This is a genomic window from Paenibacillus sp. SRL342, assembly GCF_984798905.1.
In genome coordinates this window covers 3,631,622-3,689,292 of the sequence record NZ_OZ481790.1, presented here as the reverse complement: position 1 = coordinate 3,689,292, position 57,671 = coordinate 3,631,622, and the positions used below count along the sequence as shown (strand labels likewise).

Sequence of the window (57,671 nt, the reverse complement as noted above, 5' to 3'; positions counted from 1 at the left end):
TGTGTCCAGCAGTTAAAGCAGCCTTAGCAATAGTTGTGCCCATACCTCGACCAGAGCCAGTGATAAACCATACTTTTGTCTTATCCATATCATTCATTCCTTTCAATCTCTTCTCCAGTTGCCTTGCTTTTTAGTTTAGCGTTTATACACCACATAGCAAATACTCATATCTTATAACAAGTTATGCTTGAAAGGCATTTCTGTAAGGTTTATTGTAGAATATAAAGGATAAGGAGGAGTTACGATGGAGATTAGAGTATTGCGTTATTTTCTTACGGTCGCCAGAGAAGGAAGCATTACACGTGCTGCTGATTTCCTGCATGTTACGCAGCCAACCTTGTCCAGACAATTGAAAGACCTTGAACAAGAGTTGGGAAAGAAATTATTTATTCGCAGTAGTTACCGAATTATTCTCACAGATGAAGGTATGCTTTTAAGAAATAGAGCTGAAGAAATTGTGGGTATGGTCGATAAATTAGAGGCGGAATTTCAATCCATGGAAGAAACCATAAGTGGAGATATTTATATAGGCGGTGGAGAAACAGAAGCCATGAAACAGATTGCAAGAGTGGCAAAAGACGTACAGAATAAATATCCCAATATACGCTATCACCTATACAGCGGTAACGAAGATGATGTAACTGAGCGGCTTGACAAGGGACTCCTTGACTTCGGAATTCTAATCCAACCAGCGGATGTTTCCAAATATAACTATATTAATTTCTCCGACAAGGATGTTTGGGGAGTGGTTATGAGAAAAGAAAGTCCACTTGCCTCCAAAGATACGATTCAATCCACAGACTTATTACATGTTCCACTGATCTGTTCACGACAGTCGCTGAAGGAGACATTTTCAAAAAATGAGTTTGCGGATTGGTTTGGAGAAGATTTTGACAAATTAAACGTCGTTACTACATACAATCTTGCATATAATGCTGCCATTATGGTTGAAGAAGGCATTGGTTATGCATTAACACTAGATAAAATAGTGAATACGTCCAGTGAAAGCGATCTTTGCTTCAGACCTCTAGAGCCAAGACTTGAATCTGGCTTAAATATGGTTTGGAAAAAACATCAGGTCTTTTCCACTGCTGCGGAATTGTTTTTAAAAGAAATTCAGGCAAAATTTTAAGATTCACTAAAAACGTAAAAGAATATTCGTTTAGCATTTATACAGGGTATGGAGAGCACCGAAACTCTTTCGGTGTTCTTTCTTCGTGCTTTTTGAAAGACTGGATAAAGTGATTCACGTGATTAAAGCCTACTTTCTGAGCGATCTCGGTTATTGTATCATTTGTTGATATTAAGAGATCCTTACTCTTCTTAATCCGATATTTGATTAGATACTCGTATGGCGTCATATGAGCCGTTTTCTTAAAACATCTCGTGCACTCTGAAATGCTCAAATGCGCCACATCAGCAATCTCACGAAGTGTAACCGGATGAGTGTAATTTTGATGGATGAAGCTGAGCATTAACTGTAGTCTTTCCTGCTGACGCTTCTCGCTTCTTGGGGTTTCCTCGGAAGGAATCGAAATGTTGGATATCAACACAAACCATAGTTGTACTGTTTTAATTGAAATTTCATATTCCCATCCCCATGTTTTCTCTGAATTGAACGTCTCCCTCATTCCCCAAAGCATGTCTAATATCTGCGTTTCCCACTCCGAATCTTTTGTAATCACAAGTGAAACCAAAGAAGAATTGGTATAAGGCAGTACATAATTTTTTTCCATTGCACTATCTATATGAAAAGCTAATAGCTTTTCCGGAAAATTAAAACTAACATATTGACCGTCATGGCTTAGCTCAGTTGTGATGTGAAGAATTCTCTTGTTGATCAGGATCGCTTGACCTGTTTCCAATGTATAATCAATTCCGTTAATCTGAATAACCAGCTTGCCTTTTGTGACTAAAGTGATCTGTAGCTCTTCGTGCCAATGCAGATCGTTGAACCCTCTGCCTTCGGGGATACTTGTATGACGTGTATGTGTGTACATGATATAGGGAAACGAATGATCGGAATACAGAATATCCTCATAAAGTTGCTTCGCCATTTTATGATGTTCCTTTCTTTGACGATATATCTATATTATCCAGCGATTTAATTGCACGAAATCCACAAAAATAATGATATTATTATATCAAATCTTTGACTTATCACAAGAGCCTGTGCACAGACGACCGGATAAGAACTTTTGGAGGCTTATATGTGAAAGAAACTAAACCATCGCTACTTTTTCATCCTTATGTACTACTTTTTATCGCCATTTTGTCGGTATCCGTCTCTTCAATCATGATCAAGTCTTCGGATACTCCGACCGCTATAGCCGGTATGTACAGGCTATATATATCGGCCATTATTATGCTTCCTTTTATCCCCTGGAAAACGATTCGTTTCTTAAAACTGAATTCAAAGGATTGGAGCACCGTTTTTCTGGCTGGCCTGCTTCTTGGCCTATATTTCTTGTTCTGGATGGAATCGCTGGTGTATACCTCAGTCGCTAGTTCCATGGTCATTCTGGCGCTGCAACCTTTGTTTGTGATGGTCGGGTCATACTTTATGTTTAAGGAAAGAGCAAGTATACCTACCATTCTATGTTTGATTACCGCCCTATTCGGTTCGGTGATTATCGCATGGGGAGATATAGGCATCTCAAGAGAGGCTCTGATCGGTGACGCGCTGTCACTGGTAGGAACCATTCTGGTGTCGGCGTATATGCTGGTGGGACAGAAAGTAAGTCGAAAAATCGACGCGAATATATACAGTGTTGTTGTCTTTATGATTGGTGGAAGTGTCCTGCTGGTCTACAGTTTATTGAATAACTTTACCTTGACCAATTACGAATCATCCGATTGGCTGTATTTCCTCCTACTTGCGATCATACCCACTATTTTTGGTCAGTATATTTTCAATCTGCTGCTCAAATCCATTGGTGCAACAACGGTTTCAGTAGGCATTATCGGTGAACCCGTTTTGGCCATTATGCTGGCTTATCTTCTTTTGGGAGAAACCATCTCTGCTTTTCAATTTGTAGGCGGTTTAATTACGTTGTCAGGAATGCTGATGTACTTTGCCCTGAAATCCTACAATATCCAACTGCCCAAATTCCTTCGTTCCAATCGATTCAGGAAATTAGGATAATAAAGAAAGATCGGAAAGCAGATTATAGTTGTGGTTAATTTCCCTCCGCGTCGTATATTAGGATTCAATTCAGATGTGTTGGTGCTTGGCGGGCTGCCCGAACAACAGGAAGATGTTGTTTTATTGAAACCTGATCTCGAGCTACCCAACGGTTCTGTGATCGGATGATAAGAAGAAACCCTCCGGAGCTTAACTCGGTGGGGTTTCTTTCTTATCAAAACATCAATCAGTTCTATGAAGAACTAATGTCTGCTATGTGATTAAATTTACTTTATGCGAATCGTGGCGTTCTACTTCTCATGTTCCTTAACCACTTGTTCGATCCCGAGCAAAATAATCTTCAACCCGAACTCAAACGCACTGTCCGTTCCCATCACCTCAAACATACCGTTTTTATACATCCTGCTGAACAGACCAACTTCCTTCTCGCTCATAGAATCCAGAAGGCTAACCATCTCTTCACCTTGAAGTACTTCCTGCTCTTTAATGGCAGCAGATATATTACGCTGATGCTGATAATCGTCCAGTACGAAATAGAATACATAATTGACAAGTGTAAGAACGGCCTGTAATTTCTGCTCTTGCTCTAGTGGCGTTGATTCCATGCAGAGCAACATGCGATTGGTGAAGCGAATCATGTCCGGCTCGTGAGGCAGCGTCATCATCATGAGTTGTGTAGAGCACGGGTACCGGCTGAGTACACTTCGCACCGTCACCGCAAGCCCCTCCATCTGTTCCTTCCAGTCCCCTTCAGTGTGAAACTCGTCCAGAATAATTTTCGATATCTGGTTAGCCAGACGCTGGTAGAGCGTCTGCTTGCTCTTAAAGTACCAGTATAGAGATGGAGCCTGAATCCCCAACTTGTCTGCCAAGCGTCTCATGCTGAATTTCTCGATGCCCTCTTCTCCGAGAAGCTCCCACGAGAATTCCAAAATCTTATCTTCCGAAATCTGAGGCTGTTGTTTTTTCATCGCTATCCGCCCTTTTATCTAACAGTGTAAGTTTATGCTTTACAGGTTCATACGTTCATGATAACATCTAACACTGTAAGGTTCAATCTAACGGTGTTAGATTAGATCAATATTAACGAAGAAAGTAGTGACCCACATGGATGCAGAAAACCTCCATTACTTTGAAAAAGCACCGATCGCCACAGCCGTAGCTCATTTTGCTGTCCCAATGATGCTAGGCACGTCAATGAGTGTTATTTACTCCATCTTGAATGCCTATTTCCTTGGCACACTGGGTAATACGGCAATGTTAACCGCACTCGCACTAACTTTACCTTTATTCGCGGTCATCATGGCCCTTGGTAATTTAATTGGTATAGGTAGCGGTACATTCATCTCTCGTTTGCTGGGAGAGAAAAAAGTAGATGATCTGAAGCATGTATCTTCATTTGCCTTTTACAGTAGTTTAGTTCTCGGAATTATCGTGATGGCCGTTGGGCTCCCGCTGATTGAACCAATCGTTCATGGGCTGGGGGCAACGAAAGAGTCCTTCGGATTTACGAAAGAGTATGTCACGATTATGCTTATTGGTTCACCCTTCGTCATCTTATTCTTCACGCTGGAGAATATCGTGCGCTCAGAAGGTTCAGCAATCACTTCTATGACAGGTATGATTCTCAGTGTTGTTATAAATATTATCCTTGATGCACTATTCATTTTTGTCTTCCATTGGGGCGTGATTGGCGTTGCATCTGCTACCGTCATCTCCAACTTGGTTGCGAGTGCATTTTACGCTTACCATATGAGTTATAAGAGTCCATTCTTAACCGTCTCCCTCAAATGGTTCAAGGTGACGAAGGACATCCTGAGCAATGTGTTCAAAATCGGTGTTCCCGTCTTTGTTATGAGTGTCTTCTTGGGAGCAATGTCGCTTATTCTTAACCTTTTTCTTGTCGAATATGGGGATCAGGCCGTTGCGGGGTATGGAATCTCATCACGTTTATTGCAATTTCCTGAGTTTATTCTGATGGGCTTGTGCGAGGGAGTTGTGCCGTTGATTGCCTTCTCATTCACAGCGAACAAATTACGCATGAAACAAACGATTGGATTCACGATCAAAGCTATTTTGGGCTTAGCCGTCCTGTTCGGTGTTATCGTTTATCTGATCTCTGACCACTTGATTGGTTTATTTACGACTGACCCGCAATTAATTGTAATGGGTAGCTATATTCTTCATGTAACCTTCTTATCCTTGTTCATTACAGGAATGACTTCTTTGTTTATGGGTATCTTCCAAGCAACAGCCCAAGGAACCGCCGCGTTTGTAATGTCCATAATTCAAGGGATTACACTAATTCCTGTGTTGTATGTCGCTAATCAGATGAATGGCTTTCATGGAGTGATCTGGTCACTTGTTATTGCTGATGCCGTCGCTTTCCTAGTTGGGGCCATCATGTTATATGCTTTGCGGACCAAATTGCAGCCGGATCTGGAACATTTGGTACAGTAGTTATCCAAAAAACGAAAGAAGGCAGGATAAGGGTATCCCCTCAATCCTGCCTTCAACTATTGCAACACCGCTGTTCAATGATCGATCATCTTATTGGATTTGTTTCATGTAAGATTTGAATTCCTCGGCGATTTCTTTGTATTTCGTATGATGCAGGTAATGTGAACCTTCCATTGGAATCATTTTTCCTTGCGCGGATTGTTTCACTTGCTCCTCATGCAGCGGAATCCACTGCGGGTTTTTCTCGTTATTGGAAAGAACAAAGAGAAGCACTGGCAGATCACGAGGATACGTGAGTTTTTCTCCATTTTTGAAATTGGAACCCAGGTGTTTCAGCTCATCTACTAATGTCGGATTTGTCGAGACTTGATTCGAAATCAACTTCATCTGTTCTTTGGTATGTTCATCATAGTCAAGTGATGCATATGAATCACCACTCACTTTATTGAGTACTCTCATTAAGCCTGATTTTTGAAGGAATTTCATTAAGTTCAAAGGTAATTTAACATCCATGCCAGGTTGATTCGGAACACTGCTATCGATCCCGACAAAAGCAGAGACTTCATCCGGATACGTGTTCACATAAGTCGCCGCGTACAGTCCCGTGATGGAATGCCCCATCAGAATATAACGATCTATACCGAGCTGCTGTACAGCTTCATGAATTTCACTAACAATATTCTCGGTGGTTCTCTCCTTTTCGGTCTGGTCGCTTAATCCATAACCGAAAGGCTCAATCGCCACAACTTTGTAATCAGGCTTCAATTCATCGATTAACAATTTGAAATCAAGCACTGGTGACGGTGTTCCTTGTCCGGGAAGTAGCACGATGGTTTGTTCGCCGCTGCCTTGAATGGATACATTCATATTCTTCCCATCAACATTGACATATTGGCCGTACGATTCGATTTTCTTTTTCTCGGCCCCATTACTTATCGTATGAACGACAAACGTGATGCCCATGAACAGCACCAGCGCGCCGACAATACCACCTATTATTTTCAACCATAAGTTCCGTTTTTTACGGCCCTTAGTCCCCGTTGTTGTTGCTTCCACTGTTTCTGCCATATCCATCTTCTCCTGTCCATTATATCTGTAGAGCCGCTCTTGCGACATAGGTCTAGTGTAACCATCGAAGATGTCCCCTTCGTGACGGGAATATGAACGGAGTATGAACAAGCAAAAATTATGTTGAGGCGCATAGACTACTGTACATAACACATTTCATGATTTCATAACGATTTTCCAGTAAGTGATACTCGGAGTTCCTTCTCCTGTGACCTGGTTGTATAGTTCCAAACGTATAGCTCTAAATCTGATTTCTTAAAATCTTTATACACGTCCATATGTTTGTTCCCTAACTCTGAGAAAAAGTGGGGTACTAAGTAATGTTTTTCTTCTCCTTCAAGGAAGTAGGTTTGGTTAAGCCCTCCAAATGTATTATCCGGGCTTTCTGACTCTACGTACAGATTATCGTCCTTGATATAATAGGTCCAGATGATAGGAAAACCTTCGTAATCGCTCGCAATAGTTTTCGGTTCAGTGGATATATCAGTTAAATGAATGGATGCACGACTACCTGCATGTTCATCTACCCTTTTCTTTGCGATTAAAGTCATTGGTTTGTCTACTAATGACTTAACATCCATAAGAAAATTGGATTGTTCAAAGCGCAATTCTGTTTGATTTGCATTCATTGTTCCATCAAGCGATATCAAGCCATCCATGACCTTGCCGTCCACTTCAAGTTGATAAGTCCGGTACGGCAATCTGAAATATTCTTCATCATGATCGATCGTTAAGCGAATTTGTGTTGGTGTTACTACCATGCCACTTATACTTGCCGCATCAGCTAAAGAATGTATTGGAATATTCAGTTCTTTCTTAAAGGTGCCCGTTTCCATTTCTTGACGAGATAAGAGTAAATTCAGGTTCCATGTGCCTTCTGTCCGTTGTTTTTCATGAGTATATGTGAAGGTGAAGCGATCCCCCTCTTTGAACTGCTGCTCGTTATACATTTGTCTGCTGAAATAGTCACCGGATACTCCCTCCATGCCATACTCAGGATTCTCCGTTTCTTTAATAACCTCTTGTTGAGTATCATAAGCTCTGATGCCAGCCCAAGATTGTTCCTTCGCCTCTGAATCAGAGAAGGTAACCTTAGAATTAATCATGATTTCGCCTTTAGCATATTTGAGTGACTGTACTTCTATTTTGTCGATCCCATTCTTTTGTATATTAAACTGCTGCGTACTTGAATCTTTAGGATCAAGACGAATCTCTTGCTCAAGGTCTTCTAAGTAAAGAACATCAGAAATGGAGAACTGAAGATCTGATTGTTTCTCTTGCATAACCCAGTCTGTCTCAAAATATCCCTGATAAACGCCTTGTGCAGCATTCCATTTCTGATAATAGTGCCCTTCAATAGGTTGCCCATTACTGTCTTTTAAGAGCATTTGATTATATCTGATTTCTTGTTTCTCAGTTTCCAATTCTGGCTTGACTGTGTATAGTAAAACGGTCCGGTTGTCATCCACAAATGCATTATGCACCGTTAAGGTAACTCCGTGGGCTGTTACGCTTTGTTCAATGAGCTGGCCATAACCAGCTTTAAGGGCCGACTCAATCCCTGATTTATTGGACAAGACATCGCTCCAATCATATTGTAAGGCTGCGTATACAGGAGTGGCCATGACGGCTAAGGAAATACCCAGGACAACAGCTGCCTTCGTTTTCTGCCTTTGGGGTCTGTTATGAACTTCATTAACTACTTGCAATTCTCCCGTTTGAATGCTATTGAACATCTTTTCAAAGTCTGGATACTCCACCTGTTCTGAATGAGTCAAATGATTTTTAACCTTGTATTCTACTGACTTCATAAGTGTTATCTCCTCTCATGTTAACTTTTTCGTAGAATTCAATTTTTTTTCGCATTAGCTTTAGAGCTTTGTATAATCTCGTTCGCACTGTCCCTTGTCTAATGTTTAAAGTCTCTGCAATCTCAGCTACGGAAAGATCACCAATATATCGGAGAGTCACAACACTAAGAAGCTTGTCCGGCAATTTCTGGAGCTGCTGCTCGAGTTCAGCAAAGGAAAGCTTAGCCATAACAGTAGTGTCAACCGGATCATTAGATAACACTTCTTGTTTATGCAGCAACTGCATTTTGTTTTGCTTCTCGCCCTTAACTTTGTTTCTTCTAATAATGTTCAGACATTGGTTCATGACTATACGCATGATCCAGGTCCTTAGATGCGACACATTTCTCCAGTCTTGGCGGAACACGACAACAAAAACATCATGGCATACATCTTCTGCATCCTGCACGTTTTTGAGCATATACAGACATGTGCGATATACGTCTTTGTTGTACGTATGGAATAGTTCATGCTCGGTCACTTCCGGCACTCCTTTCTTGTTGGGATATAATATAGACAAAGTAGTGTCGGAATTTATTCACTTTTTCTTTGAGTAAGCGTTTTTTTGATACAAAAAAAGGAGAACTGCCATTACACAAGCAGTTCTCCTTAGGATTAGACAGTTTTAGTGGTCCAGAAACACAAGCTGAATGAAGAACAATACCGCAAAAATGTAGAAGATTGGATGAACATCTTTACCTTTTCCACGAAGCAGCTTGAGTACCGGATAAAAGATAAAACCTACGCCGATGCCTGTCGCAATACTATGCGTCAATGGAGTAAGGATGATAATCAGGAAGGCAGGAAATGCTTCTTCGAGATCATCCCATTTGATTTTGCTGATAACGTTAATCATAAAGTATCCAACAATGATCAGTGCCGGAGAAGTGATCGCCGGAATGCTTGATATTACACTTACGATCGGTGTGAAGAACAAGGTCAGCGCAAGCAGCACACTTACCGTTACCGCTGTCAGTCCCGTTCTTCCTCCTGCGGCTACCCCTGTGCTGGACTCGATATAAGCTGATGTTGGGCTTGTTCCGAGCAAAGCGCCACTGGTTGTTCCTACGGCATCTGCCAATAATGCGCCACGCGAGCGTGGAAATTTACCATCCTTAAGCAATCCTGCTTGTTCAGCAACGCCGAGCATCGTGCCTGTCGTATCAAACAGTGTGATCAGCAGGAACGTAAATATGATCGTATACAAACCATTCGAGAATACACCTGCCAGATCCAGTTGCAAAGCCGTTGAAGTAAGACCTTGCGGCATGGATACAATCGATTCCGGCATTTGGAATAGTCCCATGATCCAGGCAAGTATCGCTGTTACCACCATTCCGATGAACAGATAACCTTTCACATTATAAGCCATCAGCACAACGGTAATAATCAATCCGATAATAGTCAGATAAGCCATTGGCTCAGCCAAGTTTCCGATCGTAATCAAATTCGATTCTGAATCGGCAATAATCCCGGCATTTTGCAAACCTACCGTTGTAATAAACAATCCGATCCCTGCGGTTATGGCATGTTTTAAGCTAGCAGGAATTGCATCAAGCAACATGTAACGGAATGAAGTCAGTGATAAAATAATAAACAAAATCCCTGCTATAAACACGGCTCCCAGTGCAACCTGCCAAGACACGCCATATCCGGCAACTACGCTATAGGCAAAGAATGCATTCAGGCCCATACCCGGCGCGATGACGATTGGATAATTGGACCATATTCCCATAATCAGAGTTCCTACAATACTTGCCAGTACCGTTGCTATGAATACTCCATTAAAGTCCATGCCTGTGCTGCTGAGGATTCCTGGGTTTACGATAACTATGTATACCATTGTGAAAAATGTTGTAACCCCTGCGATAATTTCTGTGGGGATGCTCGTGCCTCGTTCTTTAAGTTTGAACCATTTGTCCATGGTAAAGCCAGCCTCCAACTTTCAAATTATACTCCAAAGCTAAAAACAAAAAATCCTAATCTTCATATAGGATTGTAATATTGTCGCTCCTATATTCGTTGTTAGGATTTAAAGATTCAACAGCTAAGCTCTAAACTAAACATAAAGATACTCATATCTGTTTTCAACCTGAAGTCCATTTCGTATTCTAATTAAAATGACATGCAATGTCAATGAATTAACGATTTGTTCACAGTTATTTACGAACTATACAGACGTTATATCTTGTGTTCATTCGTTTTTACAATAGAGTATATCGACGTATGGCTCAATGTCTGCAATGTATGAAGAAAGACTGCCAGCAATATTCACTGACAGTCTTTTGCTTAATTCGTAGTAGGTTTCTCTTCATATTCGCTGGATAATTCTTTAAGCGATTTGATTTTGCCATGGGGATGCTGTTCTTGCTTACGTGACTTCCAGGCAGCTTCTTTGCGTTTCTTCTGGTCAGCCATACAAGATATCCTCCTCTGGAAACTGAGATGTATACTACTTCTTTATGATGTCATTTCTGGACAACTTTATTCTGCATGCATAGGTAATAAGAGAATTAGGCAAGCATATAAGACAAATTAGATATCGGTTTTTAGAGCAGGAATGCAATAATATAGACATGCCACAACTGGAGGTTAATATATGCAAAAAGTAATTTTAAATAATGGTGTTGAGATGCCTGTTCTAGGCTTTGGTGTGTTTCAGATTGCAGATGCAAACGAATGTGAACAAAGTGTTATGGATGCCATATCAGCTGGGTATCGTCTCATTGACACTGCTGCCTCTTATCTAAACGAGGAAGCCGTGGGCAGAGCGATCAAACGTAGTGGCGTGGCCAGAGAAGAATTATTTGTCACGACGAAACTTTGGGTTCAGGATACGGGTTATGAACGTACCAAACAAGCATTTGAAAAATCTTTGGAACGATTGCAATTGGACTATTTGGATTTATATTTAATTCATCAACCTTTTGGAGACGTACATGGCTCTTGGCATGCAATGGAGGAGTTGTATCGTGAAGGAAAAGTACGTGCAATCGGAGTGAGTAACTTCCAGCCGGATCGTCTGATCGATTTGATTCTGCAAAACGAAGTAACCCCTGCTGTAAACCAGGTCGAAACACATCCCTTCAACCAGCAGATCTTAACTGGACAATTCATGAAAGAAAATAATGTTCAGATCGAGTCTTGGGCACCTTTTGCTGAAGGGAAAAATGACTTGTTCCAAAATGAGGTGTTACTATCTATAGGTGAAAAGTACAACAAATCGGTTGCTCAAGTGGTTTTGCGTTGGTTGACCCAACGTGAAGTCGTGGTTATTCCAAAATCGGTTCGTAAAGAAAGAATTATTGAGAACTTCAATATTTTTGATTTTGAATTAAGCCAAGCAGATATTGAGTCGATTACTGCGCTAGATACCCAACAGAGCTTATTTTTCTCCCATAACGATCCTGAAATGGTGAAATGGATTAGTACTCGCAAACTAGATATTTAATCCTATCTATCCAATAACAATCTAGTCCTTTCTCTTCACGGAGAGATCAAAAAATCCGATTCCGGCATCACGGAATCGGATTTTTCATTTATTGTGCCTCAATATATAGAGAATTCAGAAGTTAATTGGCAGGACCCAGATTAATCAAGCTGACCTCGGATAATGAGACGGTTGTGTTGCCATCTTGCTCACCATCAATGTTACCCAGATCAAATGAAATTCGAGTATTCGCATAGCTGTCTTCTGTTGCATCAAATGTAAACGTGAACTCCTGTTCTTCTGGAGTCAAATCAACTCGTGTCCCAAAGAACCCATGCCATTCATAGTTGGCAGCGGCATCGACCCATCCAACTCCCAAACCCAATTTTCTGGACTTCTCCGCTTTGGCTTTAAACGTTAATTTATATTTAAAACCTTGCTGTATGCCAAATCCTTCATTGATGACTTGACGATCCCATGGATGCTGTCCTGCATCACCAATTTTGGCTTGAAGCTGTTGATTGTTAACTTGCATCTCAAGGTCCGCTGCATTACCATCCGCGTGGGTAAACCAACCTTCCTCACCTTTGGAGAAGTCGCCATTGGGGATAAGATTAACATGAGCTGGCTGCCCTCCTTGATCTGCATTTGGATTAACTTCATATAATTGAACGTTTTTGATGTGAATCGAGTGTTCACCTGTAGATAGCGGATATCCTAATCCAAATGCAAGCATGGCTGCCGAATCGGAGGTATCTCCCATGGTGAAGGTATAAGTATACGACTTTTGATCCGCGGTTAATTCCACTTCTTCTTCAAAATACTTCACAAAATCCCCTGCATTCTGAGAAAGAACAGCTTGCATGGATTTAGGACTTGAAGCAGATGCCTCGAAGGTAAGTCGGTACGTTTTGTTTGCATCAAGTTTGACCTGACCTTGTTGTAACAAAGCATCCCACCAATGTTCACTTGTACCAGGCAATTTAATCGTTAATCCTGCGCCCTCGTCATGTGAGGCTGTCAGATCATTAGGAATTAGCTCCCACTGATTCAGATCAGCTGTTAGCTCACTGTTCTGAATTTTGTTTTGTGAAATATCCACCCAACGTGTATTATAATCTGCTCCTTCAAAATTCACATAATAGGGTTTGCCTGCTGTCAAGTTGACCCCTGGAAAATACACCGTTTTATAGGCTTGCCATCCACCCGTGTCTCCGAGACTCAGGTCTGATTGTGCAACGGTTGTCCCTTGTTCATCCTGAATGCTGAACTGAACCTTGGAATCACTTTTTCCACTGGCCATTCGGGCAGACAGAACATAAACTCCGTCGTGAGCTACATCGATTTTATATTGCAGCAGATCTCCTTGATCCATGTAGCTGACATGTTTTCCTCCTTCTACGGAGTCCTCGAGTTGCAAGCCCTGCATCATCCAGGCTTCGGTAGCAGGAACATGTGCGTAGCCATTCACTGACAGAGGTTTTCCGCGTTTCGTCAAACGAACGTTGTCCACGTATACCTTACCTTTAGAACTGCCAAATAACAGTCTTAGCTCGGATTGTGCGATTGATGCTCCATCTCCAATAATGATTTCTCCAGTAAATGTTTTCATCTCTTGGTTCAAGGAGAGGTTTTGTCCTTGATGAACCTGTACTGTATGCCCAGTACTGCTGACAACATCAATATCGATGCTTCGCGTTGTATCTGCCTTGGCATCTAAGGAGAACCCATACGTTGTATTCGCTTCCAACTTCAAATCCGGTTGGTTTACCGAAACTTGTTGTGGGTCATTATTCGTTTGAGTAACATCAACAACCAGCTGACGCTCCATAATCGGGAATTTCGAAAAGTTATTTACACTTATATTGGCTGCCGCACTGTCCTGAATGTTGCTTGACCAGAATCCCAGACGCTCCTTGCCTTGATCGAATGTGCCATTGTAAATAAAGTTGCCATCAGGTAGCGCGTTTCGTTCGACAGTTAACGGATCAGCCTCACCCACCTCGATCAGTCTGACATTGGCAAACCAAACGGTTGTATCATCCAGCCCCAGATTAAATTCGAATCTGGCATTGTTATCCGTGCCATCCCGCATATTGAAGGTATAGTCATATGATTGCCAATCTGTCGTGAGTGCAAAGGTGTTATCGCCCGAATAATTGGTCCAGCTTTTTTCGAATTGGTTCACTTTGGACATGATTGTACGGTCAGCAGATGCCTTCGCATCAAACTGTATTTTGTACTTTTTGTTTTTCTTAATGTACATCGGCATCTGAGTGAGTTGAACCGAGTAGTTTTCAGTACCCGATGCATCAATGGTAACTTCTGCTGCTTTCCCTTTCTGCTCATCCGTTACAACTTTGACACTGCCAGCTCCATCAGCATTTGTGATGAATTTCCACTGCAGAGGCACTCCATTGTCTGCAGACCCTTCCGAAAAACGATCATTGTAGATTTGATTGCCATCGGCTTGTGGGTCACGCTGTTGCGCAGGCTCGATGGGATTTGTTGTTACATCAGGCCATGTGTCTAGATTTTTGTAAGAATATACTCGCACAAAATCAACATTCATCTTTTCGGAAGTGAAGTTGCTTTCAGGTGAGCCCGGCCAGTCTCCTCCAACTGCCAAATTGAGAATTAGATAGAATGGACGATCAAATGGTGCAGGGAACGTATAATACTCGGGTTGGCCCGCAGCCTTCGTTTGCCAGTTGGTCACCTCATGATGCAGCTTTCCATCCACATAGAAACGAATCATACCCGGCAACCATTCCACCTGGAAATCATGATAATCGTCAGCGAAAGTTTCTCCCTTCGGAAGAGTAAGGCTTCCCTGATCATGTCCATGGGAACCGTCAGGCTTCACACTGTCATAATGCAATGTACTATATACCTTGTTATTACTCTCTTTGCCGCCAATTAGCTCCATAATATCGATTTCTCCAGAGGCAGGCCATCCTCCATAATGCGCTTCATCGGTTGGCATCATCCATATGGCAGGCCACATGCCTTTTTCTATAGGAAGCTTTGCACGTACAACTACTTTACCGTAGGTCCAGTCGCCTTTTCCCATGGAGATCAGTTTGCCAGAGCTGTAATCTTTACCGTTTTTCGGACCCTTTTTTGCTTCAATCTGCAGCACGCTTCGATTCTGATCTTTTGTAATGCGAGTGTTATCAGGGCTGTAATATTGCATTTCATTGTTATAAACGAGTCCTGTATCCTGCACGGTCCATTTGGAAGAATCAATCGAAGGCCCGTTAAACTCATCATTCCAGACCAGCTCCCATTGATCATGCGGAATTGTTGTTGCTGGAACCGGTTTTTCGCCAGCCGGATTGCTTGGTGTTGATGGTGTAGACGGTGATTGCCCGTCTGGAGAAGATGGTGTGGGTGTACTTGTCACATTTGTTGAACCACCAGGCTGCGATGAAGCAGGTTGTTGGGCTTCATCCACCATGGATGTGCGCAATCCTTGTTTTACTTTCTCTCCGTTGATCACAACATCATCGGCATCTACACTCAATTTTTGGATCGTACCTTTGGTATCCATTCGAGTCTGACTCGCTTCTGCATGAATATTCATGGAATCAATCAGGCTGTTTGAAGAGATCTCCAGAATGGATTTCTGCTTTACATGCATCTCCTGAATGTTACTTTCTTCCGTAATAGAGATTCTGACGGGTTCCCCACGTTTGTCAACGACTACTCGATTTAGCTTGGAGTTGTTAATGTTGATGGAATGGCTGCCTCCGCCTTTAATAATGACACTTCCTGTAACCGTTACGCCCTGAAGAACAACAGATCCCTCGCCAATGCCTTCGGCCAGCAGCAGATTTCCATTAACAATCATATTTTTTAACGTGACATCCGTTGAATTAATAATCAAGTTGCCATCCACTCGGGACTCATATATACCAGGAGCACTTTTCACATCTGCAATCATCGCCGACAACATTGTTGCCGTCTCCGCTCGTGTAATCGGGGCTTTGGGATTTAATTTGCCTTGGAAACCTTTAAGAATATTTTCGTCCACCAGATAGGTAAGCGCTTTCTTTGCATAACCAGAGATCTCATCTGCATCCTGAAATTTCAATTGTTCACTATCTTCATTGGTAGCCGCTGAAAGTTGAAAAGCTCGATCTACCATAACCGCTGCATCTTGACGTGTAATCGGTTGTTGTGGTGACAGATGTTCACGGTCTGTTCCTTCGATGATGTCAGAACCATTCGCTCGTACCATGACGTCATAGTACCAATCGTCTGAAGTCATATCCACATATGGGCCAGTCGCTGCATTACCGGTGAAACCAAAGGCCCGATCCAGAATCATCACGAATTCAGCTCGGCTAATGACCTGACTGGGCTTGAATGTACCGTCCGTATAACCTTTCAATAGATTCAAGTCTTGCAAACGTGTAACTGCAGATTGTGACCAATGCCCGGTCAGGTCTGTATAGGGAACAGAGAAGTGCAGGCTTTTCGCCTGCACATTTCCCACCTCCGCTTGACCCTGTACACTTTCTGCTCCAGCAGTTGCTGGATAAACGAGAGAAGCCATTAAACTCCATGCCATCATATAGGCCAGTCCTTTTCTCATCCTTCTTCCTCCCTCAGCTCAGTTATCCTTGCATTTGCATAGCCTATTCCTTGACTGCCCCAATAACGATCCCCTTAACGAAGAAACGTTGTAAAAACGGGTATACCATCAGGATCGGAAGCGCGCCGATAAAGATCTGTGCTGCGCGTACAGTTCGCTGCGAGATATTCTCCAACATGGAAGGATCGACGTTGATTTTGCTGAGATCTTGCTGAACGATAATAGTTTGTAGCAGAGAAGCAAGTGGATAATTTTTAATATCAGACATATAGATCATGCCGTCGAACCAGGAGTTCCACTGATACACCATCGTAAATAAGGACAAGGTTGCGATAGCTGGAAGCGACAGTGGTACGTAGACCAGAATCAACGTTTTGATATGACCTGCTCCATCCAAATAAGCTGCTTCCTCAAGTTCTTTGGGCAGTCCGCGGAAGAAGTTCATCATGAGAATAACGTTCCACACGGACAGTGCGCCAGGCAGAATAAGTGCCCAGATTGTATTCATCAAGCCAAGCTTCTGGATCAGAATGTAACTTGGAATCAAACCGCCGCTGAACAAAATGGTAAATACGAAAAACCACGTATATAAGGAGCGACCTTTAAAACTGATATCTTCCTTCGACAACGGAAATGCGGTTAAGAGCATGATGACTATACCAATGATCGTCGCAATTACAGTCCGTTTAAGTGATACGATCAAGGAGTTGATGAAGTTTGAATTCCCGAATGTTTTCACATATGCGTCGGTTGTGAACCCGATGGGCCAGAAGGTAACCAGGTTTGATGATGCTGGCGCCATACTGCTGAATGAAACAGCCAATATATGAATAATTGGTAAAATGCAGAGTATCGATAATATCCCAAGAAAAGTATAGTTAGCGATGCTGAATATGCGGTATCCTTTTGTTTTATAATACAAGCCCTTTTCTCCTCTCTAGAAAACTCGATAATTAGCTAGTTTGTAAGCCATTCTGTAAGATATAACAATCAAAATGGTAGCAACCACAGATTTGAACAACCCTACTGCTGTGGCAAAACTCATCTTCCCGTTCAGAATCCCGAGTCGATATACAAAGGTGTCAATGATGTCGCCTTTGTCATACACAAGTGGATTGTACAAGTTGAACACCTGATCAAAACCGGCGTTCAAGATGTTGCCGATAGAGAGTGTCATCAGTACGATTGTAATCGGCATTAATGCCGGAATCGTAATGTGCAGCGTCTGTTTAAATCGGTTGGCCCCATCCACCTCGGCAGCCTCGTAGAGTGCAGGATTAATTCCTGAGAGAGAAGCCAGAAATACGATCGTACCAAAACCAAATTCTTTCCACACATCACTGAGGATCAGCGTTATTCGGAACCATGTACCGTCTCCCAGGAAGAAGATCGGTTCTCCTCCAAAGGCTACGACAAGCTGGTTGACCATGCCGCCCTGAGGAGACAGGATATCGAGCAGAATACCACCGAGAATAACCCATGATAGGAAATGCGGTAGATACACAAGCGTTTGACTTACTCTCTTGAATGCCGTCAAGCGCACTTCATTGAGCAAAATGGCAAACAGGAATGGAGCGAACAGTCCTGCGATGATTTTGAAAAATGCAATGACCAGCGTATTCCAGATCACCTGGCCTACGTCCGGATATAAGAATAAATATCGGAAATTGTCCCAACCCACCCATTTGGATTCAGAAAATCCCAAGTATGGTTTGAAATCCTGAAAAGCAATTACAATGCCACCCATCGGTATGTACTGAAACACCAGTGCCAGCAATACAGCTGGAATGAGCATCATATGCAAGGTCCAGTTCCGTTGCATATTCCAGCGCTGTTTAACCCTGGTGGAGCGCCGTTTATGCGGCGTTTCTAACGTGTGTTCCTTCACTCCTGCATCCCCCATGTTCTAAATTTTGTATTTTACAAGTCATCGTGAACTTGTATATTAAAATTATAGCAATGGAAATTTGTGATCTATATCCTAATATTGCAACAACGATATCAATATTTTAATAAGATTAAGGAGGTTGGACTTTGTTCACACGCTTGAATGTCTTTACCAAAATTACACTGTTGTTTGTGATGCTGCTTATTCTGGTGCTGTTTCTCTATACATACTCGAACCGGGAAAGCGTGCGTGTTATCGAACACGAGATTCAGAACAATACGATGAATCATCTCTCGACATTTGCTGATTCAGTAGAATCCAATATTTACCAACTGTCATTGTATGGGATGTCTATTGGGCAAGATTCGAGTATTCAGGAATATCAACGTCCCGACTACAAGGACATTCCCTATGAACGTGTGAAAGTTGGAAGCGCCATTCTGGAGAAAATGAATCTGTACAACGCAGCAAGCAAATGGCATTCGACCATCACACTATACTTCCCAAGGATGCAAAAAGTGATATCAACGGATTATTATGCTTACATTCCGTACAGGGATGATGAATTTAAGGAGCCTCTCTCGCAATCCTGGACCTATGCCGACAATCAGTTTATCTGGTACACTACCGATCCAACGACAGCGATGGCGAGACCTGGCAAAGCCAGATTGATTACCAAAATCAGTTTTCCAGTTCATCACTTAACTGCACTTCTTAATCAAAACAAGTTAAATAATAAAGGTGACCCGTTCATGTTCCATCCCGATTATGGATTAATCAGCAATAGTTCTGGAAAGGAAACCTTGAACGCAATCCTCCCTTCCCTGAAAGAAGCAAAACTGCAGGCCAGCGGTGGATTCAGTACAACGTTGAACAAAACGGAATATTACGTCTCCTACATTCAATCCAAGAGCCTCGGCTGGTATTATGTTGACTATGTGCCTATGCAGCAAATTTTGAAACCGATTACGAGCAGCCGGAATCTTTTTTACGCTTCAATTGCCGTTCTGATCGTGATGAGCGTTGTTGTATTATATACACTCTACCGAAGTGTGCAGCTTCCACTTTTACAGTTGGTGAAAGGGACGAATCGCCTGTCCACCGGGGACTTTTCCGTTCGGCTTCATCATTCTGCACGCAATGAGTTCAGCCTGTTATTTGCACGTTTCAACATCATGGCTCAACGAATTCAAGAATTAATCGAGAATGTATATGAGGAGAAATTAAGAAGTCGGGAAGCCACGCTCAAACAGTTGCAATCGCAGATTAATCCGCATTTTTTATATAACTGTCTGTTCTATATCAAGAACATGGCCCGAATGAAAAATGAGAAGGCCGTGGTAGCCATGGCACTGAATCTGGGGGAGTATTACCGATACATAACCAGGTCCGAAAAGGATCAAGCCACGCTTCGTGAAGAGCTGACAATGGTCAAAAACTATTTGGAAATCCAGTCACTTCGTCTGGAACGAATGCATTTTACAATCGACGTGCCCCATGATATTTTAGATAAAACAGTTCCCAGACTAACCCTCCAGCCTATTATTGAGAACGCTATTATTCATGGTCTGGAGCCCAAATCGGTGGATGGTGAGATTAAAATTTATGCGGACTGCGAGGATGATGTATACACGATTATCGTGGAGGACAGCGGGCTAGGCATGTCTGAGAAACAACTTGATCATCTGAGAGATAATCTTCTTAAACCGCTGGATGAGAATATGGGATGTGGTACATGGAATGTCCATCAGCGTTTGTCTTTTCTGTACGGTGAAGGATCTGGACTATCTTATGATCATTCTTCAATGGGTGGGATTAAAGTTAACATCACGTGGCACGACAATACAGACAAGTAGGTGAACGACCCATGCTGCAAATATTATTAGTTGACGATGAACGTTCCGTCGTGGAAACGCTGGCAGAGACCATTCCGTGGGAAAGCTGCGGGATCGGTACAGTTCATGAAGCATTATCCGGTGCAGTAGCGCTGGAAATTATGGACAACCACGACATTGACATTGTAATTACGGATATACGTATGCCCGAAATGTCAGGCATTGCACTGATTACGGCGATTCATGAAAAGTGGCCTCATGTGCAGACGATTCTGTTATCAGGTCACGCCGACTTTGAATATGCGAAACAGGCCATTGCGCAGGAAAGCTTTGATTACTTACTGAAACCCGTTAGTGATGAAGATCTGATCGAATCCGTGCAACGTCTTGTTCATCGAATTAAAGAAAAGTGGGAAACCGCAGCATCTCATCAAAGAGCCTTACACGCCTTTCAGGATCATCTGCCATTGCTTCAATCCACGATGCTGCATGAGTTGCTGACTGGAAAAGTCTATGATCAGAAGACGCTGGCAGACAAGCTTGATCTGCTGGAGCTTCCCTACTCCGTAGGAGAAGATCTCGGCATGTTGATTATCCGTATGGAGAAACATCTATCCGATATGGCGCACGGCGACCTGGCCCTAATGGAATATGCGATATGTAATATCATAAGTGAAGTGATGCATAATCATTTTCATATCTGGCACACACGAGACGTTCATGATTACATTGTTGTTCTGGTTAGCATGAAGCATCCGCCAACGATGAGTTACAGCAGGAGCGAGACGCCTCAGACATTGCTTGAGCAGTACGCTGCCCAGATTCAAACCAATGTTCAGTTATACCTGAAAGGTGCAATCTCCATTTCCGTCTCCAGTTGGGGCAAGTTTCCCCACGAAATTGGAGAACTCTATGAGCGAACAGTTATGTCCATGCGTAAACGGATGGGTCAGGTGCAAGGTTTGTTTGTCACCGCTTCCGATGAAACGGATGCCAATCCTCTACATACGATTAGGTCGCTTTATCAGCCACCAACGTTGATTAGCCTGCTCGAAGCTGGTCGCTTTGAGGATGTGGAACAGAAAATCGAACACATTTTTGAGGAACTGCTGCATTCCAATGAACATCATGATATTGCGGAGTCAACCTTTGAGGTGTATTTTGCCATTGCGGGTGCGTTTGCGTACATCATTCATAAAAATGGCAAACAAATCTCTTCTTTGATTCCAGCAGAGTCCTATCGTTACTTTCAAGCTCCCAGCTATTCCACTGCGCAACAGCTACAGGACTGGTCCGTGCGTACACTTCATTACATACGAGATGATGCTGAACAAGAGCTTAGAGACAATCACAGCACCATTGTGCGCAGTGTCAAAAGTTTCGTCGACCTTCATCTGGCTGGAGATGTATCGCTGCCTGCAATTGCCGACCATGTGCATCTGCACCCGGTGTACCTGTCCAAGGTATACAAGGCAGAGACCGGTGAAGCACTTACAGCATACGTGTACCGGTTAAGAATGGAGAAAGCAGCCTATCATTTACGAACATCAACCGCCAAAGTGTTTGAGATTGCAGAACTTGTCGGTTACAATAATACCGCATATTTCATTCGAGTTTTCAAGAAATTTTATGATCTTACACCGCAAGAATATCGGGAAAATCTTCCGGTTTAAGAGATAACTCTTGCCAGCGTTGACATTCTGGTAATCTCTCCGGTTTCCCTTCCCCATATCGAATACAAAAAGGCATTGCAGGAGAAGATCTCCGGCAATGCCTTTTTGGTGCTTATGTGGCCGGGATGAATCAATTCAGCCAGCCCTGCGTCATCCTATTTTCCGCTTTTCACGGAATCATACCACTCGTTAACTTCTTTCGTAATCTGATCTCCACCTGAAGACTTCCACTTCTCAACAAATGAGTCGAACGCATCAACAGAGGTTTTGCCATATACAATTTGAGAGAATGTATCTTTCTCCATCTTAGTCAAAATGTCATTGTTCATCTGCATCGTCATTGAAGGTGCACCGGTAAACATTTGATTGAACACGATATCTTTTTGATCCAAAACAATCTTGGCTGCATCAAGCATAGGTACTGGTACACCTGATTTGATTTTCTTCTCAAACGGTGTAGTTGCTTCTTCACCGCTTGCCAGCTTGGCAAGTGTTGTCATACTTAGATTGGGAATACGCGCTCCATCAAAAGTCAACGTGTACTTCTCGGGAGCATAACCCCCCGTGAGACTTGCATCAGTTGATGGTTTCCCATCTACCATAACCCAATCGTATCCTTCCGCAAATCCATGCTCAAACTCATCGCCCTCTTTAGGATTTGCATAGTGATCAAAGAGATAGTTCTGATAGGTGAAAAAGGCTTCCGGATTTTTCATGTCTTTGTTAATTAGAACTACGCCATTTCCGTTTGACGTACCATGTCTTCCTGCTTGACCATTTGGACCGGAAGGAATGGGATACGCCTTGTATTCAGCCTGAGGATTGTTTTTCTTCACATCCTCCAGCGGCCAGGATGGCATCCAGTGAGGACCGACCACAATACCTGCTTTTCCGGCAGTAAATTCTTCAGCTGCTTTTGTCTCGTCATACACGCCGGCTTCTTCCGGGATATACCCTTTGCTCATCCAGCTCTGTAATTTGGCCAAAGCCTGTTTTGCACCAGGTGTAACGGAACCGTATTCAAGTTTTCCATCTGCCGTCAGATTCCATTGGTTTGGCATTGTACCATAAGCGCCAAATACCCACCCAGCTTCAGACATCCATGTGTTCAGCCAGTTCTTGAAGCCAATGGTGAGTCCGTAAGTGTCCTGCTTCCCATTGCCATCCGGATCTTGATTCGTAAACGTTTCCATAATGACTTCAAGATCATCTATAGTTTTAGGTGCTTCCAGATTGAATTTCTTCATCCAGTCTTCACGGATCCACATGACAGGATCACCATTATAGGAATAGTCCAGAATCGGAATACCGATCTTTTTGCCATCTTGCATGTATGGATACCATACGGAAGGATCTTCGTTTACGGCTGCTTTCCATGTGTCGCTGGCATATTTGTCAAACAACTCGCCCGCATCGACAAATTTTCCGGACTCAATCAATTCACGCACCAGATTGAATTCGCCGCGATACGAAATAATGTCCGGCATGTCCGCATTGGAAGCAAGCGATAGACGCAGTTTTGTCTCAAATGCATTATTGGTGGATGGAGATATCCACTGGTTTTTCAACTCAATTCCGAGTTTCTCCTTAGCCCATTTGGTATGGACGTTGTTATCCTGATCCTCGCCTGACTTAAACTTCACGTCTGGACCCCATGGTCGTAAATACGTAATGGATACTGGTGGATCATACTTCCCATTTTTAAGCTCCAACGTTGTCGCTGGTGTACTTGATTCAGTTTTCTTTTCGTTCCCGTTACTACACCCACTCAAGGCTGCAGATAGGGCCAATACACCGATCATGACCAAACTACCTACTCGTCTCTTTTTACTTGTGTCCAACTTCGTTCCCCCAGTCTATGTAATGTTGCTTACAGGTTAATCATAATGAATGTTTGATATTTATGCCCATACTAATATTGCAACATTTATTGCATTAATTTAGGATATTGGATATTGAATACATATATTGAATAAATACAATGCCAGAATATAGAAAAAAGCAGCCGCTAACGGCTGCTTCAGTCTGCTTAATTACTCGTATATTTAACCCAATCGTACTCAGCATAGAGCGGATTGGCCCCATTATAAGGACCGAGCCAGCTATCTACTCCTGTTCCATTCCACAGGTTCATCATGATTTTTCCAGGTGTTTTAGGAATATTGCTGGTTGCCGTATGCTTCAATACACCATCAACATACCATTTGATATGTCCCGGCTGCCAGTCAAATGCGTACGTATGGAAACCTTGGGATGCATCAAAACCTAGATTGATAATCTTCTCATGATTACCAACCCCATTGGTGTAATAATTAAACTGCACTTTGGTTGTGTCTTTTCCTAAAAATTCGATATCAATCTCATCCCATTGGGTGCCATGTGCAGGGCCTGTGTATGTGAAAAAAGAGGAAACTACACCTGTGTTCTTGGCAGGTTTCATACTGACTTCATACAAGCCGTACCCATACGTATTTGTGGTACGATACTCTCCGCAATCAAACTTGTTCTGTGCAGAGCTGGTCAAACCAAGCTTAAGCTTGCCGTCACTTGTAAAATTAACATTGTTAGCCCTCCACGTACAGTTAAACATGCTCCCATTGGAATACCCATCCGCTTTTTGCCACGTACTTGCGTTAAAATAGGTTAGAGGTTCCCAGAAAACATAACCCGCGAAAGCGCTTACCGAAAAAAACAAAGAGATGACACCAGTTACCGCCAAAGTATACCAAGACTTCCTTTTCATCATACACCTCCATGAATGATTCCAACATGTACAAGCAGTATAATATTAGATAACGCTTACATGGTTGGTATTTCCATTTTATCTGGAAGCAGAGCGGTACACTATAGCAAACTTCAAAGCAGAGATATTCAATTTTTAAGATCCTCGTTCTTGTATCTAATCATGTCATGTTAAGACTATGCCAGTTTCATACACGTAAGATTGATGGATTGAATGAAGCGCCTGCCCTTCAGCATAGAAGGAATCAGGCGCTCCATGTAAACCATTTTTGCATATATCTCAACATGTTTGTTTCTTTATTCAGCCTAAAAAGGTCTATTTCGTACCAGCTCGTATCAAAATATCTTCAATTTCCTTAAAGCCTTTATTCTTCGCATGACTGAGTGGTGATACCCCATCACGATCCGGTATGTTCACGTCTGCTCCGTGATCAATGAGTAATTGTATCGTCTCCTGCTGCTGAGCATTGCCATCGTTAAGTATGATCGCTTCGAGTAGTGCTGTCCATCCCAATTGATTCACATGGTCCACATCCACCGAAGTTTGAGTCAGTAATTCTTGCACTACATCCACATATCCATGCTCCGAAGCTGGAATAAGTGCTGTCCCTCCATATCGATTCGTTATCGCTGGGTCCGCTCCCGCCTCGATTGTCAGCTTCAAAATATCCAAGTATCCTTCAGCGCCAGCATACAGAAACGGGGTATTTTTCATATCGTCCTGTATATTCACATCTGCCCCCGCTTCAATTAACACTTTAGCCGATGTTAGATCATTATTGTAGGTTGCAATCATTGTAGCGGTTCGTCCACTCTGATCTTGAACATTGATATTGGCGCCTGCTTGAATCATTTGTTCGATGCGCTCAGTATCGCTGTCCTCGACTGCCTTGAACAGCTGTTCATCTGCTGAAGTCATGGCCTTTACCTCCACATTAGAGTCGTTTCTCATTTCAGGCACGCAGCCTTGGACGATCAACATACTACTTATCAGGACGACGATGATCAGCGATTTACTCATACTGCCTCCTTTACTCCAGTGTCAAGGTGACCGAAGAAGCGATACTCCAATCCCCAACTGGGTTTATTGTATACGTAGTACCCGGAGTCAACTTCCTATCATTTGTTAGGTCGAATACACCCGTCGCACCTTTTCGACTTGAATATTTATAAGTAGCCGTCAGAACATCCCCGCTAGGTGAAGTTAACGTTACACTTCGACCAGAGAACAGTTCATCCCCAGGGTCCTGGTCAAATGTAACTTCAATGGAGGTTTCGCTCACTGCTTGAGCACTTGCAACCACTAGTGCATCAAACGATTTCGCCGTAAATGAAGCATTTTCGATGTTGGCCCAATCCGAAGAAACCGTATATGTGACACCTGATTTCAGCGTTTGTCCCTCAGGCAAACGGAACTTCGGTTCTTGTTTACCGTCTGTGGATTGCGTGAACGGGACATATCTGGCAACGATAGGCTCGCCACCTTCTGGCGTAATTACAACTTGTCTTGCCTGCATGGAAGAGATGATTTGATACGTTTCTCCTCCTGCTTGCTCTTGATCATTCAGCACAAATGCATTAGCTCCTCGACCACCGCTGTAAGCCGAAATGATGTAACCATAATCCACGACACCGTTCACTTGCAGTGCTTCAATCTCGAATGTATCATTCGTTACTTGACTAGCCGTTGTCATGTTTATTTTCGTGGCACTGCCTTCAAAGGAACCTACGTCTTGGCCTTTGTAAGTCAGGTTGTACACTTCACCAGCATCTTGTACGGACGTTGGAACGATGTAAGTCGCAATTGACCCTGTTTTCAAACGGGGCATATTGGTTAACGTCAACCCGCCACTAAACGCAAAGTCCGTTTGTGCCTTGGCAAAAGCTTCATTCGCTGCTGTCAGCGGCTTGTCGAATGTGACGATTAACGTAATGGCATTCAGAGATCTAACGCTCTTGATTTGAGCTTGCTCCGAAGGAATAGCTTGGTGTGCAGTTTGCAACAGCACTGCTGTTTCGCCGCGAGTTGCTGTACCGTTCTCGGAGTAAAACTCGCTCATCCAATGGTGAACGGACTTTACATCACGTTGCATCGCTTTGGATACGACCTGTTCGAGTTCAGCATCCGACACTTGAGTTTGCGGATTGAATTGTCCATCGTTAGCCTGCATGATGCCAAGTTCAACAAGCTTTGACGCATATGGCGCATACCATGCATTGGAATTGACATCCGTTAATTCTACGATTTCTCCCGTCTTGCTCTCCAAATTAAACGTTTTGAAAACCAATGAAGCTAACTCCGCACGGGTAATTGCTCGATGTTCACCCATGGATTGATCTGCATATCCGTTCATGATCCCCAAGCTATTCAGATCCTTGATAGCAGCTTCAATCTGTTGTTGGGTAAGCTGTGTGGTTGTTGCCGCAATGTTAGTAACGTATGTAGCTGCATGTACTTGATTCGCAGTTAACGGGAATACCGCTGTACCTAATGCAGTTATGGTTAGAAATGTAGCGATTTTGCGGGTTGTAGAATTCATGATTGAATTCCTCCTCTATAGGTTGTAGTTGCCTGTATCTATAGAATAGAGGACAAAAAGAAACTCCCAAGGCTAAAGTTATTAACAAAATATAAACTGGCTCTAAATTTTCACGAAACTTATGCAGTAAACCGGTAGCCTGCGCCCCAGACGGTTTCAATATACTCCGGATTTTTTGGGTCTGTCTCCAGCTTGCCGCGCAGTTTGCGAATATGGACGGTAACCGTTGCAATGTCTCCGGTGGAATCCATGCCCCAGATCCGCTCGAACAGATCCGATTTGCTGAATACACGGTTGGGATGACTTGCAAGAAATACAAGTAACTCGAATTCCTTGGTTGTAATCGCCACCTCTTCTCCATTAACAAAAACGCGGCGTGAACCTTTATCAATGTGAAGCCCGCGAATGTGGATTTCATCCTGCTCAGCTGGTTTGTTTTTGCCAAGTAGTCTCTCGTATCGGGTCAAATGAGCCTTTGCTCGCGCAACCAATTCACTTGGGCTGAACGGTTTTGTAATAAAGTCATCCACTCCCAGATTGAACGTCCGGATCTTATCGATTTCTTCCTTTTTTGCTGAAACGACAAGGATGGGCACTTCCTTCACCTCGCGAATGCGCCTGCAACATTCGAAGCCGTCGAGTCCCGGAAGCATCAGATCAACAATGATCAGATGATAGTCCCCCTCCAGTGCCTGCTTCAGGCCTTCATCACCAGTATGGCAGAGATCCACAGAAAATCCGTTGAGCTCAAAATAATCCCGTTCCAGTTCCGCAATCGTTGTTTCATCTTCAATGATCAAAATATTTGCCATTACTTATTGGTCCCTCTCTTCATTCAGCCGTTTCAGCTTGATATATATGCTCGTGCCATCATTGGGCTGGCTTTCAGCCCAGATGAAGCCCCCATGTCCATCAATGATTTGGCGGGCAATTGCCAGCCCGAGTCCACTTCCACCCGTTGAGGAATTGCGGGATTGTTCTGCACGATAGAAGCGTTCAAATATATAAGGTAGTGCCTCTTCCGGGATGCCTTTGCCATTATCCTTAAAGGTCATCGTAATCCATTTCTCATCCGCTTGAAGTGTAATCTCGAATCGTTTGTGTTCATTCTCCATGTATTTGAGTGCATTATCCACCACATTAACAACGGTACGTTTTAACTTCTCCGGATCCACAGCAGCTATAGCGGGACCAGATACCTGGTTATTCCACTCTAAGGCAACGCCTTTGTCCTCCAGATCGTATCTCAGCTCTTCAATGCTATCTTCAAGGAAATCAGCGAGATCAACTGTTTTGAACAGGAAAGGTTCTTGGTTCAAGTCGAGCTTGGAATACAAAAACAGTTCATCCACCAGCTTATCCATGCTAACTGCTTTGGAGTGAATGATATTAACATAACTCTCCATTTTCTCCGGAGTATTAGCCACGCCGTCACGAATACCCTCAATATACCCTTTGATATTGGTAATGGGTGTACGGAGATCATGCGAAATGTTGGAGATAAGCTCTTTGCGGTTCACTTCGTCCTGCTGACGTAACGCATAGGAGAGCTGTAATTGATTCCGCATACTCTCAAACGCTTCGCTGAGTTGACCAACCTCGTCATTGGAGTTTAGCTGAAGTTCAAAGGATAGATTGCCATCCTTAATATGTTCGGCTGAACTTCGTAGTTGATTCAAGGGTTTAATGAAGCTGCGCGTGATCCAGCGGAACAAGAGTAGATTTGCAATGATGAGGACGCCAATAAGCAGGAATGACATCACAGGTAGCAGTTTACGAGTAAGCTCCGCAAAGGGGCTTCTCTCACGAATGACAAAGATACTCCCACGTTCCCCGTCTGAATATTGAAAATCAAATTTTGCATACGCGTAAAATCGCTCACCAATATTGAAGGTGCTCCGAATCTGATAATTGTTGAGATCATAGGCAGGCAGTGCTTGCTTCAGTTCTGGCTGGTTGAAGGTCAGCGATTCGAAGATCTGGCTATTCTCCCGTCTGACGTAGAGCCCTGACTTCTCGGCTCGAAGCTTCATGTCATATTCACGCAGCAAAACCTTATTCTGCAGGTCGTCCGGGTCATTTTTAGCCAGAAACTTCATCTCTTGAAAGATCGATTCTCCCTGTTCAGTCAGGGGATTGATCTGATAATGTACCTTGTATATATCGCGGAAACTCTGCAGATCCCCTGTGGCCGCAATCGTATACAGACTTGCTGTAAGGAGGATGAACAGCAGACTTATGACAAGCATGCCCGTGAAAGACAGTAGCATTTTTATTCGAATTGACATGGGTTCCCCTTCTCAAGCAAGCAATTGGATTAGTTAGTGCACATGTTAACACAAGATGGATTCTATTGCCCATATGTAAAAAAGAGCTTTCTTTTTCATTATATATGTTGACAGTGATAATCGTTATCAATAATGTTGGAGTAAGGTGCACAACGATTGATCTTAGAATGACCGGCAAACACTTTTGAAATGAGGTACGAAATGTGAAAGTAGACGTTAATCAGTTAGCAGCGCATTTTGCACACATTCCTTTTCAAGTCGAAGGAGTATATCGATATGCTAGAAATCCAGGGGTTCCTCAGGCTGACTATACCGATTCTTTTCCTGGATTTGTATTTCCTCTTACAGGAAAAATACAATTTCAATTTGATGGTACGCCCTATATTTTTTCACCAGGAAAAGTTGTACATGGGGGCGCGAAAATGAAACTGGATCAAACCGTGTTTCATAGAACGGACTGGGAATACATCCTCGTTTTATACCGGATATGTAGTTCGGACCTCGAAGAGACAAGTTTTTCCCATCAGCATTTTGAATTATCAACGGGTCAATCGCCACGTCTGATCGAATTAATCATGCGTCTTTGGCATGTGTATAATCAGCGTGGAGGTATTTCAAAGTTTCAGACCGAGATGCTGTTTCGCGATGTACTGAATGAGACCTTAATATGTGTTGACCATAGGCAAAATAGTTGTGAATCAGATGTTCTATTCGAACGGGTCTCTACCTATATCCAAGAATACTATGATCAAAGTCTGACTGTCGCATCCCTTGCAGAACAAAATAACGTTAATCGAAATCGACTTTCCTACGTGTTTAGAAGACATGCAGGTATGGGTCCAGCAGAATATGTATTGAAATATCGTATAAACATGGCACTGCAAATGTTATTGGCAAGTGATGCATCTGTACAACAGATTGCCGAGACCGTTGGCATTGCTGATCCCTTTTATTTTAGCAGAGTGTTTAAGAAACAATGTGGTATTTCTCCTACGGAGTATCGTCTGAAGTTCATCAATAATCCATCCTGATTTCAATAGGCATCCATGTTATACAAAAGCTTAGATCAGTATACTGAACATATAGGATTAATACACAGGAGGAATGACGATGCACTATCAAGCTATTCAATTAAATGAGGAATTTTCGAAATTAAACGATCTTTGGTCTCCGAAACTCATTGGTGAAATGAATGACTATCAATTTAAGATCGTTAAGATTGCTGGAGATTTTGAGTGGCATGTTCATGAGGAGACTGACAAGTTATTTTTTGTGCTCGAGGGGGAAATGATAATTGATTTTCGTGATGGGCAAGTGAAGATTTCCAAGGGCGAGATGTATATTGTGCCTAAAGGAGTCGAGATCAAGCCTTCCGCCGAAAAGGAATGTCATATCATGTTGATGGAGCCTAAAGCGAAGTAAACATTGGCGGGGCTAAGTCCGAATAAGCGTCAGTTATTGGAACCAGGATGTCAATTTGCAATATCAGAGTCAGAGAGCCGATAACCGCCTAATAGGGTTATCGGCTCTACGTCTGTACAGCTAGCTCTTTTACTACATCAATCAGCAATCTCTCGGTTATGTCACTTGTTGCTGCTCTTCCTGATCAATTCCACACCATCGTATGCCAGACTTTCCACACTTGCTGCCTTCTGCAGTATGTAATGATCAAAAAAGTTCTTTGCATAGTCTGTAACAAGATTTCGCATCTCCATAGCATCCCGTTCACCTCTGAGTTCCTCATTAACACTGGTAAACACGATGTCACAGTAATCCAAATGTGCAACACGATCAACTGAGTAATAATAGGTTTCCATGCTATTGTTAGCGCCAATAATCGCATTCATATTATAGTTAGGTTCACAAAACAGTAGCAAAAAGGGTTTCTTAAGATCGCTGTCAAGAAGTCCAAACGCACCGCTATCCAAGCCAATCCCGCAGGCGAACCGATCGTCATCTCGGCAAACCATCGCCGTCGTAGGCCCTCCATAAGAATGTCCGACTATACCCATGCCGATGTCAAGCAGCAATCTGCCCTCAAAGATGGAATTCAGCTCTCCAGAGTCCAGTTTGTAAAGATAATCGGCTACATACCTCACATCTTCTGCCTGTAATTCACTATACTCTGTTAACTTGGAAAGTATCGGTAGTGCAAGCACGTTACGGCACATCTCAATGGCAGTTTCATCGTCAGGCCGCATCTCCATCTTACCAGCCAACGCCAGCATCTCCGGATCTTCACCAAAGGCTGTAATGACATCCGAAAAACCCTTGGATACGTTAAACAGTCGCCCATCTTTACGTTTATACATCGTGCTATTCTGATGGCCGATGCTTACCACAACATACCCCATGCTTGCCAAGTCTGTACAGAGCACTGTCCCCCATTCTGGAGATCCGCCTCCACCGCACACATAGAATAACACTGGATAGCGCTTTTCCTTTCCGGAGAGAGCAAGGTCGTCGTAACACTGGGTCTTGATATCTATAGAGAAAACATCCTTCAACGCAGTGACAAGTGGCTGCTCAGTAAACATCTCGTAGACTTCGGGAAACATGTACGTTGATGTAGTCTTACCTTCGCTACTGTCGGACGGATAGTACACAAAAGCGGTCAGTTCTCTTTTGGAGTCATCTGATGCCGTGTACTCAAAATCTATCTGGGTTCGACCGACAGTATAGCCGCCAATTGGTTCTGGAAATACGTCATAGGTTTTCATTTTCTTTCCCCCTTGAGATCGCTAACCATTTCAGAATATTTATGATCTTCAAGCAGCCCATGGCCCATAAATTCAGCAAAGTATTTGCTGATCTTATGTTGCAGATTAGAGTCCTTAATGTCGAATTCTCTAAAAAACAAGATTAAATTAAGCTGCATTGACTCAAACATAAAAGAAATCAGGTCGTCGTCAACATCCGGTCGGAGATATCCATCAACCCTCATTCGGCGTAAAATGTCCTTGATCATGGGGAATGACTCGCCCTTCAACACATTCACATATACTTTCAGCAAAATGTCCTCAGGAATATATGAAAATGTTTTAGTCAGTTTGATTTCCAACTCATTCAGTGGCTCGGTCACCATGCCATTAACGTTACCAAATAAGCCAGTAAGGAAATAGCTGTAAAGGGAATCTTCATTACTGTTACTGAAGTATGCAGCTCTTTTCTGGGTCACATTACGTATTAAGTGACAATAAAGGTCATCTTTGTCTTCAAAATACCGATAAAATGTTCCGGGGTGCATGGACAAACTATCCAAAACCATCTTCATAGTTATATCCTCGTAAAGATTATCAACAAAAAGATGCATAGCGCTATTCGATATTTCCTCGCGCCTTGCTTCGTCTAAACGAAAGAAAGTATTTTTTGGCATAGACTACTCCTTAATGTATAGTGTGAACTGATTCACACTATACCGATAATTCATTCACAAGTCAAGCTATCTTGTTAGTTTAATATCATTATAAAAATTTAAAACCACTGTATTCAGATTTACAAAAAGATAGCCTAACTATTTTTGGTTTTGAAAAGATTCGGGAAGAAATATGCAAGAGCCGCTGATCACTCTGATCAGCGGCTCTTTGAGATGTTTGTATTAAAATCAGTTGGTGAGGGATGAAATTCATGAATATCGGATCAGATATCTATTCAACGAGAAAGGACTTCAAGTACTTTACCACTTCCATCTTCAATAATACGTATACTGTTGTCATCGATGAGTTGAATGGTACTATCTGAATTCAAAATTTCCTGCTGGTCCGTTACCCCGTGAGCAATGGATTTGCGAATCAGACCTTTATTTTTGAATACCAAGGTGTACAGATCGTAGTCTTCCGTTTTACGATTAGTGTGTTCAATGATGACAATAAGTAGATTTTGGGGGCTCCTCTTGAAATTTATCTTAAGATCATGAGTATTCACATTCATGTCCTTGATCCCTAAGGGTATCAAACTCTTTTGTCCAGTAGAAGCATTCGTAATCTCAAGGTCTCCTTTTGCAGTGCGAATGACATAGGTGTAACCCATGTCGCTACCATAAAAAGTATCGGTATAATTGCTCAGCCCAGTCACAGTTATCTTATTCGTCTTCGTATCTCGATGAGTCACTTCCCCGTCCAAAGCAGATGCAAGAAATCTAATGGGCACATAAAGGTGACTAATATACGACACAGGTTCTGTGCCCATATCTACTTTTTGACCATCTACCTCGGCAATGCTGCTTCCCAAGTGCACAACAATATGCTTCTGACTGTTCTTCAGTACGGCTGTATTATCATCTTCCATCCCCCACACTAGGCCTGCCTTAATACCCAGTGAGAAAAAACTTCCATAAGTGACTCCATCCTTGATTAACGTCTGAACATGGTTAATACGACCGTCTGCCCACTGAATTTCCAAATCAACATATTTGGATGCTGCTTCAGATTTTTGCGCCCCCAATGGTAATAACACCGACATCACTAATGCAACGACAACTACTTTTTTCAAGTGCTTCATTCTCACAGCGATTCACCCACTTCATGTAATTTTTAATCTTACAATAGTAACGTTATGTTCCAATAAAAGTTTGATCAGCTTTAGACAGGAATTTGGTTCTTTTATAACAAAAAAAGCCGCTAAAATAGCGACTTTCATTGGTACTATGCTCTTGGCCCATGAAACGATCTTGAGGCACGAATGGTCACTAAGCCGAAATTTCCATTACAAGCCTAGATCATCAGCAAGTCCTTCAACGCCTGTGAAGATGGAATCTCCGTATCCCCAGAAGTTGTTGAAATCAATAATGTAGATTTTTTTATTTTTAACTGCGTTAATGTTTTGTACCTGCTTGTTGGCAAGCAGCTTTTCAATCGTCTGCTCAGGATCAATACCACCTGCATATCTCGAAATAATCATCACATCCGGATTAATCTCGATTAACTTCTCCAGACTGAGTGTGCCGGTTTCATTAATCAGCATATTATGCATATTGATTAATGACATTGCACTTTCAATAAACGTATCACCATTTCCGTTGTAAATGCCAATGGTTCCATCACCATTATCCGAAAATGATGCATAATTGATCGTCTCAGCGCTAGCTCGGGCCGACAAGGCATTCTCGCGTGCTTTAAGCGTCTCAATATATCCCGCTGCATTGGCTTGTACGTTGAATATCTCACCTAATTCAGTAATATCCTGATACAGACTATCTAACGATGCATCAGGAACACTGGTGCTTTGTACATATGTTTTGATCCCCATATCATTCAAGCTGCTTACTGTACCAACACCCCAGTCCGCATCCTCAAACAATCCACCACGACCAACAACCAGTTCAGGCGTAGCCCCTATTGTCACTTCCTTGCCTACATAGCCTTCAGCTAGCACAGGAATTTGTTTAAACTCGTCCGCAATATCTTCAGGTACACTACCAAACAACGCAGCTACACCTACAAGTTTGTCTGTCAAACCAAGGCGAATCATCAGCTCGGCTGCACCTTGGGTATTGGCAACTACTCGTTCAGGTGCCTTGTCAAACGTTTGATCCTTCTTCACCCATGTGCTGTTCTTTGTTGTATAGTTTAAAACGGTTACCGGGTAAGTTGTTTCGGCAGGTGCTGAAGCGTCAGCGTCGGTTTGTTTCCCATTTGTTGTTGCATTCGTGGCGCTGCTCTCCGCAGCTTGCTGTGAACTGCCATTTGCATCTTCGCTGCCACCATTGTTGCCTGAACACGCTGCGAGCACCAGAATCATTGCAGTAATCAAACAAAGAAACATCCCTTTTTTAACGGATACCAACATGTAAATAATCTCTCCCTTTTGAATTCTCTCTTGTCATTTAAACCCATATGTAAAATAACTATTGTCAGTATACAGTAAATGTCGAATCTCGTAAATGATAATTATAATCATTCTCAATTGATATGGAAATGGATATTTTCCTTGCCTTCTTTGCTTTTACTTTCGCCAAGAATAACAAAAAAGCCGATCAATTAAGGTTCAATTGATCGGCTATTCTATATAAAAGTTCAAACTACCTATTCAACTAAATGCCCTGTTATCTTACCAACCGCGGTTGGACATGCGCTCTTCTGGAGCCAATTTGGAAATTTCGATCCCTTTCATCGGGGCGCCCAAGTTTTTGGATACTTCAGCAATCAGTTTGTAATCGGTGTAATGTGTTGTAGCTTCAACGATTGCACGAGCGAATTTCTCAGGGCTATCGGATTTGAAAATACCTGATCCTACAAACACACCGTCTGCTCCCAGGTGCATCATTAATGCTGCGTCCGCCGGAGTAGCTACACCGCCTGCTGCAAAGTTAACGACAGGAAGTTTTCCATTTTCATGAACTTCGCGAAGCAACTCATAAGCTACACCCAGATTTTTGGCTTCAGCGTACAGCTCGTCCTTGGACATGTTTTGCACTTTACGGAGCTGGCTGTTAATCAGACGCATATGACGAACTGCCTCAACAATGTTGCCCGTTCCAGGCTCACCTTTTGTACGAATCATCGATGCACCCTCACCAATCCGGCGAAGAGCTTCTCCCAAATCTTTGGCTCCACATACAAATGGTACAGTAAACTCATGTTTATCGATATGGAACACTTCGTCTGCAGGAGTAAGAACTTCACTTTCATCGAGATAGTCCACACCTAGGGATTCAAGCACTTTGGCTTCTATGTAATGACCGATACGTGCCTTAGCCATAACTGGAATAGAAACAACCTTCATAACCTCTTCAACGATGGTTGGATCTGCCATACGAGCTACACCGCCAGCTGCGCGAATATCGGAAGGTACCCGTTCAAGAGCCATAACAGCTGTTGCCCCTGCCGCCTCAGCGATTTTAGCTTGCTCTGCATTCATAACGTCCATGATGACGCCACCTTTTTGCATTTCAGCCATTCCTCTTTTTACACGATCTGTACCTGTTTGCATGATTGTATTCCTCCTAAGTAACTTTTGGGTGGTTTTCAATAAAGGCATCGCTCTAATCTATGATTTAGTATAGAATGAGAATGGTCATATAAAAAGATCCAATAATTTTGATTTTTATTGTACCACTTTAATGATAACTCTGGAGGTCCTATGCAATTTCATGTAGCTTACAGTTCATATTTGAACCGAAAATATACCAAGATGAAGGCTCTCTATCATGCCATTCGTGATGCAATTCATGAAGGTAATCTTATACATGGCGAGAAATTACCCTCTACAAGAGAGTTAGCTGCGACGTATCACATTTCCAGAGGAACCGTGAATCAGGTCTATGATACGTTGACTGCGCAAGGTTACATTCATTCAGAGCATGGAAGAGGAACCTTTGTTGCTTACCAGTTGGATTTGAACAATAATGCGTCCACCGAGAAAGCTTGTACGCATCACTTATCCGCCTGGGGGAATCGTATTCAGCAGTTTGAACAGCCGTCGATTCAAAGAAATACACCAGCCAATGCTCATACACATGATTCCAGAATGAATAGCGACGAAGTGATCGACTTTAGCAAATATCAACCTGATTTCTCCAAGTTTCCTTACGATGAATGGAATAATCGATTGTATGCAGAGATAAGGCAGCGTGAGCATCACCTGAAAACAACCTCTGCCATGGTTAGTTCAACCGGGGATCCAAAATTGAGAGAAGCCATTGCTGCCTATCTTCGGAGGATGCGGGGCATTCAAGTCGATCCGGATCATATTGCAGTAACTGCAGGCTCCATGCAAGCTATAGCTTTACTCACTCAATTACTTGCAGATCCTGGGGATTATGTCGTGACAGAGAGTCCTTGTTATGTCGGGATTTCTAAAGCCATATTGGCTGCGGGTGCAAAGTTGATTGAAGCTAACCTCGATGGTCAGGGCGTTGTACCCCAAGACTGGGAAGCACGTATGTTGTTTGTCACGCCGTCACGACAATTTCCTACTGGTGAAATGCTCAGCCTGGAACGCAGACAAACCCTGCTGGACTGGGCACAGCGAAATGATGCCATGATTGTTGAGGATGATTATGATAGTGAATTCCGATATCGCGGAATGCATGTTGAACCACTGAAAACACTTGATAAAGCAGGACGCGTAATCTACCTGGGCAGCTTCACAAAAACCTTGCCTTTAGAAGTACGACTTGGTTATGTGGTTCTTCCCCCAACCTTGGCTGATACTTTTAGAAAGGCACAGGCATTATACGAGCCAAGACCTGTCAATCTGATCGAACAACGGGCATTAGCTGCATTCATGACAAGTGGTCAATATGAGCGTCACCTGCGCAGAATGAATCGATTATACAGTCGCAAATTCCATCTGTTACTCAAACTTTTGAACAAGCAACTCTCTACATGGTTTGATTGGGTGGAGAATGAAGCGGGTCTCCACGTGTTTGGCTGGTGGCGAGGTAATGTGTCCACTTATGAGGCCTTTCGGGAATCAGCTCGGTCACAAGGTGTGGTATACTCAGAAGTCAGCAGTTCAACGGCTGTTGGTATGAAGTATGGTATCTATTTATCTTTTGCACATTTGTCAGATGAACAATTACAGGAAGGCGTATCCAGATTAAAAAATGCCGTTACAACTGCATTGTGAGGTAAATCGTCTCCAAAATGTAGTACAAGAAGATCATCATTCGGAAGAGGGGCGATCGTTATGAATTGGTTAAATGAACTTTATAAAATAAATAAGCAAGAACCGGACAAGGAAATCGAACGTTCTTTGGTGAACGCCATCTTCCGAATTTATGACCGGTTCCCCCGAATCGGCCTTAGAGAACGAATCGGACAACAAGAAATGTCCCTCGATATCGCCGATGCTTATATCCATGGGCATAACGCCATGATTGAAGCTGGTGTCGGAATCGGTAAGTCTTTTGCGTACCTGATCCCAAGTCTGCTCACGAATCAAATGTCTCAGAAACCAGTCATTATAGCTACATCCTCCATTCAGCTCTCGGAACAGATACATAAAGATTTAAGGATCATTGGTAGTCGGTTGGGATTCTCAACGGTTCGATCCGTGGTGGGGAAAGGCATGGGTCAGTACGCCTGTCGAAGTAGAGCAGCGGAATGGATCAATCTTGATGATGCAAACTCCTCCGTATCTACCCTCGCACAGCGCATATTAGATTATGAAATTGATGAAAGAGCCGATATTAAAGCTGGAGTTAGTGATGCCGAATGGTCCCACGTTTCCGTGAATGATTGCAAATTTGAACGTTGTCATCATAAAACTGCATGTTTGTTTTACGATATGAGAGCGAAATTAAATGCAAAGGCTCACGAGATTGATTTTATTATCGTGAACCAGGACTTGCTCATACGGGATTTGATGAAGAAAAAAGAAGGAACCAAGAGCATCATCTCAGAACAGCCTGCTCTGATCGTCATTGATGAAGCGCATAATCTGGAAGCAAAAGTTCGGGATGCCAGAACACTTGAGTTCACTTATCGTGGAATTTGCCGCATTCTGGATACCACGGTGCAGCTTCTAACGAAGCAGTCCGGGGATAAAAGTCTCTTCTCACAATCCAATTTTATAAAAAAATGTGCCCAGCGTATATTCCAACAGGTAAATGCGGATCTGCTCCACCATGCCAAGCAGGATAACGACCGAATCAAAGTGTCGGAAATCAAAGGAATACCGTTAAACCAAGTCTTAAACGATTTAAAAGATCTCAGCCTACGCCTTTCCATTTTGACCTCTCGCCACGAACGGGAAATAGATGACGCTTTTGAAGCCATCAACGGGCTTATTACCCTCATTCGTGTCTTATCTGAAATGGAGGACAACTATCTTTTATGGGCAAGCAGTCCCCTTGGAGTACCCACAATCAGCATCTGTCCCAAAGATATAAGCCAATTTCTGAAATACGCTTTATTTAATGGCAAGGTACCTGTAATCCTAACATCAGCAACGCTGTGCCAAGGCGGGGATACGCTGGAGGAACAATATTCTTATATGACGCACTCCCTTGGTTATAAGGGAGATTTCCTAGAGCGCCAACCCTCCCCTTTTGACTACACTAACCACGCCATGATGTATATTTCGAACAAAGTTCCCTATTACCACCATGAGCAGCGCGAAAACTATCTTGAAGCAGCTTATAAGGAATTGGTTCAACTCTGTAATCTAACTCAAGGAAGAACAATCGTCCTGTTTTCAGCAAAAGAAGACATGAAGTACATTCACAAAAAGTTGATCTCAAGGGCTAATGAATACACATGGGCAGTCCATGTTCAGAAAGAGGGTTCATCACAGGACAGTGTCATCGCCGAATTCAGGAAAAGCAAAGGTGTACTGCTGGGTACCGGTGTATTCTGGGAAGGTGTGAATATCGAGGGGTCTGACCTGTCGCAGGTCATTATTTTCCGGCTGCCCTTCCCTGTTCCATCGGATCCTGTTTATGAATATAAGTCATCTGTAACGGAGAATCCGTTTATGGAGGTGTTTGTACCGGACATGCTTCTTCGGTTGCGGCAAGGAACGGGACGCTTGATTCGTAGTGAAACCGACCTTGGCATACTCAGCATACTTGACTCCCGTCTCAGCGAAGCGGCTAAAAAAAGTTACCGGGAACAGGTGCTGGACACGTTGCCGTTCAAAAAAGTGACGGAGGATTTTGCGGTTTTGGAGAAATTTGTGCAAAATAAAAGGATACAACGTACGGATTAGAAGTGGTACACCCAAACGCTATAAGACTGTTCCAATTACATGAAGCAGCCCTTCCACCTATCAAGCGGAAGGGCCAATTTCGATGCTGGTAGTAAGATTTATGCTACAATATATTCCAGATCTACGAACCCCAAAGGAGGTATTACCATGGTTGAAAGACCAAATACAGATGAATATGCAGCTTATTATGACGGGTATATCCGGCTTGTTCCTGAAGGAAACATCATTGAAATGTTGGAGCAGCAGGCCCACATCGTACAAAATTTGCTTTCTTCATTAACAGAAGAGCAAGCAAATTATCGTTACGCCGAAGGCAAATGGAGTGTGAAAGAGGTCATCGGACACCTTTTGGATAATGAACGCATCATGAGCAGCCGATTGCTTCGCATCGCCAGAGGTGACCAAGCGAATCATCCCGGCTACGATCAGGACGTGCTTATGCAGACCCACCCTTTCGATTCGTATAACCTGGCCGATTTGAGCGAAGAATATGCCGTCACACGTCGCTCAACCATTCTTATGCTTCGTCGCCTCACCCCGGAAGCATGGCTCTGTAGAGGGATCGTGAGTGATAATCCTGCTTCAGCTCGATCGATTGCATTTGTTATGGCAGGACATGAGCTCCACCATTGTTCAGTACTTCGCGATCGTTATTCGTTGGATTTGAAATTATAAAATTCATTCAAAAAGACTTTGAACCTGCATTCGCTGTAGGAACAAAGTCTTTTCTCATCAGTCGTTTTATCGTTCAAATTATCGTTCAAAATGAATCAGATGTGCGTCCTCTCGCAAAGATAACGTGGAATACTCATGTAGAATCGGAATGTCCCCATTGAATTCAATGGGTAGGACCACATAGCTGGATTGAAAGTAATCCGACCCGTTCCAGCGATCTGCAAAATACAGGTACTCCTCAGCGGATCGTTTCAGCACAAACGCTGGTTGCGTTTGAAACGTCGTTTCATCGCCAAAATCGCTTAGCATCCCCCACGAACCATCCATCGTATCAGCCATCGCGTATTTCCCTTGATTTGGAGCCCAACCCGTGCAAAATGAGGTCACCATATAATACTTCCCGTTCCGTTTGAAGACGGCTGGCGCCTCCCGATATTCCCCCTGCCACAGCTTTCCGACAAGACTTTCGACATTAAGGTAATCCTCCTGCAGACGATAAATGTGCAGGTCCGCATTGTCTCTGGCAGCCGAAATAAAATAAGCCGTCCCGTCATCGTCCTGAAAGAGCGTGCAGTCACGCGACATATACCCGTAGGGATTAAAGCTGCCATGGTACACGAAATGACTATCCGGAGAATCAGAGGTGGCTATGGCGCACGCGGCATCATTGTAATTGTCCCCATTCTCATAGTGGACCCAGAGTACGAACTTTTTTGTCACCGCGTTAAAAAGCACTTTAGGACGTTCGAGATTTACCTTTCCACCTTTAGCGTTCATTAATGCCAGATTCGTCCGAACTCGAATGTGTGTAGCTGGCATAGAGGTCGTCAGGATATGATTCCGAAACTCCCAGTTGAATAGATCCTTGGAACGGTAACAACTCACATAAATATCGTCTCTCCGATCTTCGCCATACCAGTAATAATAGCCGTCATGGAATAACATATGTCCACCATGAGCATGGATTGGATTACCGCTTGAATCATTCCAGATGCCACCATTGGTTAATTGATTATTCACACCGTTACCTCTCTTCTTTTAGGAACATCGTTAATTGGTCTCCGATCCAAATACCTTCACTTCCCAAAGTCTTGGCGTGTACCAATTGTTAGGGTTGTTATGAAGTGCCGCATTTTGCATATTAATTCGTACATATCTGGCAGCAGTGCTTGATAAAGTATCTGATGTGAACCCGTAAGATGTATTATTGGTTCGATCCAAAGCCACGGTCCAGTTTACATTATCCGTACTGGTCTCGATTTTGTATTTATAAAAACCTTCGGAGCCTTTTTGCATCCACCAGGAGATTTGCACATTATTCAATTGTTGAACAGAGCCGAGGTCGACTTTCCACCAATGTGGCCAGGAACTGCCTGTGCCGACCCATTCGGTTTGGTAGTTACCATCATTAGCATAATTTTCCGGGTTCGTTCCAGTAGCCGTTTGGGCTGTTGCCGGTTTACCTTGTGACAGCAGTTTTCCATTCTGAACGGGAACGACAACATCATCACTTGTGTTGTACAGGACTTGATCAAAATAATCATAAAATGCGTAACCATCGGAGAACCAAACGGGAAGCAGTCGTTCCTCCGTTGTTCCATTTTGCGTGCCTGCCCAGCCAAACATCCAGCGATATGCAACCATAACCACGTTGTTACCCGTATCTGGCTTCACCCGCATGACGGAACCCGACTGCGCCGAGAAGGTTGACGTGTTACCAATCGTCCGTAATTCAGACCAATCTCCGTCTATGCTTGTTGCTGAAGAATACAAGGGTATGCTCGGATACCAGCCTGCCGCTTGGGAAGAGAACAAATAATAAATGCCATCTTTTTTGATCATCTTGGGCAGTTCCCTGTGTTGACTTTGATAAATAACAGAAACTTGATGATCCACATCCAGCCAATCAGAAGTCAATTTATACAAAATCGTGTCCGAATTATTATTGGCCGTAGAGATCAGATACGCCGAATCATCATCATCTTTGAAAATGGAGATATCCCGGGATTGGTTCCCTTCCGGCCGAAAGCTTTTGTGAAATGTAAAGTCTTCTCCAGGCGTGGCTGAAGCCACCGATACTCTGGCAAGCGTGTAGTCTGTACTGTTTTCATAGTGAGCCCAAAAAACAAACTTGTTCGTTGGCGCATGGTAGAGGATATTGATCCCCTCAAATTTTGAATTCGCCAGATCTGGATGATCCGTGTAGGACAGGACCACTTTGTCGTTACCGTATGTGATGTCATCCGTTGATGTCTGTTGAATCATTTCGCCAAAACCGCCTGATGACTTTTGCACGAAATTAAATCTGTAGTAGGTGCCTCCAACTTTAAGTTCATTCGGGAGCATAAGCGTTGATTGCGTTGTGTTATCAAAAGTCGTGAGGTTCTCTGGAAGGCTGTATGGGATATATTCTGTTGAGACAGCGGAGGTAATTAAGGAAGTTCCGGCATATGCCTTTACTTGATATTTGTAGGTGCTACCTATATTGAGGTCATAATCATCCGTCGTTATACCGGTTAGGGTCTGTAATAACGTATACGGCGAATTGTTCTCGGATCTGTACAACTCGTATGCTGTAGCTCCCGTTACAGGTGCCCAATGGATTTTGGCGTTGGATACTTCGGATTCGTTCTTCAATACAAACAGTGTTGCAGCGATCTTGGTCTCTTCACCAGCAGCGTGAATGGTTTGAGCTGAGGACGTTAAATGAACTGTTAACAACATCAATGCAATGACGATAGCCATCCACGATTTACCTTTGTTCATGTCTCATCATCTCCTTTTTTAGAAGACCAACCTTCCTGTTGCCGGAAGGCTGGTTCAGGTGAAACTAGACTTTATTTCAAATTCATCAGTGTCATTACATCCGTCTCACTGGCTTGGTTGTACCATTCGTTAACTTCTTCGATCACGGTGTCTCCGCCTTTTTCATGCCACTGTTTCACAAAGGTATCAAATGCTTCAAGCGGCTCATTACCATATATGATTTTGGTAAACGTCTCTTGTTCCATGGTGGTCAACTGTTCCCACACATTTTGCATCGTTGGCGTTGGTGGGCCGTTAAACTCATTTGGCAGTAAAACATCTCTGTTTTCATACGAAATCCGGTATCCGTCCTGCGTTGTTTGATCCTTCGAGGCGCTCTGAATGAGGACACCCGTGTCGGCTTTAACTCCATTCGCCAGATCGTAGTAGGATTGGCCGGGACCATCAACACTCGGTGTATTTTTGGTAAATGCCATTTTTCCAACGCCTTGCACGGCTTCTAATGGCTTATTGAATTTCGTTGGATCAAAAGTGACTTCATCGTTAACGATATCGTAATCGTATCCTTGAGCGTAGCCGTATTTGAACTCTCCCGTGCTGAACGCTGCGTCGTACATTTTATCGTAGTACAGGAAGAAAGCTTCCATGTTCTGAAAGTCCTTGTTAAACATGAACACACCGTCGTTCAACTGGGCGGATTGGTAGGTCTTATCACCGTTCACGCCTTGAATGGTCGGATAAGCACTAATTTTTGCACCATCCACATTTTTCTCTACGTCCTTCACACTGTCGTACAGCCAAGGACGACCAATGATGATACCAGCTTTCCCCTCCGTAAAATCAGACAGTGCATCCCAGGCCCCTTGGGTGGCCAGTTCTTTGTTCAAGTACCCTTTTGCATACCAATCACGTAACTTGGCCAGTGCCTCTTTGTTGCCAGGAGCCACAGATCCATAGGTGAGTTTGCCGTTGTCGTTATGCCATTGTCTTGGAAGGTGCTTGCCCGTGTATGCGCTGAAAATCATGACCGGGTCGCTAACCCAGCCCGTATTGTAGGAATCTTTACCTGAAAAAGTAAAGCCGTATGTGTCTTTCTTCCCGTTCCCATCCGGGTCCTCATTGGTGAACGCCGCGATGACTTGCTCAAACTCTTCAATCGTTGTTGGCGCTTCCAAATCCAATCTGTCCAACCAATCCTGGCGGATCAACATGACTTCGCCTTCCGTCAGATTCGGTGCGATCGCCATCCCGTAGACCTTGCCCTCCCTAACCACTGGATTGAAGGTTGTTGGGTATTGTTTGTATATGTCTTTAATCCGGTCAGGCATGTAAGTTGAGATGTCTTCTGTAATCTCCTTGACCTGTCCCGAATCGATCAGATCATTGACCAGCATGGTGTCATAGACAGGCAGAACGTCTGGTAGTTTCTCTGAACCCGTCAGTGCCAGCCGCAGCTTGGTATTATATTGTGAAGCGTCACCTCCCAGCAGGGTGGTTTGTATTTTGATACCCAGATTTTGTTCGCCCCAGCGGGTCAATACATTGTCATTCAACGTCTCACCGTTGATGTACTTTCCAGCATTTTCATCCTGTTGTTTGGCGATGGTGATCGTAAACGGTGGATCATATTTTCCGTCCTTAAGCACCGATGCCGGTGCGGTCTCGGAAGCACTCTCCCCTTTGCTACAACCAGCCACAAGAATAGCCGACAGCATAACCATACTTACCATTTTCCATAAATTAGTTCTTTTCTTCATGGAAAGATGCCCCCTTCACTCATACTCAATTTGTTTTCTATATAAGTTCAACTAATTGCATATTACACTGGCACTCCGATGACAGAACAACCTTCCGATCGCTGTTATTCCCAGAATTTTTGATTCACTTTTACAAAGGTGAAATTCTGGTAATAGCGTATGCTTCCGATGCAGCTTTCTTTCAGAAAGCTTTTAGGCGAACGCTCCGCTTCTTCAGGTCTCTTCTGTCCTCTCCGTTATCGTGTAAATTTTAGTTGAACTTATATAGCGATCCAATTTTTCGTCATCCTAACTATTCTTTTACGGCTCCTAGTACAATACCCTTCACGAAATATCGTTGTAAAAAAGGATAGACCAAAATGATCGGCAGCGTACTGACAAAAATTTGCGCTGCCTTAATGCTCTGTTCAGACATGGCTGCCACTTCAGACTGGCTCATCGCCATATTCTGCATATTGCTCTGCACAACAACGGTCTGTAAGAACGAAGCCAGCGGATACTTACTTGCATCCGACATGTACAATATCCCGTCAAACCAGGAGTTCCAGTGCCCCACCATAATGAACAAGGATACGGTCGCTATGCCAGGCAGAGATAATGGTAAATATATTTTGCTGAGAATTACGAAAAAGGAAGCTCCGTCAATGAAAGCTGCTTCTTCCAAGGCTTTGGGAATCGTTTTGAAAAAATTGACGAGAAGAATCAGATTATAAGCACCAAAAGCGCCCGGTAACACAAGAGCCCAGATGGTATCCTTTAATCCAAGGGCTGTGATCAATATGTAAGAAGGTATCAATCCCCCCGAGAAGAGCATGGTAAAGATAAAAAACCACATGAGCACGTTGCGTCCCCGGAATTCCTTGGACAGGGCATATCCTGCACAGGTAAGAATAAACATGCTGATGGTTGTACCCAATACGGTTCGAGTGATGGATGTCAGCATGGCACCGTTGAAATTAGAATTGTTGAACGTTTTGATATAGGCATCCACATTGAACCCGACCGGCCAAAATGAAACCATATTACCGCTAATGGCCGCTTTGCTGCTGAGCGATTGTGCCAATAGATGAAGTAGTGGAAGAAAACACGCCAGACCCGCCAGTATCATGAACGCGTAATTAAAATATGAGAATACTCTATAACCTGTCGTCTTATGGTACATGATTCATCTCCCTCCTTGTTAGAATATTTTGTAATTGGCATACTTATAGGCCAGCCTGTAAGACATAACGATCAAGATCAAGCTAATCCCCGATTTGAACAGTCCTACAGCGGTTCCGAAGCCGTATTGCCCGTTTAACAAGGATGAACGGTAGACATAGGTGTCAATGATATCTCCCGTACTGTAGACTAGCGGATTGTACAGATTGAAAACCTGATCAAAGCCCGCGTCCAGAATATTGCCCAGACTCAGCGTAGAAATGACGATAATCATAGGCAACATGCTAGGCAAGGTGACGTATCGAATTTGCTGCCGGCGTGTGGCACCATCAATCTCGGCCGCTTCGTAATAAGAAGGATTAATTCCCGCAATGGTCGCCAGATAAACAATCATGCCAAAGCCAAAGCTCTTCCACACATCACTGACCACAACCGTGAACCGAAACAGATCAGGATCACCCAAGAAGTAAATGGGATCGTTGCCGAAAACCCTTGTTAAGATGTGGTTGATTCCCCCGTCTAATCCGAGAATGTCGATCATTAACCCCGCGACCGTGACCCAGGACAAGAAATGCGGCAGATACACCAGAGTCTGTACACTTTTCTTAATGCCCATATTTCGGATCTCACTCAGCAGGATAGCCATGACGATCGGAACGATGATACCAACGATAATTTTAGAAACAGCGATAATTAACGTATTAACAATCGCTTGTGTGGCTTCTTTGTACTGGAAAATTCGTTCGAAATTATCTAACCCGATCCACCGTGAACCTGTGATGCCCAGCCATGGTTTGTAGTCCTGGAATGCCATGAGCAAACCTACCATCGGGCCATAAGAAAAGATGCAGACAAACACAAATGCGGGAATACACAGTACGTACAAAGGCCAGCTTTTCTTGATTTCCTTTTTGAATGAAGTTCGGCGGGGAATCTTTGGTTGTGTTTTTTTTGCAGATCCGACGGGCACAGTCTCGTTAATGTTGCATACCTCCTCTATGTTGGCTCTTCGAAAGTAATCCTCGCAATTAAGCTTAACAAAAGCGCTCTCACTCCAAAATGCCAAAATTTCAAGATCATCACCTCATCCTGAATCAATTTTAAAACGCTTTCATTTATAGCAGATGCTGCCCTTCCGCTTTTCGAAGGTTTGGCTTATATTAAAGTTAATCCGATATGGATTTTTAAACTTCTGCGTTTGCGATATGAAAGGAAACACATATGATCAGAAAAATGTATATGAAGCGATTTATCTATTTCTTTGTTTTTTTTCTGCTGCTGACGTTAAGTTTGTTTTTCGTAATGAACCGATTGAGCTCCAAGACACTTGAAGAAAATCTAATAGGTGCTTCCAAAAACCAGCTTGATTATGTGAAAGGCATTCTGGACGGGATTATATACGAGGCTAATATGTACGGGGTTCAGTATGCGGCAGACAGTGATGTCCGGTTTTATCAGAGGCATGTTATCGAGCTGAGCAATTACGATTCCCAAATGAAGAAAAACGATATCGTTGATCGCTTGCGGCAAACGCTCCTATCCAGTCGATCGATTGAATCAATCGGCATTTATTGGAAGTCTGAAGAAACATTTCTGTCCACCAACAGTACGCCGGAGACGAGACTTCCGTTCAAGGATGTTAATCAACGGGGATGGCAAATCGTCGGCAATAGCTTGTATTACTTTGCCCTCTACCCTTACATCCAAAAATCCGGACAAAATGAACCGACTCAGTACGTGGTTGGTGTAAAGCTGAATACCGATTATTTGAAAAATCTGCTGAAAAAGGCTGTGAACAACGACAGCTCAAACGCTTTTTTTTGGTTTAATTCCCATCAGTTATGGAGTGAGAAAGAAGTCGATAACGATCTGTTGAAAGCGGTTACTGAAATACTTTATCCACAGCCGGAGATCACTTTGAAATATGATTATCACACCAATTCAGACGACTATTATGTTCTTTCCCGATATATTGAATCAATCGACGCCTACCTGATTACATATACACAGACGAATGATTTTCTACAACCGATTGACCGCAACCGTAAAGTTTTTTTTGCCAGCATTTTAGCCGTTTTCACGCTTGGTCTGGTTGTGATCTTTACGTTTTACCGGAACTATTACCGTAATATTCGTTTGTTGGAGCGGAAGTTTTCACAGGTCGAACAAGGCAATCATAATACTCGTATTACCGAAAATACGGATAGAGAGTTTTACAGCCTGTTCAGAAGTTTTAATCATATGGTTACCGAGATCCAGGATCTGTTCGTATCCTTGAAGACTGAAACGGAACTAAGACGAAGTGCGGAACTTCAACAACTCCAGGCTCAGATCAATCCTCATTTTTTGTACAACAGTTTGTTTTTCATTATGTCGGTGGCTCAATTTTCACCTGATTCTGTCATGCGCATGAGCAAACATCTAGCTGAATATTATCGTTATTTAACCAAGTTGGACCGGCATGAAGTCACGCTGGAAAGCGAGCTTCAGTTTGCGGAACATTTCCTGATTATTATGGCTCTTAGCAAAAAAATGGAGTACAGCATTGATCTGCCGCCAGAACTGTCCTCCCTTCCCCTCATGCCGCTGATCATCCAGCCAGTGGTTGAAAATGCGATTCAACATGGAATTGAAGGACAACAAGGTGCCCGTCGGGTGACGATTGATGTAAAACAGACAGAGACTGCGATAACGATCAAGGTCTCCGATGACGGCAAAGGTCTTTCACTGGATGATATCCGCAGCCTGGAGGCTCGGCTTGAGAGTGATACCCCGCCTGAAGGAATTAAAGGCGTAGGTCTCTGGAATGTAAATCAACGTCTGAAAAATACGTACGGCGAACGTAGCGGGTTACATTTTACTACTAATGATTGGGGCGGCTTGTCCGTCCTGTTGCTCATCAGCATTCCCGAGGTGAAAGGAGATAACTAATGCGATTATTAATTGTGGATGACGGACATTATGTCGTTGAATATATGAAGCATTTACTCGATTGGAACACCTTTGGCATTGATCAGATCGAGACGATGACCAATTCGATTGAAGCCCGAGACATGTTGACTCAAAACCATATCGATATTCTGATCACTGACATCCGAATGCCTGAGGTGTCTGGTATTGATCTGCTTCAACATATCCACCAACATAACTTGCCAACCAAAGTGATCATCCTTTCCGGCTACTCTGAGTTCGAATATGCGCAACAAGGAATCCGTTTAGGTGCGCTCGACTACTTGCTCAAACCTGTCGACAAAGATGATGTGGAGAAAGCCATGTCCAAAGCCATCAATAATATTACAAAGACACGGCCTGCTCAATCTGTTGTATGGGAGAACTTCGATGGACTGGGGTATCTGCTTTCCCTTCTTGGTCATAACGAGACATTAAGGAAGCAATATGATGCTTATACTGAATTTTTAGGGCGTCGTCGTATGTGCTGCTTCAAGCTGGAGGGTTTCACACAGGAACATGAGGATGTTATAAAACGTAGAGTCGGAGACAAATTGGATCGTCTCGTTTGGACTGCGGGCACGCGACTGTTCGCTCTTGTTCCGGAAGAAGCTGCTGGGGAACTAACTATCAAACTGGAGCAATCCGTCGTGTCTCCTCCCTTTTCATTGACCGACCGAAACGTCACCCGGCAGATGTTCTACAGGTTCTTTCTTAATGAGGACGTACACTTAGAAGACTTTAATGGCATATTCAACCAATCTCCGTCATGCGGTGATTGGGAGTCGGCCGGAAATATCATTAAAAAATATGATCAAATCCATCTCCATAAACAAAAAATAATCTTTCTCATGGAGACCATTCTATATGTATATCTGACGGACAAGGATCGCGATCCCTCTGAAACCGTGGAGTGGATATTCAACCAGTTACGGCATCCTGATGAACTAGCTTCAACTCTCATTGATCGGGTCAGTCAAATCAGAAACAACAAACAGATGTCCATTCAAACCATCGTTGACAAAGTACAAACGTATATCGAAGAGCATCTGTCACATGGCCTTAGCCTGGATGAACTGGGGAAAGTTGCACATCTCCATCCCGTCTACTTTTCCAAACTGTTTAAACAGGAGACAGGAGAAAATGTGTCAAACTACATTTCCAGGAAGCGGTTAGAGAAGGCTTCTCAATTGCTTCAAGATTCGGAACTCCGTGTAGCCGATATAGCACAGATGGTTGGTTACCGAAAAAATCAATATTTTATCCAGTTGTTCAAAGTGGAATACGGAGTTACGCCCTACCAGTACCGGAGAAATATGATCCATCAATGAGAGCGGTTGAATATGTTACATAAATGATATATCCAATGCAGTACCGAAAAGCCCAACTTCCACTCTTCAGTTTAAAGAGTGAGTTGGGTCTTTGCAGTGCAATTAATGGGTTAGGTCGATCATCTTATCAAAGCAATAGGAATCTCTGTCATAGCCGTTATGCTCATAAAAAGCATGTGCGCTGGTTCGCTTCATTCCGCTACATAAAATAATACTTGATATTCCCCGTTCTTTAGCATAATTTTCAGTCTGTCTTAGTAGTTTTGTACCTATCCCTCTATGTTGCAGATCCCTTTTAACAGCAAGAGCTTGAATATGTAGATAACCAATTGCAACTCCTACAGATAATGACTGTACAATAGTTACAAAACCGATCACATCATTTTCTATCAATGCGACAAATGTTTTGTAATTCCCGGCCTTATTCATCTCTTCCATAGTCACCCGGAAGTTTGCATCATTAACATTACGAATTTCAAGTACATCATTCCATAAAGAAACAACTTCAGCATAATCATCTGATATAATTTCTCGTATTTTAATATTCATACCTAACCCCCTCAAGATAAAATAATCCGACAATCTCCCCTACCCTATTGGTGATAAGGTTCTCCGCACTGTCTGTAACGACAAGTTATAGGGCCAACCTTTGTGGGGGTGACCCTATATGAAAATCTAAATTATTTCAGTTGTCTTCTTCGTTAACGCCTTCATTTCGCTCATATAAAAGCGTTATTTTTTCTTCACGGGTATCCAGATTTCTCCTGAAACATTCCCATGACGTGCCATTCCATAATACATCTCGAAAGTAGGGCCCTCAACCTGTTCGTATTCAGATGTCGGAAACCACTCAGAATAGATTCGTTCCCATAGTTTTTGCATATCACACTGCGGCTCCGGGAAGACCGCCCACGTTAATGTTGGGATAGCAAGTTTTGTGAATCTCTCCGGAATCTCAAGCCCCTTAGGTACATGATAACAGATCATGTATTTGAAAGATTCTTTAGTGTGATCATAAAGGGCGGCGTGTAACATGGTGTCACCAAAACGTCCCAGTAAGTCGTTCATCATATCAACGCTGCCATCATCATCACATTTTATACGGAATAGAGGAACTTCAGAGAACGCTGTTTTCTGGTCTGCATTTATAATTCCATATACTCCAAACATCTCAAAAGAATCTCTTTGCTCAATACGGTAATTCATTTCGACATCCCCTTTTATTGAAATATGAAAGGACATTCGAGGATAGGCTTTTAGAGAAACGCCTGTATCACGCGCGGATATAGGCATAATACCATGAAGATTCTTAAAGGCCCGTGCAAACGCCTCCGGCGAATCATATCCATATTTCATAGCTACATCAATAACCTTTGAGCCTGTTGTCTGCAGTTCGAATGCAGCCAATGTCAACCGTCGACGTCGAATGTACTCCGATAACGTTACGCCAGTAATAAATGGAAACATCCTTTGAAAATGATAGGTAGAGCAACAGGCTCTCTGTGCTATTTCATCATATGAAATAGTGTCCGCTAGATTTGTTTCGATATATTCCATGGCACTATTCATCCTAACCAACCAATCCATCGTATTCCCTCCCTTCAAGGTAATTTTATGGGAAATAAATAATGAATACCTTGCAATTTCTGCACGAAAAAGTCAGTAAAAAAACTTGCTCTTATGGATGATACGGTTCACCGGGTCATCACTGGAGTAATCAAGAACAGAGTAGACATGAGCGAATCATCTGGAAGTAAGACGATTGGACTTGTTTTCCCGGCGTATCTTAATCGGACGCTAGTGCAATCCATGTTGCGAAGTATATCGATAAAAAACTTTCCATTTAGTGATACCACAAATTCTTCCCCACACATCTCTAATAGTGGAATTTCATTCTGAATATCTCCAACATCGGCTGTTTTGGACAATAGTTTTAATGTGTCTTCATTAGCGACTAATCTAATCACTTGTTCACTAGCCATTACAGTTACACATTCAACTGCTTTCAACAAACATGCTGTATCAACTGCGATTTCACACAAATAAGATTGAGGGATTACATTCTTTATCGATGGGAACGTTCCTTCAATAAGAGCAGACTCCACTTTCAGTCCAGTTGTCACGAATTTAACTCGATTATTACTCACTTCAATTTCAGTTGTGTCATCTGTTTTGTTTAATATTTTCGATAATTCATAGAGATTTTTCGCTGGAATAATAGCGTTCAAGCTTTTGTGGGTAGCATCTTCTAAATACAAAGCGCGGTATGCAAGCCGCACTCCATCTGTAGCAATTAGGGTTAAACGATCATTACTGCATTCCAAAGAAACTCCTGTTAATATGGGGCTGGTCTCGGACGTTGATGCTACGATTGCTAGCTGTTTAATAGTCGAACGAAGTAAGGAAGTGTTAATGCGTAGTTTAGTAGAAGGGAACGCCTCTCCATCATCAATGGAAGGGAATTCTGTAGGGTCCATCCCGCATAAACGTAATTGAGAATGACCTGATACAATCGAAAGAATCATTGGCTCTTTAATTTCAAGTATAACTTTGTCATCATTAAATTTACGAATAATATCGTGAAAATAACGCGATGGTATAACGATAGCCCCTGTTCTTTTTACAGTCAGAGAAACACCATCTTGAGCAATCATAGACTGTATCGTCATACTTGTATTACTTGCCGTAAAAGCAACGCCATCTGCACCTGCCTGAATATGTATTCCTTGAAGAATAGGTATTGAACTATTTGCTGCTACTGCCTTTATCACATATTGTATGGCATTCATAAGAGAATTTTTTGTTATCTCTACCAGCAAAGACCTCACCTACCTCGAATAAAGAAATTATTATGAATAGAAGGACTCAATGATGTTACGTATAGCCTCCGAACGAGAAAGTTTATGCTCTGTGCAATGGTTTTCGATTTTTCCCCACATGTCCTCTGTTAGAGTTAAAGATATTTTTTTAGTCACACCTATACTCTTTCTCCCGGAACCTTCTCGCAGACCACCTCTCGAAAAGACAAAACCTAACTGGCCTTCTTTATTAGAGACACCAACTTTAATGTTATTGTTGTTCAATATATAAACCTCCCTTATTTTGATTTAGGTAACCTCATTCAAAAATATCTCTTCTCATTTTATCATGCTCTACATAGATTTACAATATTTTCAAACCGATCACCGAGAACATATAACCCTGACAAAGGGCTGTACCCGGTCATGCTCATGACTCACAGGACAGCCCCAAGAAAATAATTACGTATAGACACCTTTTTTATATACTCAACTGGACTTCGGGAATCGAAGTGTCGCTTCATGTTCGGGAAGAAAGAAGCTTTTGGGGAACGACCACCAAATTTGAGTATTCGGTTGTTGTTCAAATTCGAATTATTATCCATCAATGAGAGCGAATAAATAGCTTCATCAAATTGATATAAAACGGGTTGATCATGTAGCCATTCGGACTTACGGAATATCTCTTACCCGTGTCCAACCGTCGTATTTGTTCCATTTCCTTCTCATTCAACTCAAAGTCGAATGTTTCTTTGTTCTCTTTTATCCTTTGAGGATTCGATGATTTGGGGATGACAATAATTCCGCGTTGCAGATGCCAGCGCAAAATGACTTGCGCAACCGACTTCTGATGGCAAAGGGCAATTGCCGCCAGCTCCGGATGCTCCAGCAGCGCTTTGCTTCCCTGCCCCAACGGTCCCCAAGCCTCATGCAGGATCCGATGCCGAACCATATAATCATGCAATTCGTGTTGCGGAAATTCCGGATGGGTCTCGATTTGATTTACCATCGGTGAAATCCGGGAATGTTTCTTTAGATACTCCAGATGCCGGATCTCGAAATTGGCTACACCTATAATTTTGATTTTACCTGCGTCGTATAACTCTTCCATCGCCTTCCAGGCATTCACGTATTGAGGACCGGCAAAATGAATCAAATACATGTCGAGATATGTTACGTTCAGCTTCTGGCAAGTCTGCTCGAACGCCTTTTTCGTCGCACGGTACCCCAGGTCTGTCGTCCATACCTTGGAGGTAATGAAGAACTCCTCCCTGGGAATGCCGCTGTTTTGGATGAGCCGACCTAGCGCCGCTTCATTACCGTAAATTTTGGCCGTATCGAAATGGCGATAACCCATTCGAATAGCCTCCTCGACTGTCCTCTCGAAGGTCCCCCCGTCTTTGATCTTATATAGGCCGAACCCTAGTTGAGGAATGACCACTCCGTTTGCCGCTGCGACTGTCTGATTCATTCGCAACTCCCCCTCCCCGTGTTTTCTATTTATTGTTCCGATGCTTGTTGTTCGCATTGCGCTAGCAACTTTTCTATTTGGTTCACCAGGTTTTTCAACAATTTCAACTTGCTACCGGAGTCAAGGCTGTAATAGTTGAGAGTTCCTTCTTTACGAACACTTATTATCTGTGATTCTTTCAAGATTTTCAGATGATGTGATACGGTCGGTCGGGAAAGGTGAGTCTTCATCCTGATCTCTCCTACGCGCATGCCGGGTTTTTGCGGCCCTTGAATCAAGGCTATGAGGATGGCTTGCCGGGTTTCGTCTCCGATCGCATTCAACACCTTCTGATTGTTCTTAAATTCGATAGCAATCGTGGTCGCAAGTTCCTGATCCAGGTAAATCATCCCCTTCCATTTAGAACGTGTAATACTTTTGTAGATACAGCCTAACACAATCTCGAATTCGGCTGTACATCGGGAAAGAAATTCAAGAACCTATTTTTCCCATGTCTTAAGAATACATTAGCAAAAGAAGAAGCCACCCCTGATGAATGGAGTGGCTTCTATTAATGGTTGTTATTTTTTAAAAAGGCGTTAAAATTCCAATCAGTTGTTGAAGTAATGAGACTGTTTAAGGTCGGGAATCAGTGGAGGTTGCACTGGCCGCCATCCCATAAGTTCCTGTGTTGCAACGCTTGATCTTGGGAGATCGAGCGCTGCGAGTGTGCTGAGAAAGCCAAAATGGGCATCTGCCTCTTCGCGTGAAATACTGACTACAGGTACGTTCAGCTGCTCACCAATAGCACTCGCGATGTCGCAAAATGGCACTCCTTCATCTGCGACCCCATCTAGTCGTGAACCAGCAGGTGCCTTTTCTAACGCCAGGCAATATAGATGCGCGGCGTCAAGGCGATGTACAGCCGGCCAACGGTTGTTCCCCTCTTCCACATAGGCTGAGAAGCCCTTAGTCTTGGCAATATTGATCAGACTCGGCACAAATCCTGTGTCACCCTCACCGTGTACCGATGGACAAAGCTCTACAATCGATGTACGCACTCCACGCCCTGCCAGCGCTAACACCATGTTCTCCGTTGCCACTCCATTCACATGCGTGGTGATTACGAACGGCTTGCCCGATCCTTCAAGTGCCGCCCCCATCGCTTCTACGGCATGCAGATCTGTTGTGAGTGCTCCAGCGAAGTTCGAGAAGTCGTGATGGAATGCCAGATGAATGACACCATCCGCAGCAGCTGCACCACTACGGAGGCTGTCAAGATCGTTGATGTCACCGCGGTGTACTTCGGCCCCGGACTCTTCTAGTTTCGCAGCACTACTGTCTGAACGCACGAGACCGATGACCTGATGCCCCCTTTCAATAAGTTCACGGGTGACAGCGGAACCAATGTAGCCTGTTGCTCCTGTTACGAAAACGCGCATCATGAAATCCTCCTTAAGTTGCTCACCCTCATTGTATAACTATGATCACCAAGCAATGGGTCCATCCTCATCTGAGAATGTTCCTGTTGGACCACCCGCTCCAATCATCGCCAGCCGGACCGCTTCACGAGCCCCTTGTTCAACACTACGAGTACCAGCAAAATTATTAAGCGCAGTTGATGTGAAGCCTGGACATGCCGCATTGACCTTGATGTTTGTTGATTCAAGCGCAAATGCAAAGGCAAGTGTCACCGCATGAACAGCCGATTTGGATGCCGAATAGGCACCAAACATCGCACGATGCGAGTTTTCCGGAATAGAGTTCCAGCTAAGGGAGCCGCCGGTACTGCCTATGTTGACGATACGTGCTGCCGGGGCCTCCCGCAAAAGTGGCAACATCGCCTGCGTGACAGCAATAACACCAAAAACATTAGTCTCATAAACTGTACGAATATCTTCAAGCGAAGCAACGGTCAAAAGACCACTCGCTGCTCCACCGTTCGGAAATGGTTCACCCGATCTGCCTGCGTGCGAGATCCCCGCATTGTTCACGAGTACATCGAGACGACCAAATTCGTTCCGAATACGTTCTGCAGCAGCAGCGATGGAGTTTTCATCTGTAACGTCGAGCTGGAGAGCGTGTGAATTCAAACCGATGCTTTTTGAGGCAGTTTCTCCATTCTCGAGGCTGCGAGATCCAACGAGCACGGTGAAGCCGTGTTCCGTGAGATCCTTCGCAATTTGAAGGCCGATACCTTTATTAGCCCCAGTGACCAGAGCAACGGGTTTATTTTGCATAGTTATAATCTCCTTTTTTTGTGATTGGTGGGTTCATATGAATTAAGTTGACGCGTCAACCTTGGATCAAATTTAGCACATTGAAGTTGACACGTCAACCATGTTATTATGCTCCTATGGATAAAAATGAACTTAACGAAGAAGAAATGCGAATATGGCATATGTGGAAAGGTTCCTTTCAGACCATCTTCGGTCGCATCGTCAAAGATATGGCCGATCACTCAGGATTGTCAGAGGGTGATTTTGGAGTATTGGACCGATTAGTCCTTTTTGGGGACGGTAGCCTTCGCCAACAGGAATTAGCTGACTCTATGGACTGGGATAAAAGTCGGTTATCTCATCATCTGAAGCGTATGGAAAAACGTGGACTCG

Annotated in this window: 48 protein-coding genes and 2 pseudogenes (2 of these 50 running past the window's edge); 15 read left to right on the top strand and 35 right to left on the bottom strand. The window is 43.2% G+C overall.

Features of this window, described 5'->3' with window-relative positions; translation table 11 throughout:
* Positions 1-88, bottom strand: partial view of an SDR family NAD(P)-dependent oxidoreductase gene (locus AC4E8D_RS16195; RefSeq protein ID WP_490204941.1) — the beginning only. Its footprint begins 752 nt before the window's first position; the window shows 88 of its 840 coding nt (coding positions 1-88); its start codon is at positions 86-88; its stop codon lies beyond the left edge, outside the window.
* A gap of 156 nt (positions 89-244) precedes the next feature.
* Here AC4E8D_RS16195 and AC4E8D_RS16190 point away from each other — a divergent pair, with 156 nt between their 5' ends.
* A complete protein-coding gene (locus tag AC4E8D_RS16190) occupies positions 245-1,132 on the top strand; it encodes a LysR family transcriptional regulator (RefSeq protein WP_490204940.1) in 888 nt (295 codons plus the stop codon).
* Positions 1,133-1,169: 37 nt separating this feature from the next.
* Here AC4E8D_RS16190 and AC4E8D_RS16185 read toward each other — a convergent pair whose 3' ends face one another.
* Positions 1,170-2,057 (bottom strand): AraC family transcriptional regulator, encoded by an 888-nt coding sequence (locus AC4E8D_RS16185; RefSeq protein WP_221821222.1) that lies wholly within the window; start codon positions 2,055-2,057, stop codon positions 1,170-1,172.
* Between the two features lie 155 nt (positions 2,058-2,212).
* On the opposite strand from AC4E8D_RS16185, the gene AC4E8D_RS16180 reads away from it, so the two are divergent.
* Positions 2,213-3,145: a DMT family transporter gene (locus AC4E8D_RS16180; RefSeq protein WP_490204939.1), complete on the top strand. Its 933-nt coding sequence runs from the start codon at positions 2,213-2,215 to the stop codon at positions 3,143-3,145.
* Between the two features lie 9 nt (positions 3,146-3,154).
* Positions 3,155-3,313: pseudogene (locus AC4E8D_RS16175) on the top strand (tRNA-binding protein); the annotation flags it as partial.
* Between the two features lie 122 nt (positions 3,314-3,435).
* Here the strand turns inward: AC4E8D_RS16175 and AC4E8D_RS16170 are convergent.
* Positions 3,436-4,116 (bottom strand): TetR/AcrR family transcriptional regulator C-terminal domain-containing protein, encoded by a 681-nt coding sequence (locus AC4E8D_RS16170; protein ID WP_221821215.1) that lies wholly within the window; start codon positions 4,114-4,116, stop codon positions 3,436-3,438.
* 136 nt (positions 4,117-4,252) lie between these two features.
* On the opposite strand from AC4E8D_RS16170, the gene AC4E8D_RS16165 reads away from it, so the two are divergent.
* Entirely contained in the window at positions 4,253-5,605 is a 1,353-nt protein-coding gene (locus tag AC4E8D_RS16165) for an MATE family efflux transporter (RefSeq protein ID WP_490204938.1), read from the top strand.
* 90 nt (positions 5,606-5,695) lie between these two features.
* On the opposite strand, the gene AC4E8D_RS16160 is transcribed toward AC4E8D_RS16165, so the two are convergent.
* The 5 genes from AC4E8D_RS16160 to AC4E8D_RS16140 all read right to left on the bottom strand — a co-directional run bounded on the left by AC4E8D_RS16160 (position 5,696) and on the right by AC4E8D_RS16140 (position 10,941).
* Complete coding sequence (locus AC4E8D_RS16160) at positions 5,696-6,673, bottom strand: alpha/beta hydrolase (protein WP_490204937.1); 978 nt, start codon at positions 6,671-6,673, stop codon at positions 5,696-5,698.
* A gap of 164 nt (positions 6,674-6,837) precedes the next feature.
* Positions 6,838-8,484, bottom strand: coding sequence for a DUF4179 domain-containing protein (locus tag AC4E8D_RS16155; protein ID WP_490204936.1), 1,647 nt, complete (start codon positions 8,482-8,484; stop codon positions 6,838-6,840).
* Positions 8,459-9,004 carry an RNA polymerase sigma factor gene (locus tag AC4E8D_RS16150; RefSeq protein ID WP_490204935.1) on the bottom strand — a complete coding sequence of 182 codons (546 nt, stop codon included), beginning with the start codon at positions 9,002-9,004 and terminating at the stop codon, positions 8,459-8,461. Before AC4E8D_RS16150 ends, AC4E8D_RS16155 begins: the two co-directional genes overlap by 26 nt.
* Positions 9,005-9,148: 144 nt before the next feature.
* Positions 9,149-10,447 (bottom strand): NCS2 family permease, encoded by a 1,299-nt coding sequence (locus AC4E8D_RS16145; protein WP_433753859.1) that lies wholly within the window; start codon positions 10,445-10,447, stop codon positions 9,149-9,151.
* 365 nt (positions 10,448-10,812) lie between these two features.
* Positions 10,813-10,941, bottom strand: coding sequence for a DUF6254 family protein (locus tag AC4E8D_RS16140; protein WP_219845137.1), 129 nt, complete (start codon positions 10,939-10,941; stop codon positions 10,813-10,815).
* 181 nt (positions 10,942-11,122) lie between these two features.
* Between AC4E8D_RS16140 and AC4E8D_RS16135 the strand changes: the two genes are divergently transcribed.
* Positions 11,123-11,974, top strand: a complete 852-nt coding sequence (locus AC4E8D_RS16135; RefSeq protein ID WP_490204934.1) for an aldo/keto reductase — start codon at positions 11,123-11,125, stop codon at positions 11,972-11,974.
* A 121-nt stretch (positions 11,975-12,095) separates the two neighbouring features.
* Here the strand turns inward: AC4E8D_RS16135 and AC4E8D_RS16130 are convergent, their stop codons facing one another.
* The 3 genes from AC4E8D_RS16130 to AC4E8D_RS16120 are packed head-to-tail and all read right to left on the bottom strand — an operon-like array spanning position 12,096 to position 18,441.
* Positions 12,096-16,553, bottom strand: coding sequence for a carbohydrate binding domain-containing protein (locus AC4E8D_RS16130; protein ID WP_490204933.1), 4,458 nt, complete (start codon positions 16,551-16,553; stop codon positions 12,096-12,098).
* 43 nt (positions 16,554-16,596) lie between these two features.
* A complete protein-coding gene (locus tag AC4E8D_RS16125; RefSeq protein ID WP_221821204.1) occupies positions 16,597-17,475 on the bottom strand; it encodes a carbohydrate ABC transporter permease in 879 nt (292 codons plus the stop codon).
* Positions 17,476-17,490: 15 nt separating this feature from the next.
* Positions 17,491-18,441, bottom strand: coding sequence for an ABC transporter permease (locus AC4E8D_RS16120; RefSeq protein ID WP_017688355.1), 951 nt, complete (start codon positions 18,439-18,441; stop codon positions 17,491-17,493).
* Between the two features lie 146 nt (positions 18,442-18,587).
* On the opposite strand from AC4E8D_RS16120, the gene AC4E8D_RS16115 reads away from it, so the two are divergent.
* Both AC4E8D_RS16115 and AC4E8D_RS16110 read left to right on the top strand, forming a co-directional pair.
* The gene (locus AC4E8D_RS16115; protein WP_083669649.1) at positions 18,588-20,297 is read left to right on the top strand and encodes a sensor histidine kinase; all 1,710 of its coding nucleotides are present in this window, start codon (positions 18,588-18,590) and stop codon (positions 20,295-20,297) included.
* Positions 20,298-20,308: 11 nt separating this feature from the next.
* The gene (locus AC4E8D_RS16110) at positions 20,309-21,949 is read left to right on the top strand and encodes a response regulator (protein ID WP_237175285.1); all 1,641 of its coding nucleotides are present in this window, start codon (positions 20,309-20,311) and stop codon (positions 21,947-21,949) included.
* Between the two features lie 155 nt (positions 21,950-22,104).
* On the opposite strand, the gene AC4E8D_RS16105 is transcribed toward AC4E8D_RS16110, so the two are convergent.
* The 6 genes from AC4E8D_RS16105 to AC4E8D_RS16080 all read right to left on the bottom strand — a co-directional run bounded on the left by AC4E8D_RS16105 (position 22,105) and on the right by AC4E8D_RS16080 (position 29,519).
* Positions 22,105-23,790, bottom strand: a complete 1,686-nt coding sequence (locus AC4E8D_RS16105; RefSeq protein ID WP_490204932.1) for an extracellular solute-binding protein — start codon at positions 23,788-23,790, stop codon at positions 22,105-22,107.
* 188 nt (positions 23,791-23,978) lie between these two features.
* Positions 23,979-24,692, bottom strand: a complete 714-nt coding sequence (gene bglS / locus AC4E8D_RS16100) for a beta-glucanase (RefSeq protein ID WP_076317835.1) — start codon at positions 24,690-24,692, stop codon at positions 23,979-23,981.
* 315 nt (positions 24,693-25,007) lie between these two features.
* Positions 25,008-25,712 carry an ankyrin repeat domain-containing protein gene (locus AC4E8D_RS16095; protein ID WP_490204931.1) on the bottom strand — a complete coding sequence of 235 codons (705 nt, stop codon included), beginning with the start codon at positions 25,710-25,712 and terminating at the stop codon, positions 25,008-25,010.
* Positions 25,713-25,722: 10 nt separating this feature from the next.
* Positions 25,723-27,231 (bottom strand): S-layer homology domain-containing protein, encoded by a 1,509-nt coding sequence (locus AC4E8D_RS16090; RefSeq protein WP_490204930.1) that lies wholly within the window; start codon positions 27,229-27,231, stop codon positions 25,723-25,725.
* 119 nt (positions 27,232-27,350) lie between these two features.
* Complete coding sequence (locus tag AC4E8D_RS16085) at positions 27,351-28,043, bottom strand: response regulator transcription factor (protein ID WP_237175289.1); 693 nt, start codon at positions 28,041-28,043, stop codon at positions 27,351-27,353.
* A gap of 3 nt (positions 28,044-28,046) precedes the next feature.
* Complete coding sequence (locus AC4E8D_RS16080; protein WP_490204929.1) at positions 28,047-29,519, bottom strand: sensor histidine kinase; 1,473 nt, start codon at positions 29,517-29,519, stop codon at positions 28,047-28,049.
* Between the two features lie 203 nt (positions 29,520-29,722).
* On the opposite strand from AC4E8D_RS16080, the gene AC4E8D_RS16075 reads away from it, so the two are divergent.
* Both AC4E8D_RS16075 and AC4E8D_RS16070 read left to right on the top strand, forming a co-directional pair.
* Positions 29,723-30,550: a helix-turn-helix transcriptional regulator gene (locus tag AC4E8D_RS16075; RefSeq protein ID WP_490204928.1), complete on the top strand. Its 828-nt coding sequence runs from the start codon at positions 29,723-29,725 to the stop codon at positions 30,548-30,550.
* Positions 30,551-30,629: 79 nt separating this feature from the next.
* Positions 30,630-30,967, top strand: a pseudogene (locus tag AC4E8D_RS16070) (cupin domain-containing protein).
* Positions 30,968-31,102: 135 nt separating this feature from the next.
* On the opposite strand, the gene AC4E8D_RS16065 reads toward AC4E8D_RS16070, so the two are convergent.
* The 5 genes from AC4E8D_RS16065 to pdxS all read right to left on the bottom strand — a co-directional run bounded on the left by AC4E8D_RS16065 (position 31,103) and on the right by pdxS (position 36,449).
* Positions 31,103-32,239 carry an alpha/beta hydrolase gene (locus AC4E8D_RS16065; protein WP_490204927.1) on the bottom strand — a complete coding sequence of 379 codons (1,137 nt, stop codon included), beginning with the start codon at positions 32,237-32,239 and terminating at the stop codon, positions 31,103-31,105.
* On the bottom strand, positions 32,236-32,895 hold the full coding sequence (locus AC4E8D_RS16060) for a TetR/AcrR family transcriptional regulator (RefSeq protein WP_340904678.1): 660 nt from the start codon (positions 32,893-32,895) through the stop codon (positions 32,236-32,238). Before AC4E8D_RS16060 ends, AC4E8D_RS16065 begins: the two co-directional genes overlap by 4 nt.
* A 275-nt stretch (positions 32,896-33,170) precedes the next feature.
* On the bottom strand, positions 33,171-34,019 hold the full coding sequence (locus tag AC4E8D_RS16055; RefSeq protein ID WP_253508591.1) for a stalk domain-containing protein: 849 nt from the start codon (positions 34,017-34,019) through the stop codon (positions 33,171-33,173).
* A 204-nt stretch (positions 34,020-34,223) separates the two neighbouring features.
* Positions 34,224-35,306: an ABC transporter substrate-binding protein gene (locus tag AC4E8D_RS16050; protein WP_449004785.1), complete on the bottom strand. Its 1,083-nt coding sequence runs from the start codon at positions 35,304-35,306 to the stop codon at positions 34,224-34,226.
* 261 nt (positions 35,307-35,567) lie between these two features.
* Entirely contained in the window at positions 35,568-36,449 is an 882-nt protein-coding gene (pdxS, locus tag AC4E8D_RS16045) for a pyridoxal 5'-phosphate synthase lyase subunit PdxS (RefSeq protein WP_036671277.1), read from the bottom strand.
* A gap of 150 nt (positions 36,450-36,599) precedes the next feature.
* Here pdxS and pdxR point away from each other — a divergent pair, with 150 nt between their 5' ends.
* The 3 genes from pdxR to AC4E8D_RS16030 all read left to right on the top strand — a co-directional run bounded on the left by pdxR (position 36,600) and on the right by AC4E8D_RS16030 (position 40,847).
* Entirely contained in the window at positions 36,600-38,090 is a 1,491-nt protein-coding gene (gene pdxR, locus AC4E8D_RS16040; RefSeq protein ID WP_449004784.1) for a MocR-like pyridoxine biosynthesis transcription factor PdxR, read from the top strand.
* Positions 38,091-38,150: 60 nt separating this feature from the next.
* Positions 38,151-40,172 carry an ATP-dependent DNA helicase gene (locus AC4E8D_RS16035; RefSeq protein WP_221821189.1) on the top strand — a complete coding sequence of 674 codons (2,022 nt, stop codon included), beginning with the start codon at positions 38,151-38,153 and terminating at the stop codon, positions 40,170-40,172.
* A gap of 147 nt (positions 40,173-40,319) precedes the next feature.
* Positions 40,320-40,847: a DinB family protein gene (locus tag AC4E8D_RS16030; RefSeq protein WP_221821188.1), complete on the top strand. Its 528-nt coding sequence runs from the start codon at positions 40,320-40,322 to the stop codon at positions 40,845-40,847.
* 78 nt (positions 40,848-40,925) lie between these two features.
* Here AC4E8D_RS16030 and AC4E8D_RS16025 read toward each other — a convergent pair whose 3' ends face one another.
* The 5 genes from AC4E8D_RS16025 to AC4E8D_RS16005 form a co-directional block, all read right to left on the bottom strand.
* Entirely contained in the window at positions 40,926-41,867 is a 942-nt protein-coding gene (locus tag AC4E8D_RS16025; RefSeq protein WP_221821187.1) for a family 43 glycosylhydrolase, read from the bottom strand.
* Between the two features lie 30 nt (positions 41,868-41,897).
* The gene (locus tag AC4E8D_RS16020; RefSeq protein ID WP_221821186.1) at positions 41,898-43,613 is read right to left on the bottom strand and encodes a discoidin domain-containing protein; all 1,716 of its coding nucleotides are present in this window, start codon (positions 43,611-43,613) and stop codon (positions 41,898-41,900) included.
* Between the two features lie 71 nt (positions 43,614-43,684).
* Entirely contained in the window at positions 43,685-45,370 is a 1,686-nt protein-coding gene (locus AC4E8D_RS16015) for a type 2 periplasmic-binding domain-containing protein (protein WP_221821185.1), read from the bottom strand.
* A 292-nt stretch (positions 45,371-45,662) separates the two neighbouring features.
* Complete coding sequence (locus AC4E8D_RS16010; protein WP_047843039.1) at positions 45,663-46,532, bottom strand: carbohydrate ABC transporter permease; 870 nt, start codon at positions 46,530-46,532, stop codon at positions 45,663-45,665.
* An 18-nt stretch (positions 46,533-46,550) separates the two neighbouring features.
* Positions 46,551-47,435 (bottom strand): ABC transporter permease, encoded by an 885-nt coding sequence (locus tag AC4E8D_RS16005; protein ID WP_449004815.1) that lies wholly within the window; start codon positions 47,433-47,435, stop codon positions 46,551-46,553.
* Between the two features lie 317 nt (positions 47,436-47,752).
* Here AC4E8D_RS16005 and AC4E8D_RS16000 point away from each other — a divergent pair, with 317 nt between their 5' ends.
* Positions 47,753-49,462 (top strand): sensor histidine kinase, encoded by a 1,710-nt coding sequence (locus AC4E8D_RS16000; RefSeq protein ID WP_486095170.1) that lies wholly within the window; start codon positions 47,753-47,755, stop codon positions 49,460-49,462.
* Positions 49,462-50,811: a response regulator gene (locus tag AC4E8D_RS15995; RefSeq protein ID WP_490204926.1), complete on the top strand. Its 1,350-nt coding sequence runs from the start codon at positions 49,462-49,464 to the stop codon at positions 50,809-50,811. Before AC4E8D_RS16000 ends, AC4E8D_RS15995 begins: the two co-directional genes overlap by 1 nt.
* Positions 50,812-50,913: 102 nt before the next feature.
* Here AC4E8D_RS15995 and AC4E8D_RS15990 read toward each other — a convergent pair whose 3' ends face one another.
* The 8 genes from AC4E8D_RS15990 to AC4E8D_RS15955 all read right to left on the bottom strand — a co-directional run bounded on the left by AC4E8D_RS15990 (position 50,914) and on the right by AC4E8D_RS15955 (position 57,299).
* Positions 50,914-51,360, bottom strand: coding sequence for a GNAT family N-acetyltransferase (locus tag AC4E8D_RS15990; RefSeq protein ID WP_221821182.1), 447 nt, complete (start codon positions 51,358-51,360; stop codon positions 50,914-50,916).
* Between the two features lie 183 nt (positions 51,361-51,543).
* A complete protein-coding gene (locus AC4E8D_RS15985; protein WP_221821181.1) occupies positions 51,544-52,398 on the bottom strand; it encodes an AraC family transcriptional regulator in 855 nt (284 codons plus the stop codon).
* 107 nt (positions 52,399-52,505) lie between these two features.
* Positions 52,506-53,639 carry a DNA polymerase III subunit beta gene (dnaN, locus tag AC4E8D_RS15980; protein WP_313771452.1) on the bottom strand — a complete coding sequence of 378 codons (1,134 nt, stop codon included), beginning with the start codon at positions 53,637-53,639 and terminating at the stop codon, positions 52,506-52,508.
* Between the two features lie 21 nt (positions 53,640-53,660).
* Entirely contained in the window at positions 53,661-53,894 is a 234-nt protein-coding gene (locus tag AC4E8D_RS15975) for a ribbon-helix-helix domain-containing protein (protein ID WP_221821179.1), read from the bottom strand.
* A 319-nt stretch (positions 53,895-54,213) separates the two neighbouring features.
* On the bottom strand, positions 54,214-55,080 hold the full coding sequence (locus AC4E8D_RS15970; protein ID WP_490204925.1) for an aldo/keto reductase: 867 nt from the start codon (positions 55,078-55,080) through the stop codon (positions 54,214-54,216).
* A gap of 29 nt (positions 55,081-55,109) precedes the next feature.
* Complete coding sequence (locus AC4E8D_RS15965) at positions 55,110-55,469, bottom strand: ArsR/SmtB family transcription factor (RefSeq protein WP_490204924.1); 360 nt, start codon at positions 55,467-55,469, stop codon at positions 55,110-55,112.
* A 201-nt stretch (positions 55,470-55,670) separates the two neighbouring features.
* Positions 55,671-56,501 carry an SDR family oxidoreductase gene (locus AC4E8D_RS15960; RefSeq protein ID WP_490206489.1) on the bottom strand — a complete coding sequence of 277 codons (831 nt, stop codon included), beginning with the start codon at positions 56,499-56,501 and terminating at the stop codon, positions 55,671-55,673.
* Positions 56,502-56,546: 45 nt separating this feature from the next.
* Positions 56,547-57,299 carry an SDR family oxidoreductase gene (locus AC4E8D_RS15955; protein ID WP_490204923.1) on the bottom strand — a complete coding sequence of 251 codons (753 nt, stop codon included), beginning with the start codon at positions 57,297-57,299 and terminating at the stop codon, positions 56,547-56,549.
* Between the two features lie 116 nt (positions 57,300-57,415).
* Here AC4E8D_RS15955 and AC4E8D_RS15950 point away from each other — a divergent pair, with 116 nt between their 5' ends.
* A protein-coding gene (locus tag AC4E8D_RS15950) for a MarR family winged helix-turn-helix transcriptional regulator (protein ID WP_101313823.1) crosses the window boundary here: on the top strand, positions 57,416-57,671 show its 5' portion. Its footprint extends 188 nt past the window's final position; 256 of the gene's 444 nt are visible here — the first part of the coding sequence; it begins with the start codon at positions 57,416-57,418; its stop codon lies beyond the right edge, outside the window.

Coding starts and splice junctions, on each gene's coding strand:
- AC4E8D_RS16130 (WP_490204933.1), bottom strand. CDS start 16,553: ATGAGAAAAGGACTGGCCTATATGATGGCATGGAGTTTAATGGCTTCT.
- bglS (WP_076317835.1), bottom strand. CDS start 24,692: ATGAAAAGGAAGTCTTGGTATACTTTGGCGGTAACTGGTGTCATCTCT.
- AC4E8D_RS16135 (WP_490204934.1), top strand. CDS start 11,123: ATGCAAAAAGTAATTTTAAATAATGGTGTTGAGATGCCTGTTCTAGGC.
- AC4E8D_RS16110 (WP_237175285.1), top strand. CDS start 20,309: ATGCTGCAAATATTATTAGTTGACGATGAACGTTCCGTCGTGGAAACG.
- AC4E8D_RS15990 (WP_221821182.1), bottom strand. CDS start 51,360: ATGAATATTAAAATACGAGAAATTATATCAGATGATTATGCTGAAGTT.
- AC4E8D_RS16085 (WP_237175289.1), bottom strand. CDS start 28,043: ATGGCAAATATTTTGATCATTGAAGATGAAACAACGATTGCGGAACTG.
- AC4E8D_RS16165 (WP_490204938.1), top strand. CDS start 4,253: ATGGATGCAGAAAACCTCCATTACTTTGAAAAAGCACCGATCGCCACA.
- AC4E8D_RS16145 (WP_433753859.1), bottom strand. CDS start 10,447: ATGGACAAATGGTTCAAACTTAAAGAACGAGGCACGAGCATCCCCACA.
- AC4E8D_RS16160 (WP_490204937.1), bottom strand. CDS start 6,673: ATGGCAGAAACAGTGGAAGCAACAACAACGGGGACTAAGGGCCGTAAA.
- AC4E8D_RS15960 (WP_490206489.1), bottom strand. CDS start 56,501: ATGCGCGTTTTCGTAACAGGAGCAACAGGCTACATTGGTTCCGCTGTC.
- AC4E8D_RS16065 (WP_490204927.1), bottom strand. CDS start 32,239: ATGAAAACCTATGACGTATTTCCAGAACCAATTGGCGGCTATACTGTC.
- AC4E8D_RS15955 (WP_490204923.1), bottom strand. CDS start 57,299: ATGCAAAATAAACCCGTTGCTCTGGTCACTGGGGCTAATAAAGGTATC.
- AC4E8D_RS16010 (WP_047843039.1), bottom strand. CDS start 46,532: ATGTACCATAAGACGACAGGTTATAGAGTATTCTCATATTTTAATTAC.
- AC4E8D_RS16190 (WP_490204940.1), top strand. CDS start 245: ATGGAGATTAGAGTATTGCGTTATTTTCTTACGGTCGCCAGAGAAGGA.
- AC4E8D_RS15970 (WP_490204925.1), bottom strand. CDS start 55,080: ATGAATCAGACAGTCGCAGCGGCAAACGGAGTGGTCATTCCTCAACTA.
- AC4E8D_RS16050 (WP_449004785.1), bottom strand. CDS start 35,306: ATGTTGGTATCCGTTAAAAAAGGGATGTTTCTTTGTTTGATTACTGCA.
- AC4E8D_RS16020 (WP_221821186.1), bottom strand. CDS start 43,613: ATGAACAAAGGTAAATCGTGGATGGCTATCGTCATTGCATTGATGTTG.
- AC4E8D_RS15985 (WP_221821181.1), bottom strand. CDS start 52,398: ATGGATTGGTTGGTTAGGATGAATAGTGCCATGGAATATATCGAAACA.
- AC4E8D_RS16055 (WP_253508591.1), bottom strand. CDS start 34,019: ATGAAGCACTTGAAAAAAGTAGTTGTCGTTGCATTAGTGATGTCGGTG.
- AC4E8D_RS16030 (WP_221821188.1), top strand. CDS start 40,320: ATGGTTGAAAGACCAAATACAGATGAATATGCAGCTTATTATGACGGG.
- AC4E8D_RS16140 (WP_219845137.1), bottom strand. CDS start 10,941: ATGGCTGACCAGAAGAAACGCAAAGAAGCTGCCTGGAAGTCACGTAAG.
- AC4E8D_RS16185 (WP_221821222.1), bottom strand. CDS start 2,057: ATGGCGAAGCAACTTTATGAGGATATTCTGTATTCCGATCATTCGTTT.
- AC4E8D_RS16155 (WP_490204936.1), bottom strand. CDS start 8,484: ATGAAGTCAGTAGAATACAAGGTTAAAAATCATTTGACTCATTCAGAA.
- AC4E8D_RS16000 (WP_486095170.1), top strand. CDS start 47,753: ATGATCAGAAAAATGTATATGAAGCGATTTATCTATTTCTTTGTTTTT.
- AC4E8D_RS15965 (WP_490204924.1), bottom strand. CDS start 55,469: ATGATTTACCTGGATCAGGAACTTGCGACCACGATTGCTATCGAATTT.
- AC4E8D_RS16035 (WP_221821189.1), top strand. CDS start 38,151: ATGAATTGGTTAAATGAACTTTATAAAATAAATAAGCAAGAACCGGAC.
- AC4E8D_RS16060 (WP_340904678.1), bottom strand. CDS start 32,895: ATGCCAAAAAATACTTTCTTTCGTTTAGACGAAGCAAGGCGCGAGGAA.
- AC4E8D_RS16080 (WP_490204929.1), bottom strand. CDS start 29,519: ATGTCAATTCGAATAAAAATGCTACTGTCTTTCACGGGCATGCTTGTC.
- AC4E8D_RS16090 (WP_490204930.1), bottom strand. CDS start 27,231: ATGAATTCTACAACCCGCAAAATCGCTACATTTCTAACCATAACTGCA.
- AC4E8D_RS16170 (WP_221821215.1), bottom strand. CDS start 4,116: ATGAAAAAACAACAGCCTCAGATTTCGGAAGATAAGATTTTGGAATTC.
- AC4E8D_RS16015 (WP_221821185.1), bottom strand. CDS start 45,370: ATGAAGAAAAGAACTAATTTATGGAAAATGGTAAGTATGGTTATGCTG.
- AC4E8D_RS15995 (WP_490204926.1), top strand. CDS start 49,462: ATGCGATTATTAATTGTGGATGACGGACATTATGTCGTTGAATATATG.
- pdxR (WP_449004784.1), top strand. CDS start 36,600: ATGCAATTTCATGTAGCTTACAGTTCATATTTGAACCGAAAATATACC.
- pdxS (WP_036671277.1), bottom strand. CDS start 36,449: ATGCAAACAGGTACAGATCGTGTAAAAAGAGGAATGGCTGAAATGCAA.
- AC4E8D_RS16095 (WP_490204931.1), bottom strand. CDS start 25,712: ATGAGTAAATCGCTGATCATCGTCGTCCTGATAAGTAGTATGTTGATC.